Origin of the sequence: Sphingomonas faeni (genome assembly GCF_003053745.1) — a bacterium.
GTDB lineage: Bacteria > Pseudomonadota > Alphaproteobacteria > Sphingomonadales > Sphingomonadaceae > Sphingomonas > Sphingomonas faeni.
This window is the reverse complement of record NZ_QAYE01000009.1, coordinates 1-57,671: the sequence shown is the minus strand read 5'-3', so window position 1 is coordinate 57,671 and position 57,671 is coordinate 1. Positions and strand designations below refer to the sequence as shown.

Annotated in this window: 44 protein-coding genes and 1 tRNA gene (1 of these 45 running past the window's edge); 13 read left to right on the top strand and 32 right to left on the bottom strand. The window is 65.8% G+C overall.

Translation table 11 applies throughout. The features are described from left to right. A protein-coding gene (locus tag C8J25_RS16090; RefSeq protein ID WP_244187157.1) for a TonB-dependent siderophore receptor crosses the window boundary here: on the top strand, nucleotides 1-1,094 show its 3' portion. 1,006 nt of this gene lie to the left of the window's left edge; 1,094 of the gene's 2,100 nt are visible here — the last part of the coding sequence; its start codon lies off the left edge, out of view; it ends in the stop codon at nucleotides 1,092-1,094. Between the two features lie 22 nt (nucleotides 1,095-1,116). Here C8J25_RS16090 and C8J25_RS16085 read toward each other — a convergent pair whose 3' ends face one another. Further along, entirely contained in the window at nucleotides 1,117-3,699 is a 2,583-nt protein-coding gene (locus C8J25_RS16085) for a TonB-dependent receptor (RefSeq protein ID WP_341871543.1), read from the bottom strand. Between the two features lie 125 nt (nucleotides 3,700-3,824). Next, nucleotides 3,825-5,132, bottom strand: coding sequence for a sugar porter family MFS transporter (locus C8J25_RS16080; RefSeq protein WP_107955413.1), 1,308 nt, complete (start codon nucleotides 5,130-5,132; stop codon nucleotides 3,825-3,827). 258 nt (nucleotides 5,133-5,390) lie between these two features. Between C8J25_RS16080 and C8J25_RS16075 the strand changes: the two genes are divergently transcribed. Beyond that, complete coding sequence (locus tag C8J25_RS16075) at nucleotides 5,391-6,410, top strand: protein CsuE (RefSeq protein WP_146173361.1); 1,020 nt, start codon at nucleotides 5,391-5,393, stop codon at nucleotides 6,408-6,410. On the opposite strand, the gene C8J25_RS16070 is transcribed toward C8J25_RS16075, so the two are convergent. The 11 genes from C8J25_RS16070 to C8J25_RS16020 form a co-directional block, all read right to left on the bottom strand. Further along, nucleotides 6,411-8,798: a DUF3772 domain-containing protein gene (locus tag C8J25_RS16070; RefSeq protein WP_107955411.1), complete on the bottom strand. Its 2,388-nt coding sequence runs from the start codon at nucleotides 8,796-8,798 to the stop codon at nucleotides 6,411-6,413. Between the two features lie 526 nt (nucleotides 8,799-9,324). After that, a complete protein-coding gene (locus C8J25_RS16065) occupies nucleotides 9,325-11,409 on the bottom strand; it encodes an acetyl-CoA carboxylase biotin carboxylase subunit (RefSeq protein ID WP_107955410.1) in 2,085 nt (694 codons plus the stop codon). A gap of 52 nt (nucleotides 11,410-11,461) precedes the next feature. Beyond that, on the bottom strand, nucleotides 11,462-11,821 hold the full coding sequence (locus tag C8J25_RS16060) for a lysozyme inhibitor LprI family protein (protein ID WP_107955409.1): 360 nt from the start codon (nucleotides 11,819-11,821) through the stop codon (nucleotides 11,462-11,464). Beyond that, a complete protein-coding gene (gene bioB, locus C8J25_RS16055; protein ID WP_107955408.1) occupies nucleotides 11,812-12,873 on the bottom strand; it encodes a biotin synthase BioB in 1,062 nt (353 codons plus the stop codon). The genes C8J25_RS16060 and bioB overlap by 10 nt, the downstream gene beginning before the upstream one ends. Further along, a complete protein-coding gene (gene scpA, locus C8J25_RS16050) occupies nucleotides 12,870-15,020 on the bottom strand; it encodes a methylmalonyl-CoA mutase (protein ID WP_107955407.1) in 2,151 nt (716 codons plus the stop codon). The genes bioB and scpA overlap by 4 nt, the downstream gene beginning before the upstream one ends. A gap of 151 nt (nucleotides 15,021-15,171) precedes the next feature. Further along, nucleotides 15,172-15,957: an enoyl-CoA hydratase-related protein gene (locus C8J25_RS16045; protein WP_107955406.1), complete on the bottom strand. Its 786-nt coding sequence runs from the start codon at nucleotides 15,955-15,957 to the stop codon at nucleotides 15,172-15,174. Between the two features lie 10 nt (nucleotides 15,958-15,967). Further along, nucleotides 15,968-16,393 (bottom strand): methylmalonyl-CoA epimerase, encoded by a 426-nt coding sequence (gene mce / locus C8J25_RS16040; protein ID WP_107955405.1) that lies wholly within the window; start codon nucleotides 16,391-16,393, stop codon nucleotides 15,968-15,970. Then, a complete protein-coding gene (locus C8J25_RS16035) occupies nucleotides 16,390-16,896 on the bottom strand; it encodes a hypothetical protein (RefSeq protein WP_107955404.1) in 507 nt (168 codons plus the stop codon). The genes mce and C8J25_RS16035 overlap by 4 nt, the downstream gene beginning before the upstream one ends. After that, nucleotides 16,893-17,111, bottom strand: a complete 219-nt coding sequence (locus tag C8J25_RS16030) for a hypothetical protein (protein WP_093400484.1) — start codon at nucleotides 17,109-17,111, stop codon at nucleotides 16,893-16,895. Before C8J25_RS16030 ends, C8J25_RS16035 begins: the two co-directional genes overlap by 4 nt. Beyond that, a complete protein-coding gene (locus C8J25_RS16025; protein WP_107955403.1) occupies nucleotides 17,108-17,392 on the bottom strand; it encodes a hypothetical protein in 285 nt (94 codons plus the stop codon). The genes C8J25_RS16030 and C8J25_RS16025 overlap by 4 nt, the downstream gene beginning before the upstream one ends. A gap of 57 nt (nucleotides 17,393-17,449) precedes the next feature. Continuing rightward, the gene (locus C8J25_RS16020) at nucleotides 17,450-18,976 is read right to left on the bottom strand and encodes an acyl-CoA carboxylase subunit beta (RefSeq protein ID WP_107955402.1); all 1,527 of its coding nucleotides are present in this window, start codon (nucleotides 18,974-18,976) and stop codon (nucleotides 17,450-17,452) included. Between the two features lie 100 nt (nucleotides 18,977-19,076). Between C8J25_RS16020 and C8J25_RS16015 the strand changes: the two genes are divergently transcribed. Then, nucleotides 19,077-20,471, top strand: coding sequence for a helix-turn-helix domain-containing protein (locus tag C8J25_RS16015; protein ID WP_107955401.1), 1,395 nt, complete (start codon nucleotides 19,077-19,079; stop codon nucleotides 20,469-20,471). A 148-nt stretch (nucleotides 20,472-20,619) separates the two neighbouring features. Here C8J25_RS16015 and C8J25_RS16010 read toward each other — a convergent pair whose 3' ends face one another. The 6 genes from C8J25_RS16010 to C8J25_RS15985 form a co-directional block, all read right to left on the bottom strand. Continuing rightward, entirely contained in the window at nucleotides 20,620-21,984 is a 1,365-nt protein-coding gene (locus C8J25_RS16010) for an ammonium transporter (RefSeq protein ID WP_107955400.1), read from the bottom strand. An 11-nt stretch (nucleotides 21,985-21,995) separates the two neighbouring features. Further along, entirely contained in the window at nucleotides 21,996-22,334 is a 339-nt protein-coding gene (locus C8J25_RS16005; protein WP_056053652.1) for a P-II family nitrogen regulator, read from the bottom strand. A 266-nt stretch (nucleotides 22,335-22,600) separates the two neighbouring features. Continuing rightward, on the bottom strand, nucleotides 22,601-24,163 hold the full coding sequence (gene purH / locus C8J25_RS16000) for a bifunctional phosphoribosylaminoimidazolecarboxamide formyltransferase/IMP cyclohydrolase (RefSeq protein WP_107955399.1): 1,563 nt from the start codon (nucleotides 24,161-24,163) through the stop codon (nucleotides 22,601-22,603). Nucleotides 24,164-24,395: 232 nt separating this feature from the next. Continuing rightward, nucleotides 24,396-26,111, bottom strand: coding sequence for a heparinase II/III family protein (locus tag C8J25_RS15995; protein WP_107955558.1), 1,716 nt, complete (start codon nucleotides 26,109-26,111; stop codon nucleotides 24,396-24,398). A gap of 29 nt (nucleotides 26,112-26,140) precedes the next feature. After that, complete coding sequence (gene rpe / locus C8J25_RS15990) at nucleotides 26,141-26,797, bottom strand: ribulose-phosphate 3-epimerase (RefSeq protein WP_107955398.1); 657 nt, start codon at nucleotides 26,795-26,797, stop codon at nucleotides 26,141-26,143. A gap of 143 nt (nucleotides 26,798-26,940) precedes the next feature. Continuing rightward, nucleotides 26,941-28,218, bottom strand: a complete 1,278-nt coding sequence (locus C8J25_RS15985; protein ID WP_107955397.1) for an RsmB/NOP family class I SAM-dependent RNA methyltransferase — start codon at nucleotides 28,216-28,218, stop codon at nucleotides 26,941-26,943. Between the two features lie 106 nt (nucleotides 28,219-28,324). On the opposite strand from C8J25_RS15985, the gene C8J25_RS15980 reads away from it, so the two are divergent. Further along, nucleotides 28,325-28,483, top strand: a complete 159-nt coding sequence (locus C8J25_RS15980; RefSeq protein ID WP_082441494.1) for a DUF1674 domain-containing protein — start codon at nucleotides 28,325-28,327, stop codon at nucleotides 28,481-28,483. A 21-nt stretch (nucleotides 28,484-28,504) separates the two neighbouring features. Here C8J25_RS15980 and C8J25_RS15975 read toward each other — a convergent pair whose 3' ends face one another. Then, nucleotides 28,505-28,918, bottom strand: a complete 414-nt coding sequence (locus C8J25_RS15975) for an acyl-CoA thioesterase (RefSeq protein ID WP_107955557.1) — start codon at nucleotides 28,916-28,918, stop codon at nucleotides 28,505-28,507. 181 nt (nucleotides 28,919-29,099) lie between these two features. Between C8J25_RS15975 and clpB the strand changes: the two genes are divergently transcribed. Beyond that, a complete protein-coding gene (clpB, locus tag C8J25_RS15970; protein WP_107955396.1) occupies nucleotides 29,100-31,679 on the top strand; it encodes an ATP-dependent chaperone ClpB in 2,580 nt (859 codons plus the stop codon). A 75-nt stretch (nucleotides 31,680-31,754) separates the two neighbouring features. Here the strand turns inward: clpB and C8J25_RS15965 are convergent, their stop codons facing one another. Then, nucleotides 31,755-34,865: a TonB-dependent receptor domain-containing protein gene (locus tag C8J25_RS15965; protein ID WP_107955395.1), complete on the bottom strand. Its 3,111-nt coding sequence runs from the start codon at nucleotides 34,863-34,865 to the stop codon at nucleotides 31,755-31,757. A gap of 274 nt (nucleotides 34,866-35,139) precedes the next feature. Between C8J25_RS15965 and C8J25_RS15960 the strand changes: the two genes are divergently transcribed. Then, nucleotides 35,140-35,661, top strand: coding sequence for a hypothetical protein (locus C8J25_RS15960; protein ID WP_107955394.1), 522 nt, complete (start codon nucleotides 35,140-35,142; stop codon nucleotides 35,659-35,661). An 11-nt stretch (nucleotides 35,662-35,672) separates the two neighbouring features. Here the strand turns inward: C8J25_RS15960 and C8J25_RS15955 are convergent, their stop codons facing one another. From C8J25_RS15955 to xseA, 3 genes are read right to left on the bottom strand one after another with little or no spacing between them, the layout of a single operon-like run. Then, a complete protein-coding gene (locus C8J25_RS15955) occupies nucleotides 35,673-36,515 on the bottom strand; it encodes a M23 family metallopeptidase (RefSeq protein ID WP_107955393.1) in 843 nt (280 codons plus the stop codon). After that, the gene (locus tag C8J25_RS15950; protein WP_055881745.1) at nucleotides 36,512-36,712 is read right to left on the bottom strand and encodes a DUF2093 domain-containing protein; all 201 of its coding nucleotides are present in this window, start codon (nucleotides 36,710-36,712) and stop codon (nucleotides 36,512-36,514) included. The genes C8J25_RS15955 and C8J25_RS15950 overlap by 4 nt, the downstream gene beginning before the upstream one ends. 13 nt (nucleotides 36,713-36,725) lie before the next feature. Beyond that, the gene (xseA, locus tag C8J25_RS15945; protein WP_107955392.1) at nucleotides 36,726-38,150 is read right to left on the bottom strand and encodes an exodeoxyribonuclease VII large subunit; all 1,425 of its coding nucleotides are present in this window, start codon (nucleotides 38,148-38,150) and stop codon (nucleotides 36,726-36,728) included. Here xseA and purD point away from each other — a divergent pair. The 3 genes from purD (at nucleotide 38,149) to C8J25_RS15925 (ending at nucleotide 41,685) form a co-directional block, all read left to right on the top strand. Beyond that, nucleotides 38,149-39,411: a phosphoribosylamine--glycine ligase gene (gene purD / locus C8J25_RS15940; protein ID WP_107955391.1), complete on the top strand. Its 1,263-nt coding sequence runs from the start codon at nucleotides 38,149-38,151 to the stop codon at nucleotides 39,409-39,411. The genes xseA and purD overlap by 2 nt on opposite strands. 197 nt (nucleotides 39,412-39,608) lie before the next feature. Then, nucleotides 39,609-40,412 (top strand): hypothetical protein, encoded by an 804-nt coding sequence (locus C8J25_RS15930; protein WP_107955389.1) that lies wholly within the window; start codon nucleotides 39,609-39,611, stop codon nucleotides 40,410-40,412. A 169-nt stretch (nucleotides 40,413-40,581) separates the two neighbouring features. After that, the gene (locus C8J25_RS15925; protein WP_244187156.1) at nucleotides 40,582-41,685 is read left to right on the top strand and encodes an MlaA family lipoprotein; all 1,104 of its coding nucleotides are present in this window, start codon (nucleotides 40,582-40,584) and stop codon (nucleotides 41,683-41,685) included. Between the two features lie 406 nt (nucleotides 41,686-42,091). On the opposite strand, the gene C8J25_RS15920 is transcribed toward C8J25_RS15925, so the two are convergent. Beyond that, nucleotides 42,092-43,393, bottom strand: a complete 1,302-nt coding sequence (locus tag C8J25_RS15920) for a hemolysin family protein (protein ID WP_056063992.1) — start codon at nucleotides 43,391-43,393, stop codon at nucleotides 42,092-42,094. Between the two features lie 195 nt (nucleotides 43,394-43,588). On the opposite strand from C8J25_RS15920, the gene C8J25_RS15915 reads away from it, so the two are divergent. Beyond that, nucleotides 43,589-44,263 carry a YiaD family glycine zipper/OmpA-like lipoprotein gene (locus C8J25_RS15915; protein ID WP_107955388.1) on the top strand — a complete coding sequence of 225 codons (675 nt, stop codon included), beginning with the start codon at nucleotides 43,589-43,591 and terminating at the stop codon, nucleotides 44,261-44,263. Between the two features lie 159 nt (nucleotides 44,264-44,422). Here C8J25_RS15915 and C8J25_RS15910 read toward each other — a convergent pair whose 3' ends face one another. The 6 genes from C8J25_RS15910 to C8J25_RS15885 all read right to left on the bottom strand — a co-directional run bounded on the left by C8J25_RS15910 (nucleotide 44,423) and on the right by C8J25_RS15885 (nucleotide 53,721). Next, on the bottom strand, nucleotides 44,423-44,770 hold the full coding sequence (locus tag C8J25_RS15910; protein WP_107955387.1) for a tRNA-binding protein: 348 nt from the start codon (nucleotides 44,768-44,770) through the stop codon (nucleotides 44,423-44,425). Beyond that, entirely contained in the window at nucleotides 44,757-45,431 is a 675-nt protein-coding gene (locus C8J25_RS15905) for a glutathione S-transferase family protein (RefSeq protein ID WP_056054264.1), read from the bottom strand. Before C8J25_RS15905 ends, C8J25_RS15910 begins: the two co-directional genes overlap by 14 nt. Nucleotides 45,432-45,782: 351 nt before the next feature. After that, nucleotides 45,783-50,285, bottom strand: a complete 4,503-nt coding sequence (gltB, locus tag C8J25_RS15900; RefSeq protein ID WP_107955555.1) for a glutamate synthase large subunit — start codon at nucleotides 50,283-50,285, stop codon at nucleotides 45,783-45,785. Between the two features lie 20 nt (nucleotides 50,286-50,305). After that, nucleotides 50,306-51,748 carry an NAD(P)-dependent oxidoreductase gene (locus tag C8J25_RS15895; RefSeq protein ID WP_107955386.1) on the bottom strand — a complete coding sequence of 481 codons (1,443 nt, stop codon included), beginning with the start codon at nucleotides 51,746-51,748 and terminating at the stop codon, nucleotides 50,306-50,308. A gap of 151 nt (nucleotides 51,749-51,899) precedes the next feature. Then, the gene (locus C8J25_RS15890) at nucleotides 51,900-52,709 is read right to left on the bottom strand and encodes an undecaprenyl-diphosphate phosphatase (RefSeq protein ID WP_107955385.1); all 810 of its coding nucleotides are present in this window, start codon (nucleotides 52,707-52,709) and stop codon (nucleotides 51,900-51,902) included. A gap of 58 nt (nucleotides 52,710-52,767) precedes the next feature. Beyond that, entirely contained in the window at nucleotides 52,768-53,721 is a 954-nt protein-coding gene (locus C8J25_RS15885) for a complex I NDUFA9 subunit family protein (protein WP_107955384.1), read from the bottom strand. Nucleotides 53,722-53,833: 112 nt separating this feature from the next. Here C8J25_RS15885 and C8J25_RS15880 point away from each other — a divergent pair. Together C8J25_RS15880 and C8J25_RS15875 are read left to right on the top strand one after the other, a co-directional pair. Further along, a tRNA-Leu gene (locus C8J25_RS15880) sits at nucleotides 53,834-53,920 on the top strand. A 179-nt stretch (nucleotides 53,921-54,099) separates the two neighbouring features. Further along, a complete protein-coding gene (locus C8J25_RS15875) occupies nucleotides 54,100-55,482 on the top strand; it encodes a DUF6538 domain-containing protein (protein ID WP_107955383.1) in 1,383 nt (460 codons plus the stop codon). A gap of 35 nt (nucleotides 55,483-55,517) precedes the next feature. Here the strand turns inward: C8J25_RS15875 and C8J25_RS15870 are convergent, their stop codons facing one another. Beyond that, the gene (locus C8J25_RS15870) at nucleotides 55,518-56,489 is read right to left on the bottom strand and encodes a hypothetical protein (protein WP_107955382.1); all 972 of its coding nucleotides are present in this window, start codon (nucleotides 56,487-56,489) and stop codon (nucleotides 55,518-55,520) included. Between the two features lie 507 nt (nucleotides 56,490-56,996). Here C8J25_RS15870 and C8J25_RS15865 point away from each other — a divergent pair. Continuing rightward, on the top strand, nucleotides 56,997-57,506 hold the full coding sequence (locus tag C8J25_RS15865; protein ID WP_107955381.1) for a hypothetical protein: 510 nt from the start codon (nucleotides 56,997-56,999) through the stop codon (nucleotides 57,504-57,506). Nucleotides 57,507-57,671: the final 165 nt, after the last annotated feature.

Sequence of the window (57,671 nt, the reverse complement as noted above, 5' to 3'; positions counted from 1 at the left end):
AGACGCTGTGGCGCCAGCGACGCGCGCGCGACTACACCGTCGACGACCTGTCCGCGCGGCTGGAACTGACCGGACGATTCGGCGCGCACCGTGCCAGCGTCGGCGTGAAGGGCTATACGCTCGACTATCACGAGGGGCTGTTGCGGCGGAACCCGACCGCGGCCAACCCGTATGCGATCGACGTGTTCGCGCCGGTCTACGGCGGGCAGGCGCTGCCGCTGGCGCCGTTCACGGACAATGACGAGACGCGGCGGTCCGCCACGCTGTATGCGCAGGACATGTGGGACGTGACCGATCGGTTCACGCTGACCGGCGGCGTCCGCTTCGACGCGTATCGCCAGCAGATCCGCAACAACCGTACCGGCGTGGTCGGGCGCACGGTCGACGAGCCGGTGAACTTCCGGCTGGGTGGCCGCTACGCGCTGAGCGACGTCTTTGCGGTCCATGCGAACTGGGGCGAGAGCTTCCTGCTCAACTCGGGCACGGGGCGTGACAACCAGGGCTTCTCACCCGAACGCGGCAAGGGATACGAGATCGGTGGCACCGCTGCGCTGCCGGGCATCGACGTCGCGGTGACGTATTTCGACATCGCCAAGCGCGACATCCTGACCAACGACCCGGTCGATCCGAACTTCCTCGCGCCGGTCGGGAAGCTGTCGAGCAAGGGCATCGAGTTCGACGCGTCGGTGCGCCTTGCCAAGCAGTGGCAGGTCGTCGCGAACTATGCCTGGACGCGCGCGCGGACCGACGACAGCATCTTCGCGACCGACCGCGTGTTGAACGTGCCCGAACATGCCGCGACATTGTTCGCGATCGGGCGCTTCCTCGACGACGAGGGGCGCGGGCCCTCGGTCAGCGCAGGGGCGAGCTATGTCGGCAAGCGCGCCGGGGCGATCGACACCAGCGGGCTCGTCCTGCCCGACTATTTGAAGGCCAAGGCGGCGGTCGAATACGCGGTCTCGCGGCGCCTGTCGGTGCGCGCCGAGGCCGACAATCTGTTCGACGCCCGGTTCGCGCAGAGTTCGTACAGCCCGGTGTGGATCTTCCCGGGGGCGCCGCGGACGGTCCGGCTGTCGGTCCGCCTGAGCCAGTGATCCGCGGCGACCTTAGTCCCCGTTAGAAGAACAGCTTGCGGATGCTGAGGCGGACGGTGCGGCCGAGCGGGTCGAGATAGTCGGGCTGGTAGGTGTTGGGCACAATGCCGGTCGCGTCGGTGACGCGCTGGCGGGTGTTGAAGACGTTGTCGACCGACAGGCTGACGCGCATGCCGCGCAGCCATGGATGCGCCTTCACCCATTCGAGGCGCTGGCCGAGATCGGCGAACAGCCGCGCGTTGGCGGTGGCGAGGCCGCCGAAGTTGAGCGTCTCGGGTGCGGCGGTCGTGCCGCCGTTGACGCGCGTGCCGGTCGCGTAGTTGGCGGAGATCCGCGCGCCGAGGCCGTTGTTGGTGTACCCGGCTTGCGCCTCCAACTCGTGACGCGCCTGCCCGCCGCTGTTGCCGATCGCGTCGCCGTTCAGCAAGTTCAGGCTCGGGCCGCCGTCTGCGACGAGGACGCGGTCGGTGAAGTGCCAGGTGTGGTAAACCGCGAACTGGATGCGGCCGCCGGCCTGCCCGCCACGTCCGCCGAAGCCACGTCCGCCGCCGCCGCCGGGGCCACCTGCGCCTGGACCACCACCGGCACGCGCACCGTCACCGCGCGGTCCATCGCCGCCTGCGCCACCGGGACGACGGCCGCCGGGGGGTTGCAGACCCTCGAACGGGTTGGGACCGGTGCCGGCACGATAGGCCTCGAGTTCACGCTGGATCTTCGACTTGAGCGGCGCGGAGAAGTTGATCCCCCAGCGCAGTTCGGAGCGATCGCTGCGCGCGAAATTGATCGGCCGGCGATCAACCTGCAACAAATTGCCCTCTAAATCGCGCTGAAAGCGACCGGGGAATGCGTCCGCAATCGCCGCCGTGACGGCGGGGAACGCCGCGATCGGGTTGTCGACCCGGCTCTCGACATAGTTGGCGGTGATCGACAGGTCCTTGGCCGACCAGGGCTTCAGGGTCAGCCCGACTTTCTTGACGTGGTTGTTGTCCGCGACCAGCCCCGGATTGCCGCCGCTGATCGTCGTGACGATCGCGGTCTCGCCGCGCACGTAATCGAACACGCGGACGTTGGGGGTGGTGATCGCTGGGTTGCCGAGTTGCTGTGCGGTCGGTGCCTCGTCGGTGTCGGTTACCGAGGCGATCACGCGCACGCCCTCGATCGGCGACCAGTTCGCGCCGTAGCCGAGCGTTTGCAGCGTGCCGAAGTCCGACAGATGGTCCTCGGCAAGGTTGAAGTTCGCCGACAGCGTGCCGAGAAACGGCAACACGTCCTTCGACCGGCTCGTCAGCGGCACGTCGACATTGACCTGGCCATTGACCGTGTCGCGCGACACCCGCCCCTGCGTATCGACCCCCAGGAGGTTGACGGTACGGTACGAGCGGCTTTTGAAATCGGCGGTTTCGGCACCGAGCTTGATCGTCGTCGAGACCGAGCCTGCGGGCAGCGAGAAGAGATTGCCGTTCGCGACCGCATCGAGTTCACCGGTGCTCTGCGTCGCATAGGCGCGGTTGCCGGGCAGTGCACCGAAGTCGCTCGCGCTCAAGCGGCCGAACGGGTTGGCGGTCGGATCGCCGGCGCGGATGAGGGCATTGAAGGCACTCGCGTCGAGGCCCGTCTCGGTGAAGGTCTGCGTGTCGCTGCGGTCGTAATTGCCCGTCACGTTCCAGCGCCACGTGCCGATATCGCCGTTGAGCGTGGTGCCGAGATGCGCGGCGATCGAGGAGGTGCGCTGGGTCAACGGCAGGACGCCGTCGTCCTCGATCGCGCGGTTGATGGCCGTAATGCTGCCGAACGGTGTCAGCGCGACGACGGGCAAGCCGTTGAGGCTGCGGCTGTCGGTCGATTCGAGGCGGCCGTTGATCGTCGCGCCGATGTTGCCGAAGATGTTGCGGGCATAGACGCTGTTCGCGGTGAAGGTGCTGGTCGCGGACTGGAGCGTGCGGAACGGCCGCTGGTCGACGGCATTGCCGTCCACGCCGAGCGCGCTGTTCGCGGTGCGCTGAGGCTGGAGGATGTCGCGCTGCGACTCGGTCAGCGGTTCGCTCGACGTATATTCGACGTGCAAGTTGAGCCGGCGATCGCGGGCGATGTTGAGCATGTCGAGCGAGCCCTTGGGGGTATTGCCCCCGCCCTCGGTCGCCTGCGTGTCGGCGGCCTCTGCGGTAACCGCGCGGAAGCGGCGGCGCAGGACGAAGTTCACGACCTTCTGGTCCGCGCGATAGCCGTATTTGAGCGCGACCTCCTCGGGCAGGATCTCGACGCGCTGGATCGCCTCGGTCGGGATGTCGCGGATCTCGCTGAAGCTGGAGATGCGACGGCCGTTGAGCAGCACGACCGGCGCGCCGCCGCTGCCGCGACCGCTGGTGGTCTGCGGGCTGAGTTCGTTGAGCAGGTCCGACACCGTGCTGACGCCGTAGGACCGGATCTCTGCCTGGCCCAGCGTCTGGTCGGGTGGGATGTCGCCGATCACCGCGCCCGGCAGCTTGCGCGATCCCGTGACGACGATCTCCTCGGATTCGGCGCCCTCGTCCTGTTCGGGCGCTTGCGCGGCGGGTGCGGCGGCGGGACGCGACGGTGCCTGTTGCGCGGCCGCCATTGCGGGCATGCTCACTGCCAGAACCAGACCCAAACTGCGCATACCCGTTCCACCCCGATGATCGAGCATGCCGATTAGGCGGCAATTGTCGCAGGATTGTGCCGGTTCGGCGGTGCTTTCGTCACAAGCGCGGCTTATCGCGACATATGCGCTTCCATCTCCTCCAACGGCACGCCCTTGGTCTCGGGAAAGTATAGGAACACGGTCACGAACTGCACCGCCATCATCGCGGCGAAGAACAGGAACGGCGCGCCTGCCGACCATGCCGCGGCGACGGGGAAGACCTGCGCGATCACCGCGTTCCAGCCCCAGTGGCTCGATGACCCGATGCTCGATCCGCGCGCGCGGACGTTCTGCGGGAAGACCTCGGAGATATAGACCCAGATCACCGCGCCCGAACCCGGCGCGAAGAACATGATGAAGACGATGAGCGACGGCAGCAGCAGCCAGTTGGGCAGAACTCCCAATAGCGCCAACCCGCCGACGGTCAGCGCGGCGGTCATGCCGGCCGAGCCCCAGAGCAGCAGCGTGCGGCGGCCGATCCGGTCGATCAACAGCATCCCGAGCAGCGTGAAGACCATGTTGGCGACACCGATCATCACGGCTTGCAGGTCGGGCGACAGGCTGCCGCCGGACGCCTTGAAGATGTCGTTGAGGTAATAGAGGAACGCGTTGATGCCGCTGAACTGGTTGAACATCGCGACCAGGAAGGCGAGCGTGATCGGCTTGCGGTGGCGCGTCCACGACAACGACGCATCGCCCTTGGGCGCATCGAGTTCGGCGCGCGCGACGTCGGGACTCATGCCGACCAGCGCGAGCACCTGCTTCGCCTCGACGTCGCGGCCCTTGGCGAGCAGCCAGCGCGGTGAATTGGGGATACGGAACAGGAGGCCAAAGAACACCAGCGACGGTGCCGCGACGATCCCGAGCTTCCACCGCCACTCGACGTCGCCGATATCGAGCGAACCGATGACCGCGTTCGAGACATAGGCGAGCAGGATGCCGAGGATGACCGCGAACTGGAAGCCGCCGACCATCTTGCCGCGCTGCGCAGGCGGTGCGAGTTCGGCGATATAGGCGGGCGCGAGCACCGACGAGCCGCCGATCGCGATGCCGTTGATGAAGCGGAAGCCGATGAAGCTGTGCCAGTTCCACGCCAGCGCGCAGCCAAGCGCGGTGACGACGTAGAGAAAGGCGAGGATACGCAGCACGTTGCGGCTGCCGTAGCGATCGCCGAGCGTGCCGATGAACAGCGCGCCGATCAACGTACCCCAGAGCGCGGACGACACGGTGAAACCGAGCCACGCCTCGCTGAGCGCGAACTTGGCCTTGAGTGCGCCGGTCACCCCGGCGATCACCGCGGTGTCGAAGCCGAACAACAGCCCTGCGAGCGCGGCTGTGGCGACGCTCGCGATCAGGATCGTGCGGGGCTGTGCGCTCATTGGGCGCGGTGTCGCGAAGGAATGATCGTCATCACCGTGTTGTGAACGTTTTACGCGCCTCCGCAAGACCATCGCCTGCCATTTCGACGCGCGAAAACACCCGTTTTCGGTTCTTCAAAACGCATTAACGACTTACCCCTAGCGCTACGCCGGTAGCATGGTGCGAGGTACGCGGTGAATATCGATCACGGTCGGCGATTGAGGCCAATACGTATGATCAGGCGCTTGGCCGGGGTCGTAGCACTCTGTCTCGGTCTGGTGGCAACCCCCGCTTTGGCCGCATGTGCCGTAACGCCAACACCACCTGCAGGGTCGCCACCGGTACCGCCGGTCGACCTCGGCACCTTTTCGCCAGCCGCATTATTCTCGACCGACAAGCTTCCGTCGGCGATGCCGTACGTGGCCATGACCGGATCGTTCGGTTGCAACTCCACGCCGCTGCTGGCTTTGATGAGTAGCGACAGCCTGGTCGTTACCGTCAAGTCCGGTACCGTCTACACATTGAAATCTCCTGCTGGCGCGACCGCCACTTATCTGCTGGCCGCGGATTCAGGGGGGCAAAACCAGCTGGCCGCCGGCACGCCGCGAACCATCATCAACGGCACGACATCGCTGTTGACCAACACGCGCGCCGCCGTACCGCTATACCTGAAGGCGCGAAGCACGACCCGCCTCGCACCCGGCGTCTATACCGGCAACTTCGAGGTAAAATGGGACTGGTCGTTCTGCACGTTGCTTGGGGTAAAAGTACTCGGACTCGACGTCTGCGTGCTCAGCGATACCGGCAGCGCAAGCGGGATCGTCAACATGAAGATGACGGTCGCCGAAAAAGGCGCGATCGTCTCGATCTCGCAGAGAACCACCTGGGAGGCGTCCGCGTCGACCAACAATCCCAAGGCCATTCCCGGTTCGAAATTGCGCATGATCGTGAAGATTGAGAATCCCGACATCGTACCGCTCGACCTCGATACGCTGACGGTAACGCTGCCTACCCCCACCGGACTGCGCGTGGCGCTGGATGGCGACGGTGCTGGGTCGGGGCCGGTCGTGCAGGCTGGCGATACGACCGGCACGACGGGGCTGAAATTCAAGTATCTGTCGCCTTCGGACACTAGCGATGATGTCGACTTTGCCAGCGGCAGCGACGTGTGGGGCTACAAGCCTATCGCGGGCGATTCGGCGACGCAGGGACTGGTCACCGCCGTCCAGTTCAATCCGAAAGGGGTGATGGCAGCCGGCACGGCCTATACGATCTCGATCCCCTATTCGGTGAAATGATCAGGCAGGGCCAGAGCGCTCGTCCGCCGATCGCAAGTCGGGAAGGCCCCCGACCAGCTCCATCTTGGTCGCGGTCGAGCCGACTTCGATGCCTGCCTCGCGGAACTGGCGGAGCAATGTGAACAGCAGTTCGCTGCGCATCGGATAGGCATCGCGCGGGCTCGCCACGTACGCGAAGCAGTTGAACTTGGCGCGGCCGGCGTCGATCGAATCGATGAACACCTTGGGCTCGGGATCGTCGAGCACCTCGTGCTTCTCCGCGAATGCCGCGAACAGCATCGTCCGCACCGCATCCAGATCCTCCTCGAGCGGCACCGAGAATTGCAGCTGGATCCGGCCGATCGGCGCCGCCAGCGTCATGTTCTGGATCGTCTTGGTGATCAGCTCCGAATTCGGCACGATCAGCGTCGAGCGGTCCGCCACCTGGATCTCGGTCGAGCGGACGTTGATGCGCTTCACGTCGCCTTCCATGTTGCCGATCCGGACGAGATCGCCGATCTTCACCGGGCGTTCGGCCAGCAGGATCAGCCCCGACACGAAGTTCTGCGTGATCGCCTGCAGGCCAAAACCGATCCCGACCGACAGCGCGCCGAGCACCACGGCCAGCTTCTCCATCCCGATCCCGAGCGCGCCGAGCGCCCACAGCACCGCGGCGATGATCCCGGCATAACGCGCGACCATCATCACCGAATTCTGCGCGCCGGCATCCATCGCGGTGGTCGGCAGATAGCTGTTCACCAGCCAGTGCTGCAGCCCGCGCATGATCGCCAGCGCGACGAACAGCACCGCGATCGAGCGCAGCACCGCGCCCGGCGAGATCGTGACCTGGCCGATCGTCACGCCGTTCGCGACCGTCCCGAACAGCTCGAAAGCCGAGCCGACGCCCGCCCCGAACGGCGCCATTACCGCGCCGACCGCGAGCAGGATCAGCAGCAGCCGGAGGACCGCCGACAGCAGCACGCCGATCTGGTCGACGGTCTTGTTGTCGACGCCGAAACCGCTGTTCGCCGAACGGCCGAGACGGTTGCCGCTCGACAGCAACGTCCGGCACGCATCGTCGGTGAAGGTCATCATCAGGTACAGCGTCGCCCCGACGATCGCGCCCCACAGCAACCACGTCGCAACCTTGAAGGCGAAATTCACATAGCCGATCAGGCCTGCGATCAGCGTCACCAGCAGGACCAGCCAGACGAGCGTCGCGACGATCGCAAGCAGCGTGTTGCGCGCGGGCTTCGTCGGGTCGGGCAGCGCGGCGGCGCGCAACCGGCCGAGCGTTACCAGGATCGCGCCGAGCAGGACGATATGCAGCAGCGCGACGACCGCGTTGGCCGCGCTCGATGCGGGCGCGCTTATCCCGATCAGCGTGTTGGTCGCGATCAGCAACTGGCCGAAGAAGATCAGCCCGGCGGCCATCCAGGTGTACGGGCGCAGCGCCTGCGCGGCCGGGTCACCGATCGGCAGCAGCCGCCACGTGGACTGGCCGCGCAACAGGAGCGCGCCGCCGAGCGACGACACGAACGCGCAGAACCATGTGATCCCGACGAAGAGCGCGCCGAACCGGCTCCAGGCGGGGGAGACAAGCCCGGCCCAGCGCAGCGACGCGACGATCGCCCAGGCGGCGAGGCCCGGCAGCGCGGTGCCGATCACGACCAGCCACAGCGCATAGGCCGAGCGGCGCAGTCGACCGCCGGGCGCGTGGTTGGTCGCGTAGCGCCGGCCGACGCCGTGCAGCCAGCGTCGTAGCGGCACGATCAGGACCAGCGCGGTGAGGATCCCGATCAGCAGGCCGGTGCCGGCACGCATGTCGAACCGCGCGCCGAACTGGCGGATCTCGACATTGGCGAACCGCATGAGCCGCGAAGTGTCGCGGGGCAGGTGGTCGACGATCGCGGCCCACAAGGTCGGCGACAGCGGCGAGCCTGTGTTTTCGGACAATTGCTGGCCGAGTTCCTCTGCCTCAGCCGCACCGATGTCGTCGATCTGCTGCTTGGCCTCGATGCCGATGAGGCGCGCGCGCTTGATCGCGGAATCGATTCCGGATTGGCTCTGGGCGAGGAGTTTGCGTTGCGCGCGGATCTCGGGCGCCTCGACGACGCCGGGGGTGGCGGCGCCGAGCTCGGTGACGCGCGCCTGGACGAGGGCCATCTCGGGGGTGAGCGTGCGGACGGCGTCGGCCGCGGTGGTCTGCACGGTTTGCGCGCGGGTGCGGAGAGCTTGGCGCGCCTTGTCGTCGCGCGCGGCGGGGGTCGCGTCGTCGATCGCCTGGAGTTCGGCGGAGGCTTGGGTGAGGCTCGCTGCGACGGTCGCGACCTTGGGCTCGTCCTGCGCGATCGCGGGGAGCGCGGTGACTAGGAGGAGCAGCGCGGCGAGGTAACGGAGGAGGGTCATCCGGGGTGCTTTACAGCGACGGGGCCGGAAACGGGAGGGGGTGGCGGGGTCGGACCGGGTTGGGACGCAATCGCTAGTTTAGTAAGCGTTGCTGTTAGTGGTGCCTCTCTTGTTACATGCGCTACCCCGGCGAAGGCCGGGACCCAGTTGGAAAGGTCGCAGTAACGGGGCGTCGGCCTCGGCCACCTGCCGCTCCCAACTGGGCCCCGGCCTCCGCCGGGGTGGCGTTCCCGTCGGGATGCGATGTCGAAAACACGGTCGCCACCCCGCTTCCTTGTTCTCCCGCGAAGGCGGGAGCCCAGGCTGGGTCCCCGCCTTCGCGGGGAAACAGGAAGTGCGGTCCGCCTCTTTCGCGCGAGCTAGAACAAGGCGCGCTTCCACCCTAGTCCGTCACCCCGGCGGAGGCCGGGGCCCACCGTTCCGCACACTCAATTCTATCAGGTGTGCCGGACGGTGGAGCCGGAACGAGTCCGGCATGGCGGGGCGCGATGGGCGTTGGCTAGGGCAGAACTAGACCGCTCGTCGCTCAGTCGAGTTCGAGAATCACCTGATCCACCGCGAGGCTGTCACCAGTTTTCGCCGCGACCGACTTCACCGTGCCAGTCTTCTCGGCGCGCAGGATGTTCTCCATCTTCATCGCCTCGACCACCGCGAGCGGCTGCCCCGCCTCAACCTTGTCGCCCGCTGCGACGTCGAGCCGCACCAGCAGACCTGGCATCGGGCAGATCAGGAACTTCGACAGATCGGGCGCGACCTTCTCGATCAGGTGCGCGGTGTACGGCGCGACGCGAGCGGGTAGCACGCGGGCGACATGGCTCGCGCCGCGGGTCGTCAGCTTGAAGCCGGCGCGGGCCTTGGCGATGCGGATCGTGAGGTGCTCGTCGCCATCGGTCCCGTGGCCGTCGGCGACCACCATGCGATCGCCGGGCGTGTATTCGAGCGCCAGGTCGAGGTCTTCGCCATCGACCATGATGCCGTCGGTCGAGACCGTCACCGCGTGGTCGATCTTGTCGATCGTCACCGACCAGTCGGCGGGCGGGCGGAGACGCTTGCCGAGCTGGCCGTCGATGCGGCGCGCGCGGTCGGCTTCTGCCGTGGCCGCGAAGGCTGCGACGGCGGCGAGCGTCTTGAGCAACGCGGCGTCGGCGGGGGCGCCGTGGAAGCCTTCGGGATATTCCTCTGCGATGAAGCCCGTGGTGAGCGCACCCGACTGGAAGCGCGGATGCTGCATGATCGCCGAGAGGAAATCGATGTTGTTGCCCGGCCCCTCCAGCTCGAACGCATCGAGCGCGGCGATCTGCGCGGCGATCGCGGCGTCGCGGGTGGGGGCCCAGGTGATGAGCTTGGCGATCATCGGGTCGTAGAACATGCTGACCTCACCGCCCTCGCGGACGCCGTCGTCGACACGGATTCGGGGTTCTGCGGACTCCGCCACCCCTTCCCCGTTCGTGCTGAGCGAAGTCGAAGCACTATCGCTCGGGGCATGCCCTTCGACTTCGCTCAGCGCGAACGGGAGGGGCGGGTTGTAGCGGACCAAGCGACCGATCGACGGCAGGAACCCACGATACGGGTCCTCTGCATACACCCGGTTCTCGATCGACCAGCCGTTGAGCTTCACCTCGTCCTGCGTGAATCCAAGCGGTTCGCCGGCCGCCACGCGGATCATCAGTTCGACCAGATCTAGCCCGGTGATCTCCTCGGTCACCGGATGCTCGACCTGCAGCCGGGTGTTCATCTCGAGGAAGTAGAACCCCTCCCCCGTCGTGTCCGCACCCGACACGATCAGTTCGACCGTTCCCGCCGAATAATAGCCCACAGCCTGCGCGAGAACGACCGCCTGCTCCCCCATCGCTTTCCGCATGGCAGGCGTGACGAACGGCGAAGGCGCCTCCTCGACGACCTTCTGGTGACGCCGCTGGATCGAGCATTCGCGTTCGTTGAGATAAACGATGTTGCCGTGCTGGTCGCCGATCAGCTGGATCTCGATATGGCGCGGCGATTCGATGAACTTCTCGATGAACACGCGGTCGTCGCCAAAGCTGGCAAGCCCCTCGCGCTTGGTCGCCTCGAAGCCTTCGCGGACGTCCTGTTCGCTGTACGCGAGCCGCATGCCCTTGCCGCCGCCGCCGGCCGATGCCTTCATCATCACCGGATAACCGATGCCGCCGGCGATCTCGACCGCGTGATCGGTGCTGTCGATCTCGCCGAGATAGCCCGGCACGACGTTGACGCCCGCGGCCTTGGCGAGCTTCTTCGATTCGATCTTGTCGCCCATCGCGGCGATCGCTTTCGGAGGAGGCCCGACGAACGCGATCCCGGCGTCCGCGCAGGCCAGTGCGAAACTCTCACGCTCGGAGAGGAAGCCGTAGCCGGGGTGGATGCAGTCCGCGCCGGTTTCCTTGGCGGCCAGCAATATCAGCTCGGCCTTGAGATAGCTTTCGGCGGCGGGTGCCGGCCCGAGCCGGACGGACTCGTCGGCCATCAGCACATGCGGCGCGCGCGCGTCGGCGTCGGAATAAACCGCGACGGTCTTGATGCCCATCGCCTTGGCGGTCCGCATGACGCGGCACGCGATCTCGCCCCGATTGGCGACCAGGATTTTCTTGAACATCACTCGCCCTACTCTGTGCCGTCTTGCCGGACGCGGTCCGGGTGCGGACTGGTTATTGGTACCACATCATCGTCTTGAGCTGCTTCGTACGGGCCTGCGTCAGGTCGGTCCGACACCCGGCAATCGTCATGCCCTGCGCCGAACCGCCGGCATATTGCCCGCCCTCGATCACGCACTGCGTATCGCGGAACTTGAGCCAAGCACGCTGGCTCTCCAACAGCGCGGCCGCATAGCCGAACCCGCCGCCACGCGACCCGTCCTGCGCGTCGCGCCGTTTCATGTAGGCGTACGTCCGGTTCCACTGCGCGGTCATCGCCGCATCCGCCTGGGCATAACTCGTACCGGCGGACCGGTTCATCGTCGCCTGCGCCTGCATCGGCGCGGCGGCCATCAATAGTGCGATCAGCAGCATGTCTTGGTCTCCCGCATCGGCTCCGCGCCGACCATCGGCTTCATCCCCAGCTTCGCCAGCAGCGTCGCATCGGCGCTGTCGCCAGCGTTGCCAGTGGTCAGCAGCTTGTCGCCGGTGAAGATCGAGTTCGCGCCGGCCATGAAGCAGAGCGCCTGGGTCGCCTCGGACATGCTCTCGCGCCCGGCCGACAGGCGGACCATGCTCAGCGGCATCGTGATCCGCGCGACCGCGACCGTCCGGACGAACTCGATGTCGTCGATCTGCGCCATCGGCGTACCCGCGAGCATGTCACCGAGCGGCGTACCCTTGACCGGGACCAGCGCGTTGACGGGGACGCTCTCGGGGTGGCGCGGCAGCGTGGCGAGCGCGTGGACGAAGCCGACGCGGTCGCTGCGCGTCTCGCCCATCCCGACGATCCCGCCGCAGCAGACCGAAATCCCTGCGTCACGGACGTTCGCGAGCGTCTCGAGGCGATCGCCGAAGGTGCGCGTGGTGATGACGTTGCCGTAATTCTCGGGCGAAGTGTCGATGTTGTGGTTGTAGTAATCGAGGCCCGCGTCGGCGAGCTGCCTGGCCTGGTCCGCGTCGAGCATGCCGAGCGTCATGCACGTCTCGAGCCCCATCGCGCGGACGCCCTCGACCATGGCGACGACCTTCGGCATGTCGCGCGGCTTCGGGTTGCGCCAGGCGGCACCCATGCAGAAACGCTGCGAGCCCGCGGCCTTGGCCTGCGCGGCGTCAGCGAGGACCGCGTCGACGTCCATCAGCTTTTCCGCCTTGAGGCCAGAGTCGGACGACGCGGACTGCGAGCAATAGCCGCAATCCTCGGGGCAGCCGCCGGTCTTGATCGACAACAGCGTGCAGAGCTGGACTTCGCCGATAGCGTGATGCGCGCGGTGGACGGTCTGCGCGCGGAACATGAGTTCGTCGAACGGAAGGTCGAACAGCGCGGCGATCTCAGGGCGGGTCCAGTCGGTGCGGGAAACGGGAGCATCGCGCACCAGGCTCGGAGCCACTGCATGTGCGAGAGTACGGAGGAGGGTATCGGTCATTCGGCGGCTTCCTCTTGCGGGGCCATGTTGTGGCCGAGGAGTTTCAACACGTCCTCGGCGGCCTGGATCAGGTTGGTGCCGGGTCCAAAGATCGCCTGGACCCCGGCATCGCGCAGCGCCTGATAGTCCTGTGCAGGGATAACGCCACCCGCGATCACCTTGATATCCGCGCGGCCTGCCTCGCGGAGATAGCCGATCAGCTCGGGGATCAGCGTCTTGTGGCCGGCGGCGAGGCTCGAGGCGCCGACGATGTCGACATCCTTTTCAAGCGCGAGCGCGGCGGCTTCGGCGGGGGTCTGGAAGAGTGGGCCGGGGACGATCTCGAAGCCCAGGTCGCCGAACATCGACGAGACGAGGTTGGCGCCGCGGTCGTGGCCGTCCTGGCCCATCTTGGCGACGAGCATGCGGGGTTTGCGACCCATGCGGCGCTCGGTCGCCTCGACGCCGTCGGTGAGGCGGGTCCAACGCGCGTCGTCCTCGTACGCGCCGCCGTAGATGCCGGAGACCGGGGTGGGCTGCGTGCCGTAGCGGCCGAACACGTCCTCCATCGCGGAGGAGATTTCGCCGAGGGTGGCGCGGGCGCGGGCGCATTCGACGGCGAGCGCGAGGAGGTTGTCGGAGCCCTTCGCCCCTTCCCGCAACGCGTCGAGCGCAGCCCGACACACGGCTTCATCGCGCGTGGCCTTTACCCGGTTGATTCGTTCGATCTGGCCCGCTCTCACCGCAACGTTGTCCACGTCGAGGATCTCGATCGCGTCCTGTTCGGCGAGCTTGTACTTGTTGACGCCGACGATGACGTCCTCGCCGCGATCGACGCGCGCCTGCCGCCCGGCTGCAGCTTCCTCGATCATCGCCTTGGGCCAGCCTGCCGCGACCGCCTTCGCCATGCCGCCTTCGGACTGGATCCGCTCGATCAGGGTCCATGCGCCGTCGACCAGCGACTGCGTCAGGCTCTCGATATAATAGCTGCCGCCGAGCGGATCGACGACCTTGGTCATCCCGGTCTCTTCCTGGATCACGATCTGCGTGTTGCGCGCGATCCGCGCGGAGAAGTCGGTCGGCAGCGCGATCGCCTCGTCGAGCGCGTTGGTGTGGAGCGACTGCGTGCCGCCCAACATCGCCGCCATCGCCTCGATCGTCGTGCGCATGACGTTGTTGTACGGGTCCTGCTCGGTCAGCGAAACGCCCGACGTCTGACAATGCGTGCGGAGCATCTTCGAGCGCTCGTCCTGCGCGCCCAACTGCGTCATCGCGCGGTGCCAGAGCACGCGGGCGGCGCGGAGCTTGGCGATCTCCATGAAGAAGTTCATGCCGATCGCGAAGAAGAACGACAGGCGGCCGGCGAACTTGTCGATGTCGAGGCCGGACGCGACGCCGTATTTCACATATTCCATGCCGTCGGCGATCGTGAAGGCGAGCTCGTGGAGCTGCGTCGCCCCCGCCTCCTGCATATGATAGCCGCTGATCGAAATGCTGTTGAACTTGGGCATCTCGCGCGATGTGTAGCCGAAGATGTCCGAGATGATCCGCATGCTCGGCTCGGGCGGGTAGATGTAGGTGTTGCGGACCATGAACTCCTTGAGGATGTCGTTCTGGATGGTCCCGTCGAGCAATTTGCGGTCGACGCCCTGCTCCTCGCCGGCGACTATGAAGAAGGCGAGGATCGGGATCACCGCGCCGTTCATCGTCATGCTGACCGACATCTTGTCGAGCGGGATGCCGTCGAAGAGGATCTTCATGTCCTCGACCGAGTCGATCGCGACGCCCGCCTTGCCGACGTCGCCGGTGACGCGGGGGTGGTCGCTGTCGTAGCCGCGATGCGTGGCGAGATCGAACGCTACCGACAGGCCCTTCTGGCCGGCGGCGAGGTTGCGGCGGTAGAACGCGTTCGAGGCTTCGGCGGTGGAGAAGCCTGCGTATTGGCGGATCGTCCACGGTCGGCCGGCGTACATGGACGCGCGGACACCGCGGGTGAAGGGGGCGAAACCGGGGAGGCCGGGGTCGGTGGTGACGTCTTCTGCGGTGTAGAGCGGCTTGACGTCGATGCCTTCTGGGGTCGGCCAGGTGAGGTCGGCGCCCTTTACTTCCTTGGCGGCGAGCGCCTGCCAATCGGCGAGAGTTGAAGCGGATTCGAGCTTGTCGGTCATGCTGAAAACACCACCCCGGCGAAGGCCGGGGCCCAGTTGGAAAGGTCTAGGTAACGGAGCGCAGCATCAGCCAATCGACCGTTGCCTAACTGGGCCCCGGCCTCCGCCGGGGTGGTGACTATAACCGCCGGGGTGGTGTTGGAGGCGGACGTCATTTGCCCGTGAACACCGGTTTGCGCTTCTCCAGGAACGCGCGGCCGCCCTCCATCGAGTCCGCAGACCCGCGCGCATCGCGCTGGTTGGCTGCCTCGGCCTGCATCGCGGTTGCGTAATCCGTTTCGTACGCCGCGGTAATCGCCCGGCGCATCAGTCCGAGCGCGATCGTTGGCATCGCCGCCAGTCGCTCAGCTAAGGCGAACGCCTCGGCGTCCAGAGTGTCTTCCGCAACAATCTTGTGCACCATCCCCCAGTCGAGCGCCTTCGCCGCCGGGACGCGCTCGCCAAGCATCATCATCTCGGTCGCGCGGGCCTTGCCGATCAATCGCGGCAGCATCCACGACGCGCCGCCGTCCGGCACCAGCCCGATATTCACGAACGCCTGGAGAAAATACGCGTTCTCGCTCGCGACGCAGAAATCCGCAGCGAGCGCGAGGCTGCAGCCGATCCCCGCCGCCGGCCCGCGCACTGCGCTCACCACCGGCACCGACAGCTCGGCGATCGCCGTCATCGTCGGATTGTAACTACCGGTCAGCGCCGCGAACGTCGCCTCGCCCGGATTGTCGGAGCCGAGCGCCCCGCCCCCGACATCCGCACCCGAGCAGAACGCGCGGCCGGCACCTGAAATCAGTACCGCGCGCGCACCGTCCAGGTCGCCCAGCGCCGCGCGCAACTCCTCGAACATCGCCGGTGGTGCGGCGTTCAGCCGGTCGGGCCGGTTGAGCGTCAGTACCAGCACGTCGCCGCGCCGTTCGCTCAGGATATGCTCGTACGCGGCCATCAGATCTCTCCTAGTGCGCGCCGGTATCGCCCGGCGTCTCCATCAATTCGATTAGCATGCCGCCGAAATCCTTCGGGTGCACGAACACGATCGGCGTGCCATGCGCGCCGATCCGCGGCTCGCCCAGCACAGTCGCGCCCTTCGCATTCAGGTCGGCGACGGCCGCATGGATATCGGCCACCTCGAAGCAGACATGATGCTGCCCGCCGGCCGGGTTCTTGCGCAGGAAGCCGGCGATCGGCGAACTCTCGTCATACGGCTCGATCAGCTCGATCTGCGTGTTCGGCGCATCGATGAAGCATACCTTCACGCCCTGCGCAGGCAGATCGAACGGCTCGCCGATCGCGGTCGCACCGAGCAACAGGCGATACGTCTCGACCGACTTCGCGATCGACGGCGTCGCGACCCCGACATGGTTGAGGCGGCCCAGCGTCATTGTGCCGCCTTCGGCGGTGGCGGTGGTGTTGGAACCACGCCAAGCGTGTATCCGCACACGCCCAGCACCTGCCGGATCATCACATCGCTGGTCGGCGCGACGAAGTTGGCCTGCACCGCGAAGCTCGCGCCGTTGGTGGTCTCAACCCGCACCGTCTTCGACTTGACGAGGAACGTCGTCAGCTTCGTGATCGCCTCGGGGTCGGTGATGTACGTGCCAGTCCCCGGGAACTGCCAATTGTAATTGAATGCCGGCCCGCCATCGAAGCGCACCGCGACCGCCTTGTCCGGCCCCTGCCCGAGCGGCTGCGGCTGGATGAACTGGATCGACACGATGGGCTCGGACGCGACGTCGCACTTTACGACGAAGCGCGACAGACCGTCATTGCCTGTGACCGACGCCGAGATGCTGCGCACGCCCGCCGGATTGGTGCGATCGGCGAGCTTCCAGGCGGGCGCAGGCGCGGATACCGCGGCGGTCTGGAGCAGGAGAAGCGCGATCATTCCTCGATCCTCCGTTGCTGACGACCAGCGGCCATTGCCGCACCCTCGATCATGCCCTCGAGCCGGGAAACCCGATCACGGAGATCACCATGCGCACCGGCAAGACCAGCAAGTCGCCCGCCAAGCTGGGCGACGTCGCGATCGAGGCCGTCAAGCTGATCCTTCAGCGTCAGGATCGTCTTGAAAACGCCGAATGCTTTCTCACCCGCACTCACGGTCTTTCGCCCGCCAACACCGCATCCACCACAGCGCAGGTGCGCGCGATATTCTCACGCATCGACTGAATGGACATCTTCATGTCGTCGACCGCGGCTTCGATCTCCGGCGCCAGCAGCGCCAACGCTGCCTCCTCGTCCCGCGATGCCGGTGTAGTGATGTACCGCGTCGTGGCTTCGCGCACGACCCGGCCGACCGACATGCCACTATTCGCGGCATAGGCATCGAGCGCGGCCTTGTGATCGGGCGTAGTCAGAAACGTCACGCGTTCGGTCTGCATGTCACGACTCCTTTGCATGACATGCTAATATGCTTATCATCACCGAACAAGCATCGCTCACAACGGGATGTTATCATGCTTCTTCCACGGATTCTCCAGCGCCTTGCCGCGAAGTTTCCGTAGGCCGAGCGCGATGCGGCGTCGGGTCGAGTGGGGCTGGATCACTTCGTCGATGAAGCCCTTCGACGCGGCGACGAACGGGTTCGCGAACCGCGCCTCGTATTCCGCGGTGCGTTCGGCGATCTCCTCGGGCGTCTTGCCGCGGAAGATGATCTCGACCGCGCCCTTCGCGCCCATCACCGCGATCTCGGCGGTCGGCCACGCATAGTTGAGGTCGCCGCGCAGGTGCTTCGACGCCATCACGTCGTACGCGCCGCCGTAAGCTTTGCGCGTGATGACGGTGATCTTCGGCACGGTCGCCTCGGCATAGGCGAACAGGAGTTTCGCGCCGTGCTTGATGATGCCGTTATGCTCTTGGGCGGTGCCGGGCAGGAAGCCGGGGACGTCGACGAAGGTCACGATCGGGATCTCGAACGCATCGCAAAAGCGCACGAACCGCGCCGCCTTCTTCGAGCTGTTGATGTCGAGCACGCCGGCGAGGACCATCGGCTGGTTCGCGACGAAGCCGACCGTACGGCCTTCGATGCGGCCGAAACCGGTGATGATGTTGGCCGCATGCGCCAGCTGCGTCTCGAAGAAATCGCCTTCGTCGACGGTCTTCCGGATCAGCTCGTGCATGTCGTAGGGCTGGTTCGCCGACGCCGGGATCAGCGTGTCGAGGCTCTCCTCGATCCGGTCCCATTCGTCCGCGGTAGGACGCTCGGGCACGCCGTCACGGTTCGACGCGGGCAGGAAGTCGAAGAAATCGCGCGCGGCGAGCAACGCCTCGATGTCGTTCTCGAACGCGTTGTCGGCGACCGACGTCTTGGTCGTGTGAGTCACCGCGCCGCCGAGCGCTTCCTGCGTCACGACCTCGTTGGTCACCGTCTTGACCACGTCGGGGCCGGTGACGAACATATAGCTCGAATCCTTCACCATGAAGATGAAGTCGGTCATCGCGGGGGAATAGACCGCACCGCCTGCGCAGGGGCCCATGATCAGCGAGAGCTGTGGCACGACACCGCTGGCCAGCACGTTGCGCTGGAACACCTCGGCATAGCCGCCGAGCGAGGCGACGCCCTCCTGTATGCGCGCGCCGCCGCTGTCGTTGAGACCGATCACCGGCGCGCCGACCTTCATCGCGCTGTCCATCACCTTGCAGATCTTCTGCGCATGACGTTCGCTGAGCGACCCGCCGAACACCGTGAAGTCCTGGCTGAAGACGAACACGAGGCGTCCGTTGATCGTGCCCGAACCGGTGACCACCCCGTCGCCGGGGATCACCTGGTCCTGCATGCCGAAATCGACGCAGTTATGCTCGACATACATGTCGAGCTCCTCGAACGATCCCTCGTCCAGCAGCACGTCAAGGCGCTCCCTTGCGGTGAGCTTACCCTTGGCGTGCTGCGCTGCGATCCGCTTGAGGCCGCCGCCGACTCTGGCGGCTTCGCGGCGGCGTTCAAGCTCTTCGATCGTGGATGACATCGTCTCTCCGTCCTGCTGACTGCCTTCACAGAGCGGGATGCGATGCGCAAATGCAATGTTGCAAACTTGTGCGACAGATGTTTGCAAACTAGGCGAAGGGATGACCCTGCCCGCTCGTCGCCTCTTCGTCGGACACCGCCTGCGCGACCTGCGCCGCGTTCTTGGAATCAGCCAGGCGGCGATGGCCGCGCGGATCGGCCTGTCGGTGAGCTACCTCTCGCAGATCGAGAATGGCGACCGGCCAGTGACGGAGGGCGTGCTGATCACGCTGGCGCGCGAGTTTCCTGCTGACTGGGGCAGCATCGACGCGGCGGACGATACCGCGCTGCTGGTCGCGACGCTGGAGGCTGTTTCGGACACGAGCGTCGAGGCGCCCGCGCTCGACGAGACCGCAGTGCGGCGAGCGGTGAAGCACCAGCCATTGTTGGCGCAGCGGCTCGTCGCAATGCACGATGCGTATCGCCGCGCGCAGGAGCAGTTGCGGGCGCTGGACGATCGGCTGGTGGCGGGATCGGGGGCGCCGGGGTTGCTGCCGTGGGAAGACGTGCGCGACTGGTTTCACGCGGCGGGCAATTATGTCGATGCGCTCGATCGACGGGCGGAGGAGATTGGCGAGACGCTGGGGCCAGACCGGGTTGCGGCGCTGGAGGCTCGGCTGGCGGCGCGAGGCGTGTCGGTCGCGATCTCGGGTGCGCTTGCCGCACCGCTTCGCGATTACGACGGTGCGACACTGCAGCTCGATGGGTCGCAGCCGGGGGAGACTACCCTGTTCTCGCTCGCGCATCAGGTTGCGCGGCACGAGTTCGGCGACGTTATCGGCGGGATCGTCGCTGCGTCGGAGATGGCTTCGGAGACAGCGCGCGCACTGCTGACGGCGGGGCTGACCAACTACGCGGCCGGGGCGATCGTCATGCCCTATACCCGCTTCCGGACGGAGGCGCGCAGTGTCCGCCATGATATCGATCGGTTGCGGCGGATCTTCGGGACGAGTTTCGAGCAGACCTGCCACCGGCTCTCGACGTTGCAGCGACCGGGCGCGTTGGGCATCCCGTTCTTCTTCTGCCGGGTCGACATGGCCGGGAACATCACCAAGCGGCACTCCGCCACGCGCCTTCAGTTCGCGCGGTTCGGGGGGGCATGCCCTCTGTGGATCGTCCACGAGGCGGTGGCGATTCCCGACCGGATCCTGACGCAGTTGATCGAGACGACCGACGGCATCCGCTACGTCTCAATGGCGAAGGGGCTGGTGAAGCCATCCGAGACGTACACGCGACCGGCCCGGCGCTACGCCGTGGCGCTGGGGTGCGAGGAGGCGAACGCGTCAGAGTTCATCTATGCCGATGCGCTGGGGACCGGAGGCATCGCGACGCCGATCGGGTCTTCGTGCCGCATCTGCCTGCGCACCGACTGCGACCAGCGCGCGTTTCCGCCGGCCGCCAGCGAGATTCGGGTCGATCCCGACCGCCGCGGCGCAGTGCCGTACGAAGTGGTTTAGGCCCCCCCCCCTCTAAACTCGATCGAAGTACCACTTCGGTCGACGGACAAAAAAGGCCCGGTGTGTTTCCACACCGGGCTAAGGTTGTCCGCAGGAGGAACGTCGTGGGTGCGGGCTCGACTGGCCCGCTACCGATTCGTGTTGGCGATTAGTTGTAAGCGCGCTCGCCGTGTTCGCCGATGTCGAGACCCTCGTGCTCGACTTCCGGCGAGACCCGCAGACCGGTGACGGCCTTGGCGACGTAGATCGCGATCGTAGTGCCGACCGTGGCCCAGATGATCGTGACGATCACCGCCTGGAACTGCACGAAGAGCTTGGCGCCCATCGCATAGTCCGCAGCGCCGGGCCCGCCGAGCGACGGGGCGTAGACCACCGCGGTGCCGATCGCGCCGATCATGCCGCCGATGCCATGGATCCCGAAGGCGTCGAGCGAGTCGTCGTAGCCGAGCATCGGTTTGAGCTTCGACACTGCCATGAAGCAGACGAGCGAGGCGATCGCGCCGAGGACGATGGCGCCGAACGGGCCGGAGTTGCCCGCGGCTGGCGTTACGGCGACGAGGCCGGCGACGATGCCCGAGCAGAAGCCCAGTGCCGAACCCTTGTGACCCGAGAGCTTCTCGGCAAGCATCCAGAACAGCGCGGCGGACGCGGTGGCGACGAAGGTGTTGAGCATCGCGAGCGCGGCAGACCCGTTCGCCTCGAGTGCCGAGCCGGCGTTGAAGCCGAACCAGCCGACCCAGAGCAGCCCGGTGCCGATGCCGGTCATCACCAGCGAGTGCGGTGCCATTGGCTCCTTCGGGTAGCCGATACGCTTGCCGAGGATCAGGGCTGCTACCAGCGCCGAGACGCCGGCGTTGATGTGGACCACGGTACCGCCGGCGAAATCGAGTGCGCCTGCCTTGAAGAAATAGCCGCTTGATGCCCACACCATGTGCGCGATGGGGAAGTAGACGATGGTGAGCCAGACCAGGCCGAAGACCATCACTGCCGAGAACTTCATGCGCTCGACGACCGAGCCCAGGACCAGCGCGATGGTGATCGCGGCGAAGGTCATCTGGAAGCAGATGAAGACATATTCGGGGATCTCGACGCCGGCCGTGAAGGTCGCCGCCTGTGACGCGGGCGTGACGCCCTTCAGGAACGCCTTGTCGAAGCTGCCGATGAAGTTGCTGAGCAGCGGGTTGGTCACGTCGGGACCGAACGCCAGCGTGTAGCCCCACATCACCCAGATCAGCATCGCCAGCGCCGCGACGGCACCTATCTGAGTCATCGTCGACAACATGTTCTTCGACCGCGTAAGGCCGCCATAGAACAGCGCAAGGCCCGGCAGGATCATCATCAGGACGAGGATCGTCGAGGTCATCATCCAGGCGGTGTCGCCCTTGTTCACGGTCGCGACGACGGGCGCGACCACCGGTGCGGCTGCGGCCTGTGCCCAGGCGGGTGCGGCGGCGATCATCGTCGCGCCGAACCCTAGAGCCGCGATGGCGGCCTTCTTCAAATCATGCTTCATCTCGTCCCCCCTCAGAGCGCTGAATCGTCGGTTTCGCCGGTGCGGATCCGCACTGCCTGGCCGACGTCGAGCACGAAGATCTTGCCGTCACCGATCGCGCCGGTGTTCGCCGATGCCTGGATCGCCTCGACCACGCGGTCGGACAGGCTGGCGGCGCAGACCACCTCGATCTTGATCTTCGGCACCATGTTGGTGCTGTACTCGGCCCCCCGATAGATCTCGGTCTGGCCCTTCTGACGGCCGAACCCCTTGACCTCGGTGACCGTCATGCCCGCCACGCCGATCGTGGTGAGCGCTTCGCGCACCTCGTCGAGCTTGAACGGCTTGATGATGGCAATGACGAGTTTCATCGCGCCCCTTCCCCTTGTTACGGGGGGTGCCTCGCAATGTGCGTGCCAGTTGCGGTGTGGAGGGGTGGGGTGTGCTCGGGAAGCGGGCAGCGGGGGTTTTGGGGTTAAAACTTGTGCAGCGCGGTGCGGGTGCCTGATTAATAGGCAGGTCGCCCCTACCTGCTGTTCTCCCGCGAAAGCGGGAGGCCAGGGTTACGAACGATGCCGTTTGTGGTCCTGGCCCCCGCTTTCGCGGGGAAACGGTTAAAGCGTTGCGGTCTTCGAACTCAGTGCCGGAAGTGACGCATGCCGGTGAAGACCATCGCCAAGCCGGCTTCATCCGCCGCCGCAATCACGTCGGCATCGCGGATCGAGCCGCCGGGCTGGATCACCGCCGTCGCGCCAGCCTCCACTGCCGCGAGCAGGCCATCGGCGAAGGGGAAGAACGCGTCGGAAGCGACCGCCGAGCCGATCGTACGCGGGGTGGACCAGCCGGCCTTCTCCGCCGCGTCCTTCGCCTTCCACGCGGCGATGCGCGCGGATTCGAGGCGGTTCATCTGGCCGGCGCCGATTCCTGCGGTGCTGCCGTCCTTGGCGTAGACGATCGCGTTGGACTTGGTGTGCTTGGCGATGGTCCAGGCGAAGCGGCAGTCGATCAGCTCCTGCTCGGTCGGCTGGCGCTTGGTGACGACGGTCAGTTCGCCCGGCGTACCGTTGTCGCGGCCCTGGACGAGCCAGCCGCCGGCGATCGACTTCGCCGTCAAGCCGGGGCGGGCGGGATCGGGGAGCTCGCCCGTCAGCAGCAGGCGGAGGTTCTTCTTGGCGGCGAACAACGCGATCGCTTCCTCGTCGGCATCGGGGGCGACGACGACTTCGGTGAAGATGCCGGTTATCTGGCGCGCGGTCTCGGCGTCGAGCGTGCGGTTGACGGCGATGATCCCGCCGAACGCCGACACCGTGTCGCAGGCGAACGCCGCGGCATAGGCTTCGGCGAGGGTGGCGCCGGTGGCGACGCCGCAGGGGTTGGCGTGTTTAACGACAACTACGGAGGGGGCGGCGTCGCGGAATTCGGCGATCAGTTCGAGCGCGGCGTCGGCGTCGTTGAGGTTGTTGTAGCTAAGTGCCTTGCCCTGGAGCTGGCGGGCCTGACCGATGCCACGGACCAAACCGGTCGCGGTGTAGAAGGCGGCGGACTGGTGGGGGTTCTCGCCGTAGCGGAGGGTGTCGCCGCGCTTGAGCGTGATCGGTAGCGTGGCGGGAAATTCCTCGGCCTGGTCGACTGTGCCGAACCAGGTGGCGATGGCGGAGTCATAGGCTGCGGTGGTGGCGAAGGCCTTCGCGGCGAGTTTCTTGCGGTCTTCGAGCGTGGTGGTGCCGCCCGAGACGAGTGCGTAGTCGGCGGGGTCGGTGACGATCGCGACATAGGCGTGGTTCTTGGCGGCCGAGCGCACCATGCTGGGGCCGCCGATGTCGATGTTCTCGATCACGGTGTCGCGGTCGGCGCCCTTCGCGACGGTGGCCTCAAACGGGTAGAGGTTGACGATGACGAGGTCGATCGCGCCGATCTTGTGCTCGGCCATCGAGGCGGCATGGCCGGCGTCGTCGCGCACCGCGAGCAGGCCGCCATGGACCATCGGGTGGAGCGTCTTGACGCGGCCGTCCATCATTTCGGGGAAGCCGGTGAGTTCGCTGACGTCGCGGACGTCCAAGCCGGCGGCGCGGAGCGCGGTGGCGGTGCCGCCGGTCGAGACGAGTTCGACGCCGTGGCTGGCCAGCGCCTTGCCGAGATCGACGATCCCGGTCTTGTCGGAAACGGACAGGAGCGCGCGCTTGATCGGGATGCTGGTCATGAGGGTCTTTCGTCGGGGGTCGCCGTGCGGCGGTGCCTTAGCGTTGGTTGCCGCTGGGGAACAGGGGGCGTGCGGGTGACTCCCCGTCCACCATTTCCCGTCATCCTGACGAAAGTCAGGATCCAGAGCCACGAAGGTGGTCGTTTGGTATCCTGGGTCCTGACTTTCGTCAGGATGACGGAGGTGGGTTGGCTAGCGTGGGCCTTCGAAGTGCACGCCGGCAGACGTTGGGTCAGGCCTTTTTCAGCGCCCAGCTCACACTCGCGCCGCCGGCTGCCGCTTCGCCCGTGATCATCAGTTGCTGCGTCGCGACCGGGCGGCCGTCGGCGTCGATCCAGACGCTGTCCTCGACTACGAGCGCGCCGCCGCGGCAGCGGAATTGCCACAAGGGGCCACCGGGGAGGCGGAGGATCGCGCCGAGGCCATCTGCCGTGGGGGAGACCTGGACGCCTTCGCCGAGGTGGAAGCGGATCGCGAACAGCGACAGCCCCGCACGGCGTTTGCGGCCTTGCGGCAACAGCGCGTCCTCGCCGCGGAGTTCGCGGCCGTCGCCAGTGAGCATCAGCTGGCGGCGGTGGAGGAAGCCCCAGCGGCGGACATAGCCGTCGTGGCTCGCCTCGATCCGGCTGGCGGCGTCCGATTCCTGGCGGCTGAGCTCGACCTCAGCGACGCCGCGACCGAGCGTGCCGTCGGCGAGGATCGCGGTCGAGTTGCTGTCGGCGATCGTCAGCGTGGAATGGGCTGCGGTCGAGCGCAAACCCTCGACCATCGCGGGCGGGAGCTGCGCGATGCCCGCGCGCGCGCCGCCGCAGTTGACGACGATCCGCGCCGAGCCGTCGGAGAACTCGAACGCGAGCGTCGAGGCGCAGCCCCCTTCGACGAGGCGCGCGATCGGCGGCGGGGCGGCATCGACGATCAGCACTGCGGTGCCGGCAGCGAGGCGTTGATAGCCCCAGTCGCGCGCCTGCCGGAGCGGACGCGTGCGGACGCCGCTCGCTTCGATGACTGCGGCGACCTGCGTTTCGCTGGCCGGACCGCCACCCTGCCAGCTCGACAGGCCGCGGTCGGCGTGCGCTACGCCGAGCAAGGCCGCGACCATTCTAGAGAGCGTGACCGCGACCGTCTCGGGGAGTACGGCGCTCCGGGCCGCGTAGCTTTCCTGGAGCAGGGTTAGCAGCTGGATCGAATCGAGCAGCATCGCCGGGCTGCGCGAGACCGAACCGCCATCGTCGAACAGGCCGGTGCCGAGCGCGCGGAGTAGGCCAGCCTCGCCGAACGCCTGCCTTGGCTCGCCGCCGGGGATGAGCAGCCCGGCCGCGACGACTCCGCACCAAGCGGCGATGCGGGGGGCACCGGCGGGGGCCTTGTCAGCATTGCGATCGAGGTGGAGTGCGCCCTTGGCGAGCGCGTTGAGCACCTTCGAACGGTAGATCTGGTCGGAGGACGACAGGATCAGCGGCGCATGCGCGGTCCAGGCGAGGATGCGGCGGCCCCACATGTCGGGGCGCCATGCGATGCCGCCTTGGGTGTCGGCATGCGCGGTCAGCCACAGGCCCATGAGGTACTCGGCGATCGGCGCGCCCCGCGCGCGGGTCGCTACGGTCGACAGGTCGCGTAGCCACGCGAAACTGTGGAGGTATTCGGCGAACGGTTTGGGCAGCGGCTTCGAAAGGTCGAGCGTCTCGATGTCGCGCGCTTCGCCGCGGAACGAGAGGACGCCCTCCAGCAGCATCGTGCCGCGCGGGATGTCGCCGAGGATGGGATCCTCGGGGACCGCGATCAGCTTCAGCGGGTAGCGGCCCTTGAGGCGGAGCGTGTGGAGCGGGGTGCGCCACGTCAGGCGGTGGAAGCGCTCGGCCAGCCGATCGGCGAGCGACAGCCCCTTGTCGTCGCCGAGACGGATCAGGCGGCGGCCTTCGTCGATCCCGTCGGGGGCGGGATCGGTCACGGGAACGCCTGTCAGATTCGGGGCTTCGTTCACCCCCGCAACGCAGCGATGTTGGCGGCGTAGTGGTCGGGGCCGCCGCGGAAGACCGAAGTGCCGGCGACCAGCGCGTCGGCGCCGGCCTCGATGCAGCGTTTCGCCCACTCGGCATCGACGCCGCCATCGACTTCGAGATCGATCGCGCGGCCGCTCTTTTCGATCATGGTGCGGATCGCGGAGATTTTCTTGAGCTGGCTCGGGATGAAGCTCTGGCCACCGAAGCCGGGGTTGACGCTCATCACGAGGACGAGGTCGACCATGTCCATGAGGTAGTCGAGCATCTTCGCCGGCGTGCCGGGGCAGATGACGACGCCCGCGCGCTTGCCGAGGCCCTTGATATGCTGGAGCGAGCGGTGGATGTGCGGACCGGCCTCGTAATGCACGGTGATGCAGTCGGCGCCGGCCTCCGCGAACGCGTCGAGATACGCGTCGACGGGGGAGATCATCAGGTGGACGTCGAACGGCTTGGTGGTGACGCCGCGGACCGACTTCATGACCGCGGGGCCGAACGAGATGTTGGGGACGAAATGGCCGTCCATCACGTCGATGTGGATCCAGTCGGCGCCTGCCGCGTCGATGGCGCGGACTTCCTCGCCGAGCTTGGAGAAATCGGCGGAGAGGATCGAGGGGGCGATGCGGACGGGTTGCATGGATTTGTCCTAGCGCGGGACCGGTGCGCTGTACCAGCCCCTCGTGTTTTCCTGCGGAGGCAGGAATCCAGGGTTACGAGCGGCCCGCTGAGCAATCCTGGGCCCCCGCTTTCGCGGGGGAACAAGTACCTGCGTGCTCTTGCTTAGCTGCGCTTCAATCTTGCGATGAAGAAGCCGTCGCAGCCGCCTTGGTCGGCGAGCATGCCAGGAAGCGTACGGATCGTGCCGGTTTCCGTTGGCGTGATACCGGCGGGGAGTTCGGACTGCTCTACCGGGGCGATCGTGTAGTCGCTCCGCGCGGACAGGAACGCCTCGAGTTGCGCTTCGCCTTCGGAAGGTTCGAGCGAGCAGGTGGCGTAGACGAGCGTGCCGCCGGGCTTCACCCAGTCCGCGGCCCTCGCGAAGATCCGCGCCTGCAACGCTGCGGTCTCGGCGATGATCGAGGGGCGGACGCGGTGGAGGACGTCGGGGTGGCGGCGGAAGATGCCTGTCGCGCTGCACGGCGCATCGATCAGGATCGCGTCGGCGGGTTCGCTCGGCGCCCATTCTAGGATGTCGGCGTTGACGACTTCGGCCTTCAGATGCGTGCGGTACAGATTCTCGCGCAGGCGCTTGATGCGGCTCTGCGAATTGTCGACCGAGGTGACGGTCCAGCCGGCGCTCGCGAGTTGCAGCGTCTTGCCGCCGGGGGCTGCGCAGAGATCGAGGACATGCCCTTCACCCTTGCCGAGCAACCGCGCGGGGAGCGAGGCGGCGATGTCCTGCACCCACCACGCGCCGTCGCCGAACCCTGCCATGTCGGGGACGGAGTCATGGTCACCGAGGCGCAAATGCCCGGGCATGAAACTTTCGCCGCCGAGTTTCTCGCGCCAGCCTTCAGTCTCGGACGGGTCGGCGATCGTCAGGTCGAGCGGCGGCACCTGCGCGATCGCGCGGCCGGCGGCGTCGACCATCTCCTCGCCCCAGGCGGCTTCCCAGCGCAGTTCGACGGGGGCCGGCAGCGTCGGCACTTCGGGCAGCAGCATGTTGGCGCGGAACAGCGTGCCGAACACGCCGTGGACGAGCTTGCGCGGACCGCCGTCGACCAAGGGCAACACGGTCGAGATCGCGGCGTGCGAGGGCGTGCCGAGGACCAGCACCTGGACCAGCGCGATGCGGAGCGCCATGCGCGCCTTGGCATCGTCGGGCAGGTTGGTCTTGGTCACCGAATCGATCATCGCGTCGAGATCGGGCAGGCGACGAAGCGTCTCGGCGGCGATCGCGTGGGCGAGACCGCGGTCGGGGCCATGGATCGCGCGGGTTGCTGCCGGCAAGGCGGATTCGAGCGACTCGCCGCGGCGCAGGACGGCGTCGAGCAGGCGGAGTGCTGCACGACGGGTCGGGACGCCGAGCGGCTCGGGGGCGTGGGTATAGTCGGGCATATCAAGGTCCTTCGCGTTCGGTTTGTCGCGCGGCTGTTATGGCAAAGCGGCGCGACAGGGCCCATGTGGCGGTTACGACGCCAACACGCAAATCCGGAGAGCAGCGATGGGCCAGCGCCCCGATCATCTGAAACCGCCAGAATACCTTGCGAAGAATACGCCGGTGCCGAAACCCGAGGCGATCGTGCCGGACAAGGACCCCGAGCCGCGCGATCCTACGCGCTATGGCGACTGGGAGTTGAAGGGCATGGCGATCGATTTCTGAGGGTCGATCGCCCGAGAGACGTCAGTCTTTAAGGTCGGTTTTCGGGAAGAAATGCTCGACGACGCTGTTCGCCAGCCGCGACGGGCGCAGCGTCTCGGCATCGAGACAGCACCAGCTCGACTTCACCTCGGCGAGCACGTCTTCGCCGCGCTTGATGATCGTCTCGTAGAACGCGCGCGCGCCCTGAACCTTCTCGAGCAACACCGTCGCAATGACGTCGTCGTCGAGGAACGCGGGTTTACGGTACGTGATCTCGTGCTTCAGCGCGACCCAAAGGTGCCCCGCCACCGCCTCGGCGGGCGCCAAGCGCTGCCAATGGTCGATCACTGCGGCCTGTACCCACTTCAGATAGTTCGCGTTGTTGACGTGACCCATGAAGTCGATGTCGGCCGGCTCGATGCCGATGGCGTAGGTATGGGGGAGCGCTGTGGACACGCCATCCATATAGCATGCGAACCTGAACATAGCGATGACGGCGGCGCTTCGATACCGACAATAAACGCTATTCCGGATGCCCCGCGCTCGCCCTAGCATCCAACCTGCGCCCGCCTCTTGTGTTGCCCAAATACAACACCATCTTTTGGCCAACACCGAACCAATCCCACAGGAATTCGTCATGAACATCGACAAATTCACCGACCGCGCGAAGGGCTTCCTGCAATCCGCGCAGACCGTCGCGATCCGCATGAACCACCAGCGGATCGCCCCCGAGCATCTGTTGAAAGCGCTGCTGGAAGACGACCAGGGCATGGCCGCCGGGCTGATCGCGGCGGCGGGTGGCGACGCCAAGCGCGCGACGTCCGAGACCGATCTCGCGCTCGCGAAGATCCCGGTCGTGTCGGGCTCGGGCGCGCAGACCACGCCGGGGATCGACAACGACGCGGTGCGCGTGCTGGACCAGGCCGAGCAGATCGCGAGCAAGGCCGGCGACAGCTTCGTCACCGTCGAGCGGCTGCTGGTCGCGCTCGCGCTGTCGCTAAACACCGCGGCGGGCAAGGCCTTGAAGGCTGGCGGCGTGACGCCCGAGGGGCTGAACACCGCGATCAACGGCCTGCGCCAAGGCCGCACCGCCGACACCGCGGGCGCCGAGGATCGTTATGATGCGCTCAAGAAGTTCGCGCGCGACCTCACCCAGGCGGCGCGCGACGGCAAGCTCGACCCCGTCATCGGCCGCGACGAGGAGATCCGTCGCACCATCCAGATCCTCGCGCGCCGCACGAAGAACAACCCTGCGCTGATCGGCGAACCCGGCGTCGGCAAGACCGCTATCGCGGAAGGGCTAGCCCTTCGCATCGCCAATGGCGACGTGCCGGATACGCTGAAGGACCGCCGGCTGATGTCGCTCGACCTCGGCTCGCTGATCGCGGGTGCCAAATATCGCGGTGAGTTCGAGGAGCGGCTAAAGGGCGTGCTCGACGAGGTGAAGGCCGCCGAGGGCGACATCATCCTGTTCATCGACGAGATGCACCAGCTGATCGGCGCGGGCAAATCCGAAGGCGCGATGGACGCGGGCAACCTGCTCAAGCCGGCGTTGGCGCGCGGCGAGCTGCACTGCGTCGGCGCGACCACGCTCGACGAGTACCGCAAATACGTCGAGAAGGACCCGGCGTTGCAGCGGCGGTTCCAGCCGGTGATGGTCGGCGAACCGACCGTCGAGGACACCATCTCGATCTTGCGTGGGCTGAAGGAGAAGTACGAACTCCACCACGGCGTACGGATCACCGACGGCGCGATCGTCGCCGCGTCGACGCTGTCGAACCGCTACATCACCGATCGCTTCCTGCCCGACAAAGCCATTGATCTGATGGACGAGGCTGCCTCGCGGATTCGCATGGAGGTCGAATCGAAGCCCGAGGCGATCGAAAATCTCGACCGGCGGATCATCCAGCTCAAGATCGAACGCGAGGCGTTGAAGCGCGAGACCGACGATGCGTCGGTCGACCGGCTCGACACGCTGGAGGGCGAACTCGTCAACCTGGAGGAGCAATCCGCCGAGCTGACGACGCGCTGGAAGGGCGAGAAGGACAAAATTAATGCCGAGGCACGGCTGAAGGAACAGCTCGACGCCGCACGGCTCGAGCTGGAGCAGGCGCAGCGCTCGGGCGATCTCGCCAAGGCGGGCGAGCTGTCCTACGGGACGATTCCGGGATTGCAGCGCCAGCTCGACGAGGCGGCGGGGGCGACCAAGGGCGCGATGCTGCGCGAGGAAGTGACCGCGGACGATATCGCCGGCGTGGTCAGCCGCTGGACCGGCATCCCGGTCGAGCGGATGTTGCAGGGCGAGCGCGACAAGCTGCTTGCGATGGAGGCTACGATCGGCAAGCGCGTGATCGGCCAGGCGCATGCGGTAAAGGCGGTCTCGACCGCGGTCCGGCGTGCGCGCGCGGGGTTGCAGGATCCGAACCGGCCGCTGGGCTCGTTCCTGTTCCTCGGGCCGACCGGCGTCGGCAAGACCGAGCTGACCAAGGCGCTGGCGGAATTCCTGTTCGACGATCCGTCAGCGATGGTCCGCATCGACATGAGCGAGTTCATGGAGAAGCACGCCGTCGCGCGGCTGATTGGCGCGCCTCCGGGCTATGTCGGTTACGAGGAGGGCGGCGTGCTGACCGAGGCGGTGCGCAGGCGGCCGTATCAGGTGATCCTGTTCGACGAGGTCGAGAAGGCACACGGCGACGTGTTCAACGTGCTGTTGCAGGTGCTCGACGACGGGCGTCTGACCGACGGTCAGGGCCGCACGGTGGATTTCAGCAACACGCTGATCATCCTTACGTCGAACCTCGGCAGCCAGTATCTCGCGAACATGGCGGAGGGCGACGACGTATCGTCGGTCGAGCCGCAGGTGATGGAGATCGTCCGGTCGCACTTCCGCCCGGAGTTCCTCAACCGGCTCGACGAGGTGATCCTGTTCCACCGCCTCGGCCAGTCGCACATGGCGCCGATCGTCGATATTCAGGTGTCGCGCGTCGACAAGCTGCTCGCCGACCGCAAGATCATCCTCGATCTGACCGACGCGGCGCGCGCGTGGCTCGGGCGGGTTGGGTATGATCCGGTGTACGGCGCGCGGCCGTTGAAGCGTGCGGTCCAGCGCTATCTGCAGGACCCGCTCGCCGACATGATCCTGCGCGGCGAGGTAAAGGATGGCTCGACGGTGAAGGTCGACGAAGGTGACGGGAAGCTGGTGCTCCAGGTCGCCTGAACGTCATCTCCGAACAAAAAAAGGGGCGGCAGATCGATGATCTGCCGCCCCTTTTTCTTGGTCCCGTAGGATCGATTACATGTCGATGGTCAGACCAACGAACAGGTAGCGACCGATAGCTTCGTAGATGCCAGGGTAGGTGTTGCCGTTGCCGAACGAACCGATCGGCGAAGCCGTCGCGCTGAGGATCGGCGGCGTCTTGTCGAGGATGTTGTTGACACCCATGCGGTAGGTGAACTTGTCCGCGACCCGCACCGTTGCGGCGAGATCGAAGTAGTTCTGTGCCTTCACGCGAGCGTCGTTGACGAAGAACGGAGCCGCAAGATCGGCATCGCTGCTGGTACGCTCGAACTTGGTGGCCGACAGATAGCGCCAGTTACCCGACAGACCGATGCCGTTCGGCGTGGTCAACGAGATACGAGCCTGGTGACGCCACTTGGACATCGGGTAGCCGCACTGTGCGCCGTACAGGCCCGCGCAGTCGAACTTCGCGCCGGCCTTGTCCGACGTGAACTTGTCGACGTACGTGCCGTTGAACGAAAGCCCGATCGTGCCGATGCTGTCCGAACGGTAGGTATACCCGGCCGACGTCTCGATGCCCTGAGTCAAGAGTGACCCAGCGTTGACGTTGGTATCAATGATGTAACCGCTCGTACCCTGGAACAGCGTACCGTTGGTACCGCGCTTGATCAGGCTGCAGAGCGCCTGATCACCGGTCGCAAGGCACTGTGCAATGGTCGTATCCGCGCCGATGACGCCAATCCGATCCTTCAGCTTGATCCGGAAACCATCGACCGACAGGTTGAAGCCCGGCAGGAACGAAGGACGCAGGATCACGCCAGCGGTGAACGTGTCGGCCTTTTCGGGCTTCAGGTTCGGGTTGCCGCCCAGCAGGCCGTTATACTGCTCGGACTCGTTTGGCTGAACCAGACCGAACTGGTTTGCCGCGACACCGGTGAGCGCACATTGTGCAGCCGTATTGCCATTGACGAGACCATTGACGCGCGGACCAGCGCAAGGATCGGTTGCACCGTCGATCTGCACCGACTGGGTTGCGAACAGTTCCTGCGTATTCGGAGCACGGACCGCGCGGTTATAGCCGCCGCGGAAGCGGATATCGGAGATCGGCGCCCAGACGATCTCGCCCTTGTACGAGTTCGCCGAACCCGCCGTGCTGTAGCTCGAATAGCGGTAGCCGCCATTGACCGTCAGTTCATTGAAGAACGGGCGATCGCTGACGAGCGGAACCTGAAGTTCGCCGAACACTTCTTTCACGTCGTAGCTGCCACGGATCGGCAACGTCGCGCCGCCCTGGCCGGCGAGATCGCCGCTCAGGAAGGCATTGTCGACTTCGAGAACGAGCGACTCCTTGCGATATTCGCCACCAACGTTCAGCGCGATGCCTTCGCTGGCGAACGGCGACTGGACGCCATATTCACCGCCCTTGAAGGTCATCGACGCGTTGACGACCTTTTCCTTGTTCTCGCCCGACTGGAAGCCTGGGGTCTGGACATAACCCAGTGCCGCCGGGGTGATGCCCGCGGAACCGAAGATGTTGAGCGGGACGCAGTTCGGATCGGTGCCGTCGACGACCGAGCGGCAAACCGCCTGGCCAAGCGTGGCCGAACCCGGACGTGTGTCGGTGATCGCGTCGAGTGCGCGGGTCGTGCGCGAAACCGAGAACTCGTTGCGATACACCTGGTTGAACACGGTGCTGCCGAACTGGCCGTACGCTTCGTACGAGATGCCCTTGTCGATGTCGCCGCGTGCACCCGCAACGAAGCGATACTGGGTGTGACGGAGATCGGCCTGACGACCGCCGCCCTCGACGTTGCGACGACCGATCTGGACGCTCGCCTGCTGATACTGAGTACCATCGGGGTTCGTCAGGTTGATGACGTTGCCGTTCGCATCCCGAACCAGATTGGTGTCGCGGAAGAAGGTCGCCCGCTGAGCCGCCGACAGGAACGGATTGTTGCTGTTCAGAACCGTGGTGTTGCTGAAATTACCCGATGGCGCGATCTGGGCGGTCGAGCGATCGTCCATGAACATGAATTCGGCGTAAGGCTTGAACGCCTTGCTGACTTCATAATTGGCGAGGAAGCCAGCCGTGTAGCGCTTGTCGGGACGCTGGTAGTAGTTCAGCGGGTTGGCATTGTAGAGCGTACGCCCCGCCACGAGCTGACCTGCGGAGTTCAGCGTGTAACCGGTCGGCGGACCGCCCTCTCTCGCATCGCCCAGCGTGAAGTTGGCCGGAAACGCGGTTGGCGATCCACCGCAGACATAGTCATTACCGCCGGCGCCCGGGGTGTTCAGGCCGCACGAGCTGTAATCGCGCGAACCCTGCAGGATCGCGCCGATCTTGCGGTAGCCGCCGTAGCCGACGACATGGCCGCGACCGTCGCTGGTGCCGGCACCGACCTTGAAGTTGATGTCGAACTGCGTGCCGTCGAACGCTTGGCCGCTCGGGGCGGGGTTGCCGCTCGCCGCCGACAGTGCCTGGAAGCGCTCACTGCGGTTGTTGTGGTTGTAGATACCGCCCGAGGTATCGACGCTGAAACCTTCGTAATCGGTGTCGAGCACGAAGTTGACGACGCCGCCGATGGCGTCCGAACCATAGACCGAACCCGCGCCGCCGGTGAGCACGTCGACGCGCTTCAACAGCGAGGCCGGGATCATGTTGACGTCGGCAGCGGCGCTGGCCGTGCTGCTCGACGACGGGTTGCCCGGCATCAGGCGGCGGCCGTTGACCAGCACCAGCGTGCGCGATTCACCGAGGTTGCGAAGGTTGATCGTCGCGGTACCGGTCGAACCGTTCGATACCGACGAGGTCTGCGTCGCGAACGACGACGGCAGGCTGTTGAGTACGTCCTCGATACGCGTCGCGCCGCGCAGCTTGATGTCTGCAGCATTGACGACCGTTATCGGGCTCGCCGACGTCAAGTTCGGGTTCGAGATGCGCGAACCGGTGACGACGATATCGCCGCCGCCCGCGGTGCCGGCGGCTGCGGGATCCTGGCTAGGCGTGTTGGAGATCGCCGGCGTGGTCGATGCTGCACCGTCGTCACTCGTCGTGCCCTGCGGTGCGGGTGCTGGGGTGGTCTGCGCGTAGACCGGCAATGCAGTCACGGCGCCCGCGATCATCGTCGACGCGAGCAGGCAGTCTCGAAACATATGGTTTCGCATGGTGGTCTATCCCTTTAATATCAGCGAACGTTTCCGGCCGATACGATCTATTGTGCGGTCGCCCGACCGCAGCTGGCGGCGATTTCGCAAGTCAGAGCTGCCTTGTCCAAAAGAAAAGTACAGGATCGCTGCCACTCGTCGCATTACGACAGTTATGTTACCCAATGGCCACAATTTCGGGACGATGCCGTAACGGAATGCTGCATGTGATGGACTTGCCGCTCCGGCCGGCGCTGCCTATTCCGACGCTTCTCGCTAACGATGTAGGACGCTCATGCGGATCACGATTTTGGCAATTTCAAGCTTGATGATCATGGCGCTGCATCCGGCGGCCGCGGCATCCAAGCCGCGCAAGGCGGAGCGGTCCCCGCTGCTGGTTGCCGTTACGCAATGCCGCACCGTGACCGAGCCACTGGCGCGGCTGGCCTGCTTCGATCACTCAGTGGCGGCGCTGGATACCGCGGAGGCCGATCAAGCGGTCGTCGTCATCGACCAGCAACAGGTTCGCGAAACGCGCCGAAATCTGTTCGGGATCACGCTGCCCGATACCGGCTTGTTCGGCAACGGCAACGACCTGCCGCAGATCGAGACGACTCTCGCCGGCGCGTCGGTAGACGGCGCTGGCCGATGGAGTTTCCAATTGGCCGATGGCGCGCGATGGATCCAGACGGATGATTACACAATCGCGCGGCGTCCACGGGCAAACGATAAAGTCGTCATCAAGCGCGGAGCCTTGGGGAGTTTTAGGCTGAGCGTGGGCGGCCAGCCAAGTGTGAAGGCGAAGCGCCTGAACTGAGCGCTCGTCACCTACGGACGCATCACACCCGCCACCAGCATTGGGTCGAGCTTGGCGTCGTTCCAGCGCAATGCCCAGTGGAGGTGGGGACCGGTGGCGCGGCCGGTCATGCCGACGGCGCCGATCGGTTGACCTTGGCGGACGTGATCGCCGGGTTTCGCGTCGATGCGGGATAGGTGCAGGAAGGCGCTGTTGAGGCCCATGCCGTGGTCGAGCATCAAGAGGTTGCCCTCCAGCGTGAAGGGGTGATCCGCAGCGAGGATTACGACGCCGTCGGCGGGAGCGGTGACGATCGTGCCGGTTGGCTTGGCGATGTCGGTGCCTGAATGATAGCTACCGGGTTCGCCTTTGTAGACGCGTTGCGATCCGAACAGGCCGGAGATGCGACCGGTAGCGGGCCATGCGAAGGACTGCCGCCAGCCTTGCGCGTCGGTATTGCGCGCGCGGGCGGCGACGATCTGCGCGAGTTCGGGCGGGCGGAGCTTGGCGAAGACCGGGTCGGGCGCGGGGAATTTCGGGAGGGTGTTCAGGCGCTCGACCCGCCATGCGCGCGGCGCGATCGCGAGACTTTGCGTGACTCTTCGACCGTCGGCGAGTGTTGCGACGAGCGATGCTTGCGGCGCTGCATCGCGGTCGAATCCGGCAACGAAGCGGCCGTCGGGGGAGAGCGCGACCGGCTTGTCGTCGAGCATGAGCGTGCGGGTATCGGTGGGCGCGGTGCCGAGGATCAGCCCGCCCTGGCTGAGCGTGCCGGTCCAGCGGAAGGCGGACTGGGACGCGGTATTCGAGAGCGGTGCTTGCTGGGCGGCGGCACCGGATGCAGCCAGCAAGACGAGCACCGCCGCGCGGATCATCGTGGCGCCATCGCTTCGCTGGCGGCGGCGGCGGTGGCGTAGGCTTCCTGGCGCGCGACGCTCCAATAGCGCAGGTCTTCGAGCGCGATGCGGTGGCCGGTGGCGGCGCAGGCGACGTGGTCGCCGGGGCTGAGCACGCGGAAACCGTTGGCCATATAGTGCAGGCGTGCGGCGCGGTCGGAGTTGGACATCAGCATTGCGGGTCTTCTTTTATAGCAAGGTGGGCTGGCGTGGCGGCGCGTCGGGCGCTGGCTTTGCCTTGGGGGCAGCATAGGTTTTGGCGGCGGGGCGCTCAAGGCCGGTGTCCGTTACCGCGTCTACCACGCCATCGCGGAAGTGGAGGGTGAGTGTTCCTGCGTCACGCGCCGACTTGGCGGAGGCGAGCGTTTCGCCACCGGGACGCGCGGTGACGCGGGCATAGCCGCGGTCGAGGATCGCGTCGGGGTTGAGCGACTGGACCAGGCGCCACGTCGCATCGAGCTGCGCGCGCTTGGCTTCGAGTTTGCGCTCCAACGTTGCCGGACGCAGGGCGGCGCCCGAGCGATCGAGACTGCCGCGCGCAAGGGTCAGCCGCCGCTCGAGCCCGCGGTCCAGCCGTTGGCCGAAATCGTCTGCGCGCTGGCGTTGCGGCCCGAGTAACTGGTCGCGCTTCGGCAGCAGGCGCGCCAGCGCATCGAGCCGCTCGCGACCGCGCTCGACATGACGCCGCGCACAGCGCTCGGTACGGTTGCGGTGACTGTCGATCGTCAGTCGCAGGTCGGCGAGCACCGGCACCGCGATTTCGGCCGCGGCGGTCGGCGTCGGCGCGCGCAGGTCGGCGGCGAAATCGCACAAGGTGGTATCGGTCTCGTGCCCCACGGCGGAGATGATCGGGATCGTGCAGGCGGCGACTGCGCGGACTACGACCTCCTCGTTGAATGACCAGAGATCCTCGACCGAGCCACCGCCGCGCGCGACGATCACGAGGTCTGGGCGCGGCACCGGGCCGCCGGGCTGAATCGCGTCGAATCCGCGGACCGCGGCGGCGATCTCCGCGGCGGAACCCTCGCCCTGCACCTTGACCGGCCAGACGATGACGTGGGTCGGGCAGCGATCCTCGAGCCGGTGGAGGATGTCGCGGATTACCGCGCCGGTGCCAGAGGTGACGACGCCGATCACCTTCGGCATGAACGGCAGCCGCTTTTTCCGCGTGCCGTCGAAGAGCCCCTCGCCCGCGAGCTTGGCCTTCAGTTTCTCCAGCAGCGCCATCAGCGCGCCGGCGCCCGCCAGCTCCATCCGTTCGATGACGATCTGGTATTTCGAGCGGCCGGGATAGGTGGTGAGCTTGCCGGTCGCGATCACCTCGATGCCGTCCTGCGGGACGAAGGCGAGGCTCGACGCGTTGCCCTTCCAGATGACGCCGTCGATCACCGCCTGGTCGTCCTTGAGCGACATATAGCAATGCCCGGAAGCGACACGCTTCCATCCCGAGATCTCGCCGCGCAGCCTGACATGGCCGAATTCGCCCTCGACCATCCGCTTCAGCTTGAAGGCGAGTTCGCCGACCGACATGGCGAGTGCGTTGTCGCCGGCGACCGGCTCGGCTACCAGCCGCCCCATGTCGCTGGACACATCATCGGAAAAGGGATCGGGCATGAACGTCCTGCTGCTGGGCTCGGGGGGGCGCGAACATGCGCTCGCGTGGAAGCTGGTGCAATCTCGCGGCCTCGATACGCTGTATGCCGCGCCGGGCAACCCCGGGATCGCGCGCGTTGCGACGCTCGTGCCGCTCGATGCGACGGATCACGCCGCCGTCGTCGCGTTCGTGCGCGAGCATGACGTCGGGCTGGTGGTGATCGGGCCCGAGGCGCCGTTGGTCGATGGGCTGGCGGACACGTGCCGCGCGGCGGACATCCCCGTGTTCGGACCGTCGAAGGCGGCAGCGCAGCTGGAGGGGTCGAAGGGCTTCACCAAGGACCTGTGCCTGCGTGCCGGCATCCCGACTGCGGGCTATGTCCGCGTGAAGAGCCGCGAAGAGGCGGATATCGCCCTCGTCCGCACCTTCTCGCTGCCGGTGGTCATTAAGGCGGACGGGCTCGCGGCAGGAAAAGGCGTCGTCATCGCGTTCAGCGCGGCCGAGGCCGATGCCGCGCTCGACGCGCTGTTCGCGGACGGGGAAGCCGAGGCGGTGATAGAGGAATTCCTGGAGGGCGAGGAGGCGAGCCTCTTCGTGCTGACCGACGGCGTGTCGCTGATGCCGTTCGGCTCCGCGCAGGATCACAAGCGCGTTGGCGAAGGCGATACCGGGCCGAACACCGGCGGTATGGGCGCGTACAGCCCTGCGCTCGTGCTGACGCCGGCGCTGGAGAAGCGCGCGATCGACGAGATCGTCGCGCCGACCGTCGCTACGATGGCGGCGGAAGGCATGCCGTTCTCGGGCGTGTTGTACGCGGGGCTGATGCTGACGCCGCAAGGACCAAAGCTGATCGAGTACAATGCTCGGTTCGGCGATCCCGAGACGCAGGTGCTGATGATGCGGTTCCAGGGCGACCTGCTGGCGACGATGCTGGCGACCGCAGAGGGGCGGCTCGGCGAGATGCCCGCGGCGCAGTTCAGCGACGAGACCGCGTTGGCGGTGGTGATGGCGGCGGAGGGGTATCCGGGGACCCCCAAGGCCGGCGGATCAATCGTCGGACTGGATTCCGCGCGGGCTGCGGGCGGCACGGTGTTCCACGCAGGCACGCGGCTTGAGGACGGAGGGCTGGTCGCATCGGGCGGACGCGTACTGGCAGTGACGGCGACCGGCGACACCGTCGCGACGGCGCAGGCGAACGCGTATCGCGCGGTCGAGGCGATCGACTTTGCGGAGGGCTTCTACCGCCGCGATATCGGCTGGCGCGAGATCGCGCGCGGGTGATGCACGCCTGATCCTCCCCCGCCAGGGGGAGGTGGCTGGCGCTTGCCAGACAGAGAGGGAGGAAAGGGCAACCTCTGTTCCGTGTCCTCCCCCTCCGTCACCTTCGGTGCCACCTCCCCCTGACGGGGGAGGATCAGACAAGTCCGCCTGGCCAATTAGGTCTCGCCGCCCTTCGCGGGTGACGCTACGGTATGGGAATGAACGAAACTTCCGCGACCTCCGCCTCGGGCCTGAGCCTGCTGCCCGACGGCATCGCCACGCTGACGGCGATCCACTTCACGATCATCGCCGTGGTGGCGATCCTGGTCGTGATCGGCCTGATCTGGGGCATTCGGGCCAAGCGTAGCCGCACCAAGGCCGTGCACGACGTGATCGCCAACGCGGAGGAGGCTGGCGTTCCGCCCGAGCCGGTCTCGGCAAAGCCTGTTCAGGAGCGCAAGACGGAGCAATCGCAAGCGCAAACGCAAAGCGCGCCCGTTCCCATCGCTCCGCCGCCCGCTTCGCCACAGCCTGCCCCGCCCCGGCCTGAACCGACCCGGCCGGAGCAGACCCGGCCTTTACCGCCCGTAAGCGGTGCCCCCGAACAAGCGCCGGTTTCGCGCGATAACGACGTGGTGGAAACGCCCGATCGTCTGGCCGACGAACCGATCGCCGCTGCGTCGCCCTTGGTGGCGAGTCCGGCGACCGAAACTGCCGCTCTCGCACCCGCAGCGCCGCCTGCAGACGCTCCAATCGCACCGGCAGCACCGGCGCCGTCCTATGCGGACGGGCCCGTCACGCAGTTGAAAGGGCTGGGGCCGAAGGTTGCCGCACAGCTAGGCGCGCTCGGCGTTTCGACAGTGGGCGAGATGGCAGCGCTGTCGGACAGCGAGGCGCAGCGCATCGACGCGCAGCTTGGCAACTTTACCGGGCGGATGGGTCGCGATCGCTGGATCGAGCAGGCGCGGTTGCTGGCGGCTGGCGACAAGGCCGGCTTCGAGGCAGTGTTCGGCAAGCTCTGAGCTACGCCTTCGCTCCAGACGGATCGGGACGGGGCATCGCGCGATCGGTTAACCTCGATCCGCACCCGCGGATGACGATTGGCTCTATGCTCCACGCGCGCCGACGGGCATGTCAGGCGCGTCGCATCTCGATGTAGGAGAGCGGCCGATAACAGGGCGATGAGTGCACATGCTGGTAACGATGAGCGCAATGCTGTTGACGGCTGCCCCCGTTCACGTGGCGGCCGCGCCGATAGCGTTGCCCGGCGTCGGTGCGAGCGTGGCGCTGCCCGGCGCGGTAGTGTCGCCGTTCGCGGATGACTTCCAGCCAGTCGCGGCGATGGCGGTCTCGCCGCTTGCGCTGGCCGCGTCGCTTCCGGCGATCGAGATTTTCGCCCAGGGGCTGCCGACGCAGGACATTCCGCCAGTCGGTCCCGCTCCGTTGGGGACTCCGCCCGCCCAGCGGACGCCCAACGACATTATCGTCACCGGCCGCAAGGAAACTGCGGGCGATCCGCTGCGCGCGGTCAATGCCGAATCGTTCGCAGTGACGCAGAAGGTCGACGACGCGGTGATCGGCCCGGTCGCGCGGACCTACAAGAAGACCGTGCCGAGCCCCATTCGACGCGGCATCCACAATTTCCTCTACAATCTGCGCGAGCCGATCGTCTTCCTGAACTTCCTGCTCCAGTTCAAGCCAGGCAAGGCCGCGGAGACGGTCGGGCGGTTCGCGATCAACACGACGATCGGCGTGGCCGGCGTGCTCGACATGGCCAAGAAGAAGCCGTTCCACCTGCCACGGCGGTCGAACGGGTTCGCCAACACGCTCGGCTATTACGGCGTCAAGAACGGACCGTTCCTGTTCCTGCCGCTGGTCGGACCGACGACAATCCGCGACCTGCTGGGCGGTGCGGTCGATCGCCTGATCCTGCCGGTCGCCATCGGCAAGCCGTTCACCAGCACGGCGTACGCGATCCCCGCGGGTATCCTGGGTGCGCTCGATCACCGATCTGAGTTCGATCAGACGCTGAAGGACCTGCACGACAATTCGCCCGATCCGTATGCGGCGACGCGGTCATTCTATCTCAACCGGCGGCAGGCGGAGATCGACCACCTCCACGGGCGCGTCGAAGGCGATCCGGCGGGAATGTCGGGGCCGCCGCCGAGCGTGGTGCCGTTCGTGCCGAGCGACCTGGAACCTGGGGCTAGGCCGGTTTCGGAGGTGCCGATGGAGGCTCCGGAGGTCGCGACGCCGGCGGTTGATGCGAAGCCGGCGGCCGACACCGGTCAGTAAAAAGTGGATGTAGCCTAACGGTCTCCCGCCGCCCTCCCCTCCCCGTTCGTGCTGAGTAGAGACCGAGTAGCTCCGTCAGGAGCATATCGAGAGCTCGTATCGAAGCATGAGTTCCGCGCGCCAACCTGTCCTTCGATACGCCGCTTCGACAAGCTCAGCGGCTACTCAGTACGAACGGACGGTGGAGCTCAGCACGTCCCCGGCGTGAGAGAAACGAGTCCTCAAGTAGGAAACAAGTCTCCCAATTGACCACCACCCCGGCGGAGGCCGGGGCCCAATTGGGGGACATCGTAAACTAGGGTAGCGCTTCGTTACTGCAGCCTTGCCAATTGGGCCCCGGCCTTCGCCGGGGTGGTGCTCCCCAAGGTAGATCCGGGAGTACCTTCCTCGACAGTTAATTAAGCCCTCAGACTTCGCTCACCAGCAGCTTGTCGATGCGGCGGCCGTCGAGGTCGACGATCTCGAACTTCCAGCCTTGTTCGACGAAGCTCTCGCCCTCGCCCGGCAGGTGACGGAACACCGACAGCGCGAGCCCGGCGACGGTCGCGTAGTCGCGGTCCTCGGGCAGGTCGATGCCGAGCCGGTCAGCGAGCGAATCCGCCGCCATCGTCCCCGCCACCAGCAACGAACCGTCGTCGCGGACCACCACCGAAGGCGCATCGTCCGGATCCGAGTCCGACTTGAACTCGCCGGCGATCGCCGCGAGCAGATCGGCGGGCGTGACGATGCCTTCGAAATGACCGTATTCGTCGTGGATCAGCGCCATCGGCACTTCGGCTTCGCGGAGCGCCAGCAGCGCGTCCATCGCGTCGATCTGGTCGATCACGACGGGCGCTTTCCGCATTAGTGCGCGCAGGTCGATCGGCTCGCCGCGAAACAGCGCGGCGGCGATGTCGCGCGCCTGGACGACGCCCTTGACCGTATCGATCGAGCCTTCGCCGACCGGCAGGCGGGTGTGCTGCGATGCGAGCAGCGTCTCGCGAATCTCGTCGGGCCCCCAGTCGCAGTCGAGCCAGTCGATCTCGGTCCGCGGCGTCATCACTTCGCGCACCGGGCGATCCGCGAGGCGGACGACGCCCGAGATGATCGACCGCTCATGCTCCTCGATGATCCCCGACTTCGACGCCTCGGCGACGATCATGTGGAGCTCTTCGGCGGTGACGTGCTCTTCCGACTCGCGGTTGAGCCGAAGCGCGCGGAAGATCAAGGCGCTGGTCGAATCGAGCACCCAGACGATCGGTGCGGTGCCGATCGCGAGCCAGCGCATCACCGGCGCCATGAACGACGCGATCGCCTCGGGCGCGCGCAAAGCGAACTGCTTGGGGACGAGCTCGCCGATGATCAGCGACGCGTATGTCGTGAGGCCGATGACGATCGCGAACCCGGCGGTCTCCGCAGTCGACGCGGACAGGCCCCAGGCCTGCAACCGCGCGGCGGTCGGCATGCCGAGGCTGGAGCCCGAATACGCGCCTGCGAGGATGCCAATCAGCGTGATGCCGATCTGGACGGTCGACAGGAACTTGCCGGGGTCGGCGGCGAGCACGAGCGCGGCGCGCGCGCCCTTCTTGCCCGAGCGCGCCATCGCCTCGAGCCGCGCTTTCCGCGCGGAGACGATCGCGAGTTCGCTCATCGCGAACACGCCGTTCAACGCGACGAGCGCGAGGATGATCGCGACGTCGATCCAGGGGAAGGGGGGAAGCGGTGCCATTGGCTCAGGCGCTCTTTGCAGGACAACGGTCCGTCGCACAACCGTCCTTACGTACTGGCTTGCGCATACTCGACATCGGAACGCGAAGATGGTCAGGCTCGGTTCAGTGCGCAGGCGGAACAATCGTCGCGACACCGGGTTATCGGGCATATCGGGCGCGAAGCCGTCATTAGTCATGTCTCAGGGAGATTATCTATGAAAACCAAGATGTTCGCAGGCGCTGCAATCGCGGCACTGATCGCCACCAGCGGCTGCACCACCGATCCGGAGACCGGTCGCCAGACGATTTCGAAGACCGCATTGGGCGGTATCGGCGGTGCGCTTGGCGGCTATCTGCTCGGCGACGTGGTCGGTGGTCGGCATGACCGGACCGAGAAGCTGCTCGGCGCGGGCATCGGTGGTCTCGCGGGTGCGGGCATCGGCGCGTACATGGACAAGCAGGAGCGCGACCTGCGCGCGCGTACCGCGGGCACCGACGTGCAGGTGATCCGCCAGGGCGACGATCTGGTGCTCAACATCCCGTCGGGCATCACCTTCGCGTATGACAGCGCCAACGTGCAGCCGCAGTTCCAGCGGACGCTCGACCAGGTCGCGGATACGCTGGCGCAGTACAACCAGACCTATGTCGACGTGTACGGCCATACCGATTCGACCGGCAGCGATGCATACAACCAGACGCTGTCGGAGCGCCGTGCGCGGTCGGTCGCGGATTATCTGTCGGGCCACGGCGTGCAGGCGGCACGTATCGGTACGCGTGGTTACGGCAAGACGCAGCCAATCGCGTCGAACGACACCGATGCCGGGCGGGCTGCAAACCGTCGCGTCGAGGTGAAGATCGTGCCGATCACGCAGAACGACCTGCGCCAGTAAGGGGTTTGGGGGCTGCGAACGCTGATCGGTTTGTCGGCCCTCCCCTCCCCAAGCATCGTCATCCCCGCGCAGGCGGGGATCCATATCCTCGGGGATCGGCGGTTCTAGTCGACAGGCTAGCCAGTATGGGTCCCCGCCTCCGCGGGGATGACAGCGTGGTCAGAACAGCCGCCCGCCGTTGGGGACGCCAGCAGTCGGCGAAATCAAGACCACCTTGCCATCCGCATCGGGGAAGCCGAGCGTCAGGACTTCGGACATCATCGGGCCAATCTGGCGCGGCGGGAAGTTGACGACCGCGGCGACCTGACGGCCGACCAAAGTTTCCGGCGTATAATGCTCGGTGATCTGCGCGGACGAACGCTTTATGCCGATCTCGTCGCCGAAATCGATCCGCAGCTTGATCGCGGGTTTGCGTGCTTCGGGGAAGGGTTCGGCCTCGACGATCGTGCCGACGCGGATGTCGACCTTCTCGAAATCCGGATACGCGATCAGCTCAGAAATCGACATTATCGTAGTGTGCCGGGGGTGAGATCAGCTCCATCCGCTCGGATAGCAGCGGGCGGAAGCTCGGACGGCTCTTAAAGCCGCGATACCAACGGGCAGTCTGGTCGTGGCCCTTCCAGTCGATCCCGCCGAGATAATCGGTGACCGAGATCTGCGCGGCGGCGGCGAGATCGGCGAGGCTCATCGTTGCGCCGCCAAGCCAGTTCCGGTGATCGAGCAGGTAATCCATGTAGTCGAGATGCCCGACCGCGGCCTTCATCGCCTCGCGCAGGCCCTTCGCGTCGGGCGCCGTGCGGTGCGCGAGGCGCTTGACCATGCGTTCGTGGAGCAGCGGTCCGGTGACGTCGCGGTAGAAATGCGTGTCGAACCACGTGACCAGCCGGCGGATCTCGGCGCGGTTGGTCGCGGTGCCGTTGATCATCGCCGCCTTTTCGACGGTTTCCTCGAAGAATTCGCAGATTGCCATCGAATCGATCAGCGGGGCGACGCCGCGCGACGCGTCGACCATCACCGGGGTCTGGCCGGCGGGGTTCATGTCCATGAACTCGTCGCGGCGATCCCACGGCGATTCGCGGACGAGCTCGTAGCCGACCCCCTTCTCGCCCAGCAGCAGGCGCACCTTTCGCGAAAAGGGACACAGGGGGAATTGATAAAGCTGCCACATGCCCATCGTTTAGGCGGTGGGGGGCGGGTGTGTCACTAGCGCGGGTTGGTCGTCGAGTAAGAAGATTTGGTTTCGCGCAGAGGCGCGGAGAGCGCGGAGGTGTTGCGTACGCCGCGAAGCGTGCATTTCAGCAACGCGCGTTGGAGTGCAAGTAGCCCGTTCCGGGCGAAACCCCCTCCGCGTCCTCTGCGCCTCTGCGCGAACAAATCTACTTCCCTGCTCCATACTAAACTTCCCCGGCGGAGGCCGGGGCCCAATTGGGGGACGTCGCTAACGGAGGACGGCGCTTCGTTACTGCGAACTTTCCAATTGGGCCCCGGCCTTCACCGGGGGGGAGCTCGTGCGTGGGGGTTATTCCGCCGCGACCAGTTCCGCGCTGTCGTCCAGCGGGTGCGACAAGCGAGTCAGCATTTCCTTCGGCACGATCTGCCAGAAATGGCCCGCCACCCGGTCCCAGTCCTCGAGCAGGCCCTTCGACCATTTGCTGTCGGTGTGATCCGCATGATCGCGGACCAGATCGAGCAAGACGTCCGCCCAGTGGAGCGACTTCACGCGGTCCCAGGTGATGTTCTCGGGGTTAGCCCGCTTCGCGAACACGCCATCGGGATCGTAGACGAACGCCATCCCCCCGGTCATGCCCGCACCGAAGTTCGCGCCGACCCCGCCGAGCACTACGGCGATGCCGTTGGTCATGTACTCGCACCCGTTCGCGCCGCAGCCTTCGACGACCACGATCGCGCCCGAGTTGCGGACCGCGAAGCGCTCGCCCGCCTGCCCCGCCGCGAACAGCCGGCCCGATGTCGCGCCATAAAGCACCGTGTTGCCGATGATCGTGTTGTCTTGGCTCGCCAACGGTGAACTCACCGCCGGGCGAACGATGATCGTGCCGCCCGAGAGCCCCTTGCCGACGTAGTCGTTCGAATCGCCGAACACTTCGAGCGTGATGCCCTTGCACAGGAACGCGCCGAGCGACTGCCCCGCCGACCCACGCAGACGGATCGTCACGTGGTTGTCCGCCAGCGTCGACATGCCGAACTTCCGCGTGATCTCACTCGACAGCCGCGTGCCGACCGCGCGGTGCGTGTTGCGCACCGAATAGGTCAGCTGCATCTTCTCGCCGCGCGAGAACACCGCGGACGCGTCCTTGATGATCTGCGCGTCGAGGCTATCGGGGACTTCGTTGCGGAAGGTCGAGAGCGAGAACCGGCGCTGCGAATCATCCGCATCGACCTTCGCCAGGATCGGGTTCAGGTCGAGATCGTCAAGATGCTCAGCCCCGCGGCTGACCTGCCGCAACAATTCGGTGCGCCCGATCACGTCGTCGAGGCTCTTCACGCCGAGCCGCGCGAGGATGTCGCGGACTTCCTCGGCGATGAAGGTCATCAGGTTGATCACCTTCTCGGGCGTGCCGACGAACTTCTGGCGGAGCGCGTCGTTCTGCGTGCAGATGCCGACCGGGCACGTGTTCGAATGGCACTGCCGCACCATGATGCAGCCCATCGCGACCAGCGACAGCGTGCCGATCCCGAACTCCTCCGCCCCCAGGATCGCCGCGATCACGATGTCGCGACCGGTCTTCAACCCGCCATCGGTGCGCAACCGCACGCGACCGCGCAGGCCGTTGAGCGTCAGCACCTGGTTGACCTCCGACAGGCCCATTTCCCACGGCGTGCCCGCGTACTTGATCGACGTCTGCGGCGAGGCACCGGTGCCGCCGACATGGCCGGCGATCAGGATCACGTCGGCATGCGCCTTCGCGACACCCGCCGCGACCGTGCCGATCCCCGCCGACGAGACGAGCTTCACGCAAACGCGGGCGCGCGGGTTGATCTGCTTCAGGTCGTAGATGAGCTGCGCGAGATCCTCGATCGAGTAGATGTCGTGGTGCGGCGGCGGTGAGATCAAAGTCACGCCGGGCGTCGCATGGCGCAGCTTGGCGATGAACTCGGTGACCTTGAAGCCGGGCAGCTGGCCGCCCTCGCCGGGCTTGGCGCCCTGTGCGACCTTGACCTCGATCTCCTCGCACGCATTCAGATATTCGGCGGTGACGCCGAACCGGCCGCTCGCGACCTGCTTGATCGACGAGTTGGCGTTGTCGCCGTTCGCGTAGGGCACGAAGCGCGACTTGTCCTCGCCGCCTTCGCCCGAGACGGCCTTCGCGCCGATCCGGTTCATCGCGATCGCCAGCGTCTCGTGTGCCTCGGGCGAGAGGGCGCCGAGCGACATGCCCGGCGTCACGAAGCGCTTGCGGATTTCGGTGATCGCCTCGACCTGGTCGACCGGCACGCCTTCCGCGGGGAAGTTGAACTGGAGCAGATCGCGCAGGTACACCGGCGGCAGATCGGACACGCCGCGCGAGAATTGCAGATAGCTGGTGTAGCTGTCGGTCGCGACCGCGGTCTGCAGCAGGTGCATCAGCTGCGCGGAATAGGCGTGTGTCTCGCCGGTGTGGCGCTGGCGATAGAAGCCGCCGATCGGCAGCATCGCCACCGCCGGGTCGAACGCCGCTTCGTGGCGGTCGGTCGCGTTGACGTGGAGCGAGGCATAGCCCTCGCCGCTGATCTTGGCGGGCATGCCCGGGAACAGGTCGTTCACGAGACTGCGCGACAGGCCGACCGCCTCGAAGTTGTAGCCGCCGCGGTACGACGAGATGACCGCGATGCCCATCTTCGACATGATCTTGAGCAGCCCCTCCTCGACCGCGACGCGGTGGCGGCGGAGGCATTCGGCGAGGTCGAGATCGCCGAACAGCCCGCGCGACTGGCGATCGACGATCGCGGCTTCGGCAAGATAGGCGTTCACGGTGGTCGCGCCGACGCCGATCAGCACCGCGTAATAATGCGTGTCGAGGCATTCGGCGGTGCGGACGTTGATCGACGCGTAGGAGCGTAGGCCTCGGCGGACGAGGTGCGTGTGCACGGCGGCGACCGCGAGCACGCCGGCGATGCCGACGCGGTCTTCGCTGATCGCCTCGTCGGTGAGGAAGATCTCGCTCTTGCCCTGCCGGACGGCCTGCTCCGCCTCGTTGCGGATCCGCTGGATCGCCGCGCGGAGCTTCTCCGGGCCACCGCCGACGTCGAACGTGCAGTCGATCTCGGCAACCGCATTACCGAAATGCGCCTTCAACCGCGACCAATGCTCGCCCGTCAGCACCGGCGAATCGAGCACCAGCACGCGCTCGCGCTGGTCGCGGACGTCGAGGATGTTGGCGAGATTGCCGAACCGCGTCTTGAGCGACATCACGTGGCGCTCGCGGAGCGGGTCGATCGGTGGGTTGGTGACCTGCGAGAAGTTCTGGCGGAAGAACTGGCTGATCAGCCGCGGCTTGTCCGAGATGACCGCGAGCGGCGTGTCGTCGCCCATCGACCCGATCGCCTCCTTCGCGGATTCGACCATCGGCGACAGGATCAGCTCCATGTCCTCCATCGTCTGCCCCGCCGCGACCTGGCGACGTGCGAGCTCGGCACGGTCGTAGCGCACGATCGCGTCCTCGACCGACGGCAGGTCGGCGAGCGTGTGGAATTCGCCGATCATCGCGGCGTAATCCGCCTCGCCCGAGATGCGATCCTTCACTTCGCGATCCTGGAGCAGGCGACCTTCGTCGAGGTCGACCGCGATCATCTCGCCTGGCCCGAGCCGCCCCTTGGCGACGATCGTCGATTCGGGGACGACGACCATGCCGCTCTCCGACCCGACGATCAGCAGGCCGTCGGAGGTAAGCGTATAACGGAGCGGCCGCAGCGCGTTGCGATCCATGCCGGCGACCGCCCAGCGGCCATCGGTCATCGCCAGCGCGGCGGGGCCGTCCCATGGCTCCATCACCGAGGCGAGATACTGGTACATCGCGGTATGCTCGGGCGGCATGTCCGGGCTGGCGGCTTCGGGGACGAGCATCAGCTTGGCGGTCGGCGCATCGCGGCCCGAGCGACAGATCGCCTCGAACACCGCGTCCAGCGCGGCGGTGTCTGACGCGCCGGCGGGGATCACCGGCTTGATGTCCTCCGAATTGTCGCCGAACGCGAGGCTCGCCATGCGGATCTCGTGGCTAAGCATCCAATTCTTGTTGCCGCGGATCGTGTTGATCTCGCCGTTATGCGCGAGGCAGCGGAACGGTTGCGCCAGCCACCATTGCGGGAAGGTGTTGGTCGAATAGCGCTGATGAAAGATCGCGACGCGGCTTTCGAAGCGCTGGTCGCACAGGTCCGGGTAGAAGACCGACAGCGATTCGGCGAGGAACAGCCCCTTGTAGATGATCGAGCGGCACGACAGCGAACAGATGTAGAAGCCCTGGATCTGCGCCGCGATCACGCGCTTCTCGATGCGGCGGCGGACGAGGTACAGTGTCTTCTCGAACTCCGCGGCGTCCTGCTCCTCGGGCAAGGGCCCGGCGATCATGATCTGCTCGATCTCGGGGCGCGTGGCTTGCGCCTTCTGGCCGATCACCGACACGTCGACCGGCACCTGGCGCCAGCCATAGATGGTGTAGCCCGCCTCGATGATCGCGCTCTCGACGATCGTCCGGCAATCCTCCTGCGCGCCGAGATCGGTGCGTGGCAGGAAGATCATGCCGACGGCCAGGCGGTTCGGCCGGACCTTGTGGCCCGAGGCTGCGACCGCGTCGTCGAAGAAGCGCAGCGGCAGGTCGATGTGCAGGCCTGCGCCGTCACCAGTCTTGCCGTCCGCATCGACCGCGCCGCGGTGCCAAACGGCCTTAAGCGCATCGACCGCAGACTGCACGACGCGCCGCGACGCGCGACCGTCGGTGGCGGCGACGAGGCCGACGCCGCACGCATCGCCCTCAAATTCGGGGCGATACATGCCGTGCTCGGCAAGATGGGCGCGTTGATCGATCATCGGGTAACCCTGTTCGTTGCTCATGCCGCCACCTTCGCGTTGGCCGCCTTGGTCTTCAGCCATTTGTGCATCGTCGCGGCGACGTCGCGGCCGTCGCGGATCGCCCATACGACCAGGCTTGCACCGCGGACGATGTCGCCTGCCGCGAACACGCCGTCGAGCGAGGTCATCAGCGTCTTGCCATCGACCAGCACGGTGCCCCAGCGGCTCACGCCCAGTTCCGGTGTTGCGAACAGCGTCGGCAGGTCCTCGGCGTCGAAGCCCAGTGCTTTGATGACGAGATCGGCATTCACCGAATAGTCGCCCGCGGGATCGGGTTCGGGGGCGCGGCGGCCGCTCGCATCGGGCGCGCCGAGACGCATTTTCCGGACCTTGACGCTCGACACGACGTCACCGCCGTCGAAGCTCTGTGGGCCCGACAGCCAGACGAACTCGACGCCTTCCTCCTCGGCATTGGCGACTTCGCGCTGCGATCCGGGCATGTTGGCACGGTCGCGGCGGTAGAGGCACTTCACCGACTTGGCGCCTTGGCGGATCGCTGTGCGGACGCAGTCCATCGCGGTATCGCCGCCGCCGATCACGACCACGTCCTTGCCCTCCGCATTGAGGCTGCCATCGTCGAAGGCGGGGACGGCGTCGCCGAAGCCCTTGCGGTTTGACGCGACGAGGAAGTCGAGCGCGGCGACCACGCCGTTCGATCCGCCGCCGGGGAGGTCCATTGCGCGCGCCTTGTAGACACCGGTCGCGATCAGGATCGCGTCGTGGCGCTGGCGGAGATCGTCGAGGCTGGCGTCGCTGCCGACCGCGAAGCCTTCGTGGAAGACGATGCCGGCGGCCTTGAGACGCTCGACGCGCCGCATGACGATCGGCTTTTCAAGCTTGAAGCCGGGGATGCCATAGGTGAGCAACCCGCCTGCGCGGTCGTAGCGGTCGTAGACGTGGACGTCATAGCCGTGCCCGCGCAGATATTCCGCTGCGGTCAGGCCCGCCGGGCCGGCACCGATCACGCCGACCGACTGCCCACGAGACTTGCCGGGGACCAGCGGTTCGACCCAGCCATTCTCCCAGGCGGTATCCGTGATGAACTTCTCGACCGAGCCGATCGTGACCGCGCCGTGCCCGGTGAATTCGATGACGCAATTGCCTTCGCACAGCCGGTCCTGCGGGCAGATGCGGCCGCAGATCTCGGGCATGGTCGACGTCGCGTTGCTCAACTCGTAGGCCTCGCGCAGCCGCCCTTCCGCGGTCAGCCTGAGCCAGTCGGGAATATGGTTGTGCAGCGGGCAATGGACCGAGCAATAGGGCACGCCGCACTGCGAACAGCGCCCGGCCTGCTCCTCGGCAGGCTGGACCGCGTATCGCTGCGCGATCTCACGGAAATCCTCCTGCCGCTCATCCGCGGTGCGCTTTGCCGGATAGGATTGCTCCCGCCCGACAAACTTTAGCATCGAATCGTTCGCCATACATGCCTCCGACAGCCGCGTTATTGCGCCATCGGAAGCTTGTCACCTTGAAATCGACCATTATGCCAGCATTGCTGTCGTATTAATCGATCAATTCAATCAAATTATCTAAGAACAATTCTCATCAAGCCTTATTGATACCGAAATGGACCTACTTGCTGAGCAACCAGACCAGCGCGGCCGAGCCGGCAGCTACCCGGTACCAGGCAAAAGGCACGAACCCGTGCTTGGTGACGATCCCGACGAACCACTTCACCACCAGCAGCGCGACGATGAACGACACCGCAGCGCCGATCGCGATCGCGCCAAGCCCGACACCGCCGCCGCTAGCGATCGCATCGCGGTTTTTCAGCAGTTCGAGCGCGCTCGCCCCCAGCATCGTCGGGATCGCGAGGAAGAAGCTGAACTCGGCCGCCGTGCGCCGCTCGACGCCCAGCGCCAGCGCGCCGAGAATCGTCGCACCAGAGCGGCTGACGCCAGGGACCATCGCGAGGCACTGGAGAAAGCCGATACCGATTACCGTCTTCAGGGGGATGTCCGCCACGCCGCTGATGTCGCTGCGCGGCGCGAACCGCTCGACCGCGAGGATCGCGAAGCCGCCGACGATCAGCGCGATCGCGACGACCTCCGCATTCCCGAGCAGCGCCTCGATATGCTTGTGCAGCGCAAGGCCGATCACCGCCGCCGGGATGAACGCGACCACCAGGTTGCGCAGGAACAGCCAGGATTTCGTCTCACGCTTCAACAGCCCCATGCCGACCGCCCAGAACGTCCGCCAGTACAGCACGACGATCGCGAGGATCGCGCCGAGCTGGATGACGACGTTGAACACTTCCCAGCGCCCCGCGTCATAGCCGAGCAGCCGCGTCGCGAGGATCAGATGCCCGGTCGAGGAGACGGGCAGGAATTCGGTGATCCCCTCGACGATGCCGAGGAGGATGACGGTGAGAAGTTCGGTCAAGCGGGAGCTCCGGCGCGGTAGGTCAGGGCAGTGTCAGCGGTAGGTAGCACGCGCAGGATCAGGCGACATGGACTTCCGCATGCGTCTCGGCGCGACGACCGAACCGCCCGGCCTTGCGAAAGCGCACCAGCCAGCCCGGCGCGACCGTCGACAGCGGCGTCGCCTCGATCCCGAACGCGGCAAGGCCATCGGCGCCGGTGACGATATTGTCGGTCTGCAGCATCGTCCACTGGTCCTTGGTGATCGGCGCGCCCGGCAGGAAGCCGCCCTTGGCGATCAGCGCCCCGGCAAAGTCCGGCAGCTCGACGATCGAAGGGTTGCGACCGATTGTCTTGGCGATCCAGCGGATGAGATTGCCCATCGTGATGATGTCGGGGCCGCCGAGCTCGAAGGTCTGGCCGCCGAACGTCTCGGGATCGGACGCCGCTGCGACCACAGCGTCCGCCACGTTGCCGACGAACACGGGTTGGAACTTCGCGCCTGCGCGCAACACCGGAACCACCGGCGCCTTGGCAATCATCCCGGCAAAGCGGTTCACGAACTGGTCTTCCTGACCGAACACGATCGACGGTCGCAGGATCGTCGCAGTTGGGAACGCCTCGAGCACGGCCGCCTCGCCCTGCCCCTTCGACTTGCCGTACGCCGACGCAGACTCGGGATCCGCGCCAATCGCCGAGACGTGCACCAGCGCGCCGACGCCGGCCTTCGCCGCCGCCTGTGCGACGGTCTGCGCACCGAGTGCCTGAACGCGCTGGAAATCGCCCGCGAGCACGCCGACCAGGTTCACGACCACGTCCGAGCCGTGCACCGCATGCGCGATCGTCTCGGGCTTGGTGACGTCGGCACCGACGAACTGCGTCTGGCCGAGCCCGCCGAGCGGCTTCAGGAAGAACGCCTGCCGCGGATCGCGCTGCGCGATGCGGACGCGCGCGCCCGTTGCCAGCAGCGCCTGTGCGACATAGCGGCCGACGAAACCGCCACCCCCGATCAGCGTCACCAGTTTGTCGTTCATCGCGCGTCCGTCCACTTTGTTTAGCCTGCCAATCACGAATAACCCCTTGCCCCAGCAAGAGGCGTGTTGACAAGCATCGCGACCCTCCCCTAGAGGCGCCCTCCTACCCCGTGCCCGGATGGCGGAATTGGTAGACGCACCAGCTTCAGGTGCTGGCGATCGCAAGGTCGTGGAGGTTCGAGTCCTCTTCCGGGCACCAGCACTTCTCAAGTGCTTGAAATCTCTCGGGGATCGTCCACGAAACGGTCCCCAGAGAGCATCTGCTACCCCAAACTGCTACGGGAAAATGGCCCATCGTCGGGCCGAAAATCCCGGAAAACCGTCCGTATTGTCGGCGGTGTTTGCTACGGTAAGCTGCTACGGGATTTACCCCATGGCGTGCTTCGACGCGGGCAGAAACTCTACTACCGGCACACGATCCCTGTTGACGCTCAGCGTCTGCTGAACCGCCTCGAAATTTGGCGTTCGCTGCGCACCGATAGTCTCGCTGTCGCCTTGCGCCGATTGCCGGGGGTCAAGGCCCGGATCGAAATAGAGATCGAAAATGCCCGCGCGATGGCGGGCTTGCCGATTGATGCAATGCTCATCCGACCGTTGGACGACGATCCCGCCAACCACGCGATATCGGTCCCTATCGCGTCGTTGCCCGCTGAGCAGGCCCAGCCCGACAGCCCGCTTACGTTGGCCGAGGCGTATAGCAACTACATCAACGACCCGACGCACGCATGGACTGCCAGCACTCGGGAAGCGTATGAGACGGGCCGAAAGCTGGCGGTCGCCATGATAGGGGAAGCAGTCCCGATAGCGTCGATCTCGCGTGCGCAGTGCCGCGACATGCTCGATGTCCTGCGTTTTCTTCCCGCCAACGCAAGAAAGCTTTTTCCCAAGCTTTCGCCGCGCGAGGCGGCTGAGCGCGCGCGCCTACGCAGCAACATCAAGATCATCAGCGCGGCAAACGCCAACTCGCTGATGTCGAACTTGAGCAGCTTCCTCAACTGGGCGGTCAATGAGGAACTGCTGGCCCGCAACCCGGCCCGAGGCCTGCGCCTGCCCGATCCGGTCAATAAGCGGGACAAGCGTTTGCCTTTCGAACGCGACCAGCTTCACGCGATCTTCAATGCGCCACTCTATCGTGGCTGCGTCGATGGCGAGCGCGGCTATAATAAGGTCGGAAATCAGCGACCGCGCAACGCGCGGTTCTGGGTGCCCTTAATCGCTCTGTTCACTGGCGCACGACTGGGCGAAATTTGCCAACTTGATACCACCGACATCCGAGCCGTCGATGGCGTCGATTGTATCGTGGTAAGCCAGCGGTCCCTCGTCGGAAGCACCGATAAGCAGTTGAAGACCACCGCCAGCGACCGGCTCATTCCCGTCCATCCGATGCTCATCGACTGCGGGCTGCTCCGCTTCGCCGAGGCAAAACGAAGGGCTGGAGAGAAAAAGCTATTCGATGACATCGAGACAGGATCGACAGGATCGCGACCAGTCGCTTTCAGTAAGTGGTTTACGCAGTTCCTCCGCGCCTGCGGCGCGCAGCGGACTCGCACCTCATTTCATTCGTTCCGCCACAACTTCAGGGACGAGCTACGCGCCGCACGGACCGACCACGACATCACGTTGCTTCTTGGCGGGTGGACTACTGGAGCATCCCGGACAGCCGTCCATGAGAACTATGGTAGCGGCCATCGGGTCGATGCACTCGATGAAGCCGTGCGTAGGTTGTCGTTCGATCAGGTGGATGTCCGGCACTGCATGTAATCTTCAAGGGGCAAACCCAGCCTTGGGCATGCTACTCAATCGTCGTGCATCGCCTTGTCCGCCTGCCACGAGTGGTAGGAGCAAAGTCCACCATCAATACCATCAAGGTAATCGGACAGCGGGATGTGTTCGCCACACAACTGACAGGTTGATTCGTAATCGATCGGCTCGTTGCAGTTCGCACAAGCCTCGTCCGTTTCGAGCAAGGTCTGTCGTTCACAAGCAGGGCACTGATATATTGGACCTTCTTCACCGGTTTCTTTGGCGCGAAGGTAGGCGTCGCCGCCGAACATTTGTTCTATCGCGTCTTCAATCAGGTCCGCGCCATCGGGCTCCGCGCTACAGGACCGGCACTTGAACGCGACTGCGGCTTGGTCATCGTTATCGGCATCCATTTGCGCGATCAGACGCGAGTCGCATTCGAGACAACGAAACTTGGAACCTTCAATGCTGTTAGAGAACCATCGCACCTTGGAGAGTGTGTCCCGCGCTGCCTTCAACTCCCCATCGTAAACCGTTTTCTCCGATAACATGACCTGCCACTCTTCACCGAGTGCGGTGGCCGGGTCTTCCTCTAATTGACGAAATAGCGAAGTGACTACGGCGAAGGTGCTGCTAATTGCCGATCGGATGACAGCGGGTGAGTGAGCCGAAGCCTTATGCTCGAGATCATTTCTGATAGATTGCAGCCCATCCAGCGCCTGTCGATCTATCAAAAGTCCAAACTCTTTCAGTGGTGCATGTATCGCGCCATAATCAATCGAGTTTTTCCCGTCCGCGACGGCGATCACATCCCCGCTAGCATTGAGGGACAACTTTATTTTGGCAGCAATGACCAAATCGGGCGAGGCTTTGGGCGCGCTGCGGATGAGTAGCTCTTTGGCTAAAAGCAGGACGCCCGCATAGAAGTTTCTCACTGCCGAGACATCGCGCTGGGTGTCCTGCTGCCGATAGTCCTCCACTCCCATTCGAATAGAGGCGACGGCATTATCGTAAAGTGATGGCATCAGTATTCCCCTTCTTAAAGCATCTACCCCATGGGTGCGTCTTTTGAAGCGACAATGACGCAAGCATCCGTTGAGCTCATTTGTGAACCGGCTTTGAAACGACAAGAGGGCAAGCTGGCGCTCAGCCTCCCTCACCGCCGACAATACGGACGGTTTTCCGGGATTTTCGGCCCGACGATGGGCCATTTTCCCGTAGCAGTTTGGGGTAGCAGATGCTCTCTGGGGACCGTTTCGTGGACGATCCCCGAGAGATTTCAAGCACTTGAGAAGTGCTGGTGCCCGGAAGAGGATCGGAGCAGGCGGGGTGGTCGAGGTCGGCATGATCGCGTGGGTCTTGCCTTGCCTCGCCCAAGGTCTGTTGAGATTCGAGTCCTGACGAGTTCACCGCGCCGGTTCGGTCGCTTGGCGAGTCATGCGACAAGCGCGTGTAGAGGGCGATGCGTTTGGTCATTTAAGAACGAATCGCTCCAGTTCTGTAATGCGTCAAGAAAATGGTAGGGACTGCCCATGGTCACCCGGTCCAGTTCGCAGACGCAGTTCATCGCCGAATATCGGTTCAAGTTCCCTCGTCCATGGAATCGTGTGATCACGACCGTTGCTGCCGAGCCTGTGGCACTCGATGTTCGCGTCGGTCGTGGCATCTTCGATGCCGAATATGTCGGCGCTTTCGACGGCGAGGAACTCGTCGCAGTGATGAACACATGGGGGCCGGAAGAGCCCCTTCTTTACCGGCATATTGGCAAGACCATTGTTGATCCGGCCTATCAGGGGCACCGCATTACCCGGCAGATCATCGAGTGGTGGGTGACCTCACGCAACGAGTGCCTCGCTTCGGACGAGAACCAAACCCACGATGGCGCGAGGGTGTGGGAGTCTATGATCATCCGCGATCCTCTACTTCGCTTCTTTCTATGGCACCCAGATGGCACCGAAATTGAGTTGAGTGTCGAAGCAGGTCGGATCGTCCCAGACCCATGGTCCGACCAACACACTCGCCTGCTCGCCCGCCCCCGATAACGGAGTGTCCCTTTCCGCATTCATTCTCTTACGGAATGGAAAAAGTGGTAGAGGAAAATTGGCGGATTTCCGTAAGCGCGGTCTGAGGGCCGCCTTGTAGGCGGAGCGTTCAACGGGTTGATGGCAGCTCTTTGAACGGGGCCGTGATGTCGGACGAGACTATCG

Bases quoted from the DNA above. Each gene is read 5' to 3' on its own strand.
- C8J25_RS16085 (WP_341871543.1), bottom strand. From the start codon at position 3,699: ATGCCCGCAATGGCGGCCGCGCAACAGGCACCGTCGCGTCCCGCCGCC.
- C8J25_RS16080 (WP_107955413.1), bottom strand. From the start codon at position 5,132: ATGAGCGCACAGCCCCGCACGATCCTGATCGCGAGCGTCGCCACAGCC.
- C8J25_RS16070 (WP_107955411.1), bottom strand. From the start codon at position 8,798: ATGACCCTCCTCCGTTACCTCGCCGCGCTGCTCCTCCTAGTCACCGCG.
- C8J25_RS16065 (WP_107955410.1), bottom strand. From the start codon at position 11,409: ATGTTCAAGAAAATCCTGGTCGCCAATCGGGGCGAGATCGCGTGCCGC.
- C8J25_RS16060 (WP_107955409.1), bottom strand. From the start codon at position 11,821: ATGCTGCTGATCGCACTATTGATGGCCGCCGCGCCGATGCAGGCGCAG.
- bioB (WP_107955408.1), bottom strand. From the start codon at position 12,873: ATGACCGATACCCTCCTCCGTACTCTCGCACATGCAGTGGCTCCGAGC.
- scpA (WP_107955407.1), bottom strand. From the start codon at position 15,020: ATGACCGACAAGCTCGAATCCGCTTCAACTCTCGCCGATTGGCAGGCG.
- C8J25_RS16045 (WP_107955406.1), bottom strand. From the start codon at position 15,957: ATGGCCGCGTACGAGCATATCCTGAGCGAACGGCGCGGCGACGTGCTG.
- mce (WP_107955405.1), bottom strand. From the start codon at position 16,393: ATGACGCTGGGCCGCCTCAACCATGTCGGGGTCGCGACGCCGTCGATC.
- C8J25_RS16035 (WP_107955404.1), bottom strand. From the start codon at position 16,896: ATGATCGCGCTTCTCCTGCTCCAGACCGCCGCGGTATCCGCGCCTGCG.
- C8J25_RS16025 (WP_107955403.1), bottom strand. From the start codon at position 17,392: ATGCAGACCGAACGCGTGACGTTTCTGACTACGCCCGATCACAAGGCC.
- C8J25_RS16020 (WP_107955402.1), bottom strand. From the start codon at position 18,976: ATGTCATCCACGATCGAAGAGCTTGAACGCCGCCGCGAAGCCGCCAGA.
- C8J25_RS16015 (WP_107955401.1), top strand. From the start codon at position 19,077: ATGACCCTGCCCGCTCGTCGCCTCTTCGTCGGACACCGCCTGCGCGAC.
- C8J25_RS16010 (WP_107955400.1), bottom strand. From the start codon at position 21,984: ATGAAGCATGATTTGAAGAAGGCCGCCATCGCGGCTCTAGGGTTCGGC.
- C8J25_RS16005 (WP_056053652.1), bottom strand. From the start codon at position 22,334: ATGAAACTCGTCATTGCCATCATCAAGCCGTTCAAGCTCGACGAGGTG.
- purH (WP_107955399.1), bottom strand. From the start codon at position 24,163: ATGACCAGCATCCCGATCAAGCGCGCGCTCCTGTCCGTTTCCGACAAG.
- rpe (WP_107955398.1), bottom strand. From the start codon at position 26,797: ATGCAACCCGTCCGCATCGCCCCCTCGATCCTCTCCGCCGATTTCTCC.
- C8J25_RS15985 (WP_107955397.1), bottom strand. From the start codon at position 28,218: ATGCCCGACTATACCCACGCCCCCGAGCCGCTCGGCGTCCCGACCCGT.
- C8J25_RS15980 (WP_082441494.1), top strand. From the start codon at position 28,325: ATGGGCCAGCGCCCCGATCATCTGAAACCGCCAGAATACCTTGCGAAG.
- clpB (WP_107955396.1), top strand. From the start codon at position 29,100: ATGAACATCGACAAATTCACCGACCGCGCGAAGGGCTTCCTGCAATCC.
- C8J25_RS15965 (WP_107955395.1), bottom strand. From the start codon at position 34,865: ATGCGAAACCATATGTTTCGAGACTGCCTGCTCGCGTCGACGATGATC.
- C8J25_RS15960 (WP_107955394.1), top strand. From the start codon at position 35,140: ATGCGGATCACGATTTTGGCAATTTCAAGCTTGATGATCATGGCGCTG.
- C8J25_RS15955 (WP_107955393.1), bottom strand. From the start codon at position 36,515: ATGATCCGCGCGGCGGTGCTCGTCTTGCTGGCTGCATCCGGTGCCGCC.
- C8J25_RS15950 (WP_055881745.1), bottom strand. From the start codon at position 36,712: ATGCTGATGTCCAACTCCGACCGCGCCGCACGCCTGCACTATATGGCC.
- purD (WP_107955391.1), top strand. From the start codon at position 38,149: ATGAACGTCCTGCTGCTGGGCTCGGGGGGGCGCGAACATGCGCTCGCG.
- xseA (WP_107955392.1), bottom strand. From the start codon at position 38,150: ATGCCCGATCCCTTTTCCGATGATGTGTCCAGCGACATGGGGCGGCTG.
- C8J25_RS15930 (WP_107955389.1), top strand. From the start codon at position 39,609: ATGAACGAAACTTCCGCGACCTCCGCCTCGGGCCTGAGCCTGCTGCCC.
- C8J25_RS15925 (WP_244187156.1), top strand. From the start codon at position 40,582: ATGCTGGTAACGATGAGCGCAATGCTGTTGACGGCTGCCCCCGTTCAC.
- C8J25_RS15920 (WP_056063992.1), bottom strand. From the start codon at position 43,393: ATGGCACCGCTTCCCCCCTTCCCCTGGATCGACGTCGCGATCATCCTC.
- C8J25_RS15915 (WP_107955388.1), top strand. From the start codon at position 43,589: ATGAAAACCAAGATGTTCGCAGGCGCTGCAATCGCGGCACTGATCGCC.
- C8J25_RS15910 (WP_107955387.1), bottom strand. From the start codon at position 44,770: ATGTCGATTTCTGAGCTGATCGCGTATCCGGATTTCGAGAAGGTCGAC.
- C8J25_RS15905 (WP_056054264.1), bottom strand. From the start codon at position 45,431: ATGTGGCAGCTTTATCAATTCCCCCTGTGTCCCTTTTCGCGAAAGGTG.
- gltB (WP_107955555.1), bottom strand. From the start codon at position 50,285: ATGATCGATCAACGCGCCCATCTTGCCGAGCACGGCATGTATCGCCCC.
- C8J25_RS15895 (WP_107955386.1), bottom strand. From the start codon at position 51,748: ATGGCGAACGATTCGATGCTAAAGTTTGTCGGGCGGGAGCAATCCTAT.
- C8J25_RS15885 (WP_107955384.1), bottom strand. From the start codon at position 53,721: ATGAACGACAAACTGGTGACGCTGATCGGGGGTGGCGGTTTCGTCGGC.
- C8J25_RS15870 (WP_107955382.1), bottom strand. From the start codon at position 56,489: ATGCCATCACTTTACGATAATGCCGTCGCCTCTATTCGAATGGGAGTG.
- C8J25_RS15865 (WP_107955381.1), top strand. From the start codon at position 56,997: ATGGTCACCCGGTCCAGTTCGCAGACGCAGTTCATCGCCGAATATCGG.